The 54,618-nt window shown below is 70.9% G+C and carries 57 protein-coding genes and 5 pseudogenes (2 of these 62 only partly in view); 24 read left to right on the top strand and 38 right to left on the bottom strand.

The window, feature by feature from the left end; genetic code table 11:
• Positions 1–489: the 3' portion of an alpha/beta hydrolase gene (locus AWQ71_RS04990; protein ID WP_067127267.1), read on the top strand. The gene continues 360 nt to the left of window position 1, outside the view; the window shows 489 of its 849 coding nt (coding positions 361–849); its start codon lies beyond the left edge, outside the window; its stop codon occupies positions 487–489.
• A gap of 446 nt (positions 490–935) precedes the next feature.
• Here the strand turns inward: AWQ71_RS04990 and AWQ71_RS04985 are convergent, their stop codons facing one another.
• Positions 936–1,232 carry an AzlD domain-containing protein gene (locus tag AWQ71_RS04985; RefSeq protein ID WP_067127263.1) on the bottom strand — a complete coding sequence of 99 codons (297 nt, stop codon included), beginning with the start codon at positions 1,230–1,232 and terminating at the stop codon, positions 936–938.
• A complete protein-coding gene (locus tag AWQ71_RS04980) occupies positions 1,229–1,900 on the bottom strand; it encodes an AzlC family ABC transporter permease (RefSeq protein ID WP_067127260.1) in 672 nt (223 codons plus the stop codon). The genes AWQ71_RS04985 and AWQ71_RS04980 overlap by 4 nt, the downstream gene beginning before the upstream one ends.
• A gap of 67 nt (positions 1,901–1,967) precedes the next feature.
• Between AWQ71_RS04980 and AWQ71_RS04975 the strand changes: the two genes are divergently transcribed.
• Positions 1,968–2,846: a LysR family transcriptional regulator gene (locus tag AWQ71_RS04975; RefSeq protein WP_067127256.1), complete on the top strand. Its 879-nt coding sequence runs from the start codon at positions 1,968–1,970 to the stop codon at positions 2,844–2,846.
• A gap of 122 nt (positions 2,847–2,968) precedes the next feature.
• Here the strand turns inward: AWQ71_RS04975 and AWQ71_RS04970 are convergent, their stop codons facing one another.
• The 6 genes and pseudogenes from AWQ71_RS04970 to AWQ71_RS04945 form a co-directional block, all read right to left on the bottom strand.
• Positions 2,969–3,628 (bottom strand): class I SAM-dependent methyltransferase, encoded by a 660-nt coding sequence (locus AWQ71_RS04970; RefSeq protein ID WP_067127672.1) that lies wholly within the window; start codon positions 3,626–3,628, stop codon positions 2,969–2,971.
• Positions 3,629–3,729: 101 nt separating this feature from the next.
• Positions 3,730–4,764 carry a serine hydrolase domain-containing protein gene (locus AWQ71_RS04965; protein ID WP_067127253.1) on the bottom strand — a complete coding sequence of 345 codons (1,035 nt, stop codon included), beginning with the start codon at positions 4,762–4,764 and terminating at the stop codon, positions 3,730–3,732.
• Between the two features lie 83 nt (positions 4,765–4,847).
• Positions 4,848–6,083: an RNA polymerase sigma factor gene (locus AWQ71_RS04960; protein WP_067127250.1), complete on the bottom strand. Its 1,236-nt coding sequence runs from the start codon at positions 6,081–6,083 to the stop codon at positions 4,848–4,850.
• On the bottom strand, positions 6,080–6,403 hold the full coding sequence (locus AWQ71_RS04955; RefSeq protein WP_067127248.1) for a YciI family protein: 324 nt from the start codon (positions 6,401–6,403) through the stop codon (positions 6,080–6,082). The genes AWQ71_RS04960 and AWQ71_RS04955 overlap by 4 nt, the downstream gene beginning before the upstream one ends.
• 53 nt (positions 6,404–6,456) lie before the next feature.
• On the bottom strand, positions 6,457–7,065 hold the full coding sequence (locus AWQ71_RS04950) for a dihydrofolate reductase family protein (protein ID WP_067127245.1): 609 nt from the start codon (positions 7,063–7,065) through the stop codon (positions 6,457–6,459).
• Between the two features lie 148 nt (positions 7,066–7,213).
• Positions 7,214–7,447 (bottom strand): annotated as a pseudogene (locus tag AWQ71_RS04945) (TetR family C-terminal domain-containing protein); the annotation flags it as partial.
• On the opposite strand from AWQ71_RS04945, the pseudogene AWQ71_RS04940 reads away from it, so the two are divergent.
• Positions 7,447–7,836 (top strand): annotated as a pseudogene (locus AWQ71_RS04940) (VOC family protein); the annotation flags it as partial. The pseudogenes AWQ71_RS04945 and AWQ71_RS04940 overlap by 1 nt on opposite strands.
• A gap of 57 nt (positions 7,837–7,893) precedes the next feature.
• Here AWQ71_RS04940 and AWQ71_RS04935 read toward each other — a convergent pair.
• Positions 7,894–9,105: an RNA polymerase sigma factor gene (locus tag AWQ71_RS04935; RefSeq protein ID WP_067127242.1), complete on the bottom strand. Its 1,212-nt coding sequence runs from the start codon at positions 9,103–9,105 to the stop codon at positions 7,894–7,896.
• Positions 9,102–9,473 (bottom strand): YciI family protein, encoded by a 372-nt coding sequence (locus AWQ71_RS04930; RefSeq protein WP_067127239.1) that lies wholly within the window; start codon positions 9,471–9,473, stop codon positions 9,102–9,104. The genes AWQ71_RS04935 and AWQ71_RS04930 overlap by 4 nt, the downstream gene beginning before the upstream one ends.
• 233 nt (positions 9,474–9,706) lie before the next feature.
• Between AWQ71_RS04930 and AWQ71_RS04925 the strand changes: the two genes are divergently transcribed.
• Positions 9,707–11,200, top strand: coding sequence for an MFS transporter (locus AWQ71_RS04925; protein ID WP_067127236.1), 1,494 nt, complete (start codon positions 9,707–9,709; stop codon positions 11,198–11,200).
• Between the two features lie 66 nt (positions 11,201–11,266).
• On the opposite strand, the gene AWQ71_RS04920 is transcribed toward AWQ71_RS04925, so the two are convergent.
• Positions 11,267–12,163 (bottom strand): sigma-70 family RNA polymerase sigma factor, encoded by an 897-nt coding sequence (locus AWQ71_RS04920; RefSeq protein ID WP_067127234.1) that lies wholly within the window; start codon positions 12,161–12,163, stop codon positions 11,267–11,269.
• 75 nt (positions 12,164–12,238) lie between these two features.
• On the opposite strand from AWQ71_RS04920, the gene AWQ71_RS04915 reads away from it, so the two are divergent.
• The gene (locus AWQ71_RS04915) at positions 12,239–12,958 is read left to right on the top strand and encodes an FMN-dependent NADH-azoreductase (protein ID WP_067127232.1); all 720 of its coding nucleotides are present in this window, start codon (positions 12,239–12,241) and stop codon (positions 12,956–12,958) included.
• Positions 12,959–13,068: 110 nt separating this feature from the next.
• On the opposite strand, the gene AWQ71_RS04910 is transcribed toward AWQ71_RS04915, so the two are convergent.
• A complete protein-coding gene (locus tag AWQ71_RS04910) occupies positions 13,069–13,464 on the bottom strand; it encodes a cupin domain-containing protein (RefSeq protein ID WP_067127228.1) in 396 nt (131 codons plus the stop codon).
• A gap of 183 nt (positions 13,465–13,647) precedes the next feature.
• Between AWQ71_RS04910 and AWQ71_RS41340 the strand changes: the two are divergent.
• The 4 genes and pseudogenes from AWQ71_RS41340 to AWQ71_RS04895 form a co-directional block, all read left to right on the top strand.
• Positions 13,648–13,821, top strand: a pseudogene (locus AWQ71_RS41340) (argininosuccinate synthase); the annotation flags it as partial.
• A gap of 2 nt (positions 13,822–13,823) precedes the next feature.
• On the top strand, positions 13,824–14,141 hold the full coding sequence (locus AWQ71_RS04905; RefSeq protein ID WP_067127225.1) for a hypothetical protein: 318 nt from the start codon (positions 13,824–13,826) through the stop codon (positions 14,139–14,141).
• Between the two features lie 362 nt (positions 14,142–14,503).
• Positions 14,504–15,703 (top strand): cytochrome P450, encoded by a 1,200-nt coding sequence (locus tag AWQ71_RS04900; protein WP_157570177.1) that lies wholly within the window; start codon positions 14,504–14,506, stop codon positions 15,701–15,703.
• A gap of 80 nt (positions 15,704–15,783) precedes the next feature.
• On the top strand, positions 15,784–18,927 hold the full coding sequence (locus tag AWQ71_RS04895) for an AfsR/SARP family transcriptional regulator (protein WP_067127220.1): 3,144 nt from the start codon (positions 15,784–15,786) through the stop codon (positions 18,925–18,927).
• Here the strand turns inward: AWQ71_RS04895 and AWQ71_RS04890 are convergent.
• The 6 genes and pseudogenes from AWQ71_RS04890 to AWQ71_RS04865 all read right to left on the bottom strand — a co-directional run bounded on the left by AWQ71_RS04890 (position 18,911) and on the right by AWQ71_RS04865 (position 23,111).
• Complete coding sequence (locus AWQ71_RS04890) at positions 18,911–19,633, bottom strand: ABC transporter permease (protein WP_281195440.1); 723 nt, start codon at positions 19,631–19,633, stop codon at positions 18,911–18,913. The two genes, AWQ71_RS04895 and AWQ71_RS04890, sit on opposite strands and share 17 nt — an antisense overlap.
• 23 nt (positions 19,634–19,656) lie before the next feature.
• Entirely contained in the window at positions 19,657–20,601 is a 945-nt protein-coding gene (locus AWQ71_RS04885; protein ID WP_067127215.1) for an ATP-binding cassette domain-containing protein, read from the bottom strand.
• A gap of 107 nt (positions 20,602–20,708) precedes the next feature.
• Positions 20,709–21,461, bottom strand: a complete 753-nt coding sequence (locus AWQ71_RS04880; protein ID WP_067127211.1) for an AraC family transcriptional regulator — start codon at positions 21,459–21,461, stop codon at positions 20,709–20,711.
• A gap of 46 nt (positions 21,462–21,507) precedes the next feature.
• Entirely contained in the window at positions 21,508–21,810 is a 303-nt protein-coding gene (locus AWQ71_RS04875; RefSeq protein ID WP_067127208.1) for a putative quinol monooxygenase, read from the bottom strand.
• Between the two features lie 198 nt (positions 21,811–22,008).
• Positions 22,009–22,491 (bottom strand): annotated as a pseudogene (locus tag AWQ71_RS04870) (HAD-IC family P-type ATPase); the annotation flags it as partial.
• 248 nt (positions 22,492–22,739) lie between these two features.
• Positions 22,740–23,111, bottom strand: coding sequence for an ArsR/SmtB family transcription factor (locus AWQ71_RS04865; protein WP_067127201.1), 372 nt, complete (start codon positions 23,109–23,111; stop codon positions 22,740–22,742).
• A 67-nt stretch (positions 23,112–23,178) separates the two neighbouring features.
• On the opposite strand from AWQ71_RS04865, the gene AWQ71_RS04860 reads away from it, so the two are divergent.
• The 3 genes from AWQ71_RS04860 (at position 23,179) to AWQ71_RS04855 (ending at position 26,106) form a co-directional block, all read left to right on the top strand.
• Positions 23,179–25,227, top strand: coding sequence for a heavy metal translocating P-type ATPase (locus AWQ71_RS04860; RefSeq protein WP_369407184.1), 2,049 nt, complete (start codon positions 23,179–23,181; stop codon positions 25,225–25,227).
• Positions 25,224–25,400, top strand: coding sequence for a hypothetical protein (locus tag AWQ71_RS41335; RefSeq protein WP_157570176.1), 177 nt, complete (start codon positions 25,224–25,226; stop codon positions 25,398–25,400). Before AWQ71_RS04860 ends, AWQ71_RS41335 begins: the two co-directional genes overlap by 4 nt.
• A gap of 385 nt (positions 25,401–25,785) precedes the next feature.
• The gene (locus AWQ71_RS04855) at positions 25,786–26,106 is read left to right on the top strand and encodes a hypothetical protein (RefSeq protein ID WP_174550672.1); all 321 of its coding nucleotides are present in this window, start codon (positions 25,786–25,788) and stop codon (positions 26,104–26,106) included.
• A 65-nt stretch (positions 26,107–26,171) separates the two neighbouring features.
• Here the strand turns inward: AWQ71_RS04855 and AWQ71_RS04850 are convergent, their stop codons facing one another.
• The 4 genes from AWQ71_RS04850 to AWQ71_RS04835 all read right to left on the bottom strand — a co-directional run bounded on the left by AWQ71_RS04850 (position 26,172) and on the right by AWQ71_RS04835 (position 29,445).
• Entirely contained in the window at positions 26,172–26,840 is a 669-nt protein-coding gene (locus tag AWQ71_RS04850) for an SDR family oxidoreductase (RefSeq protein WP_067127192.1), read from the bottom strand.
• 81 nt (positions 26,841–26,921) lie between these two features.
• Complete coding sequence (locus AWQ71_RS04845; RefSeq protein ID WP_245658111.1) at positions 26,922–27,440, bottom strand: MarR family winged helix-turn-helix transcriptional regulator; 519 nt, start codon at positions 27,438–27,440, stop codon at positions 26,922–26,924.
• A gap of 155 nt (positions 27,441–27,595) precedes the next feature.
• On the bottom strand, positions 27,596–28,255 hold the full coding sequence (locus AWQ71_RS04840; RefSeq protein WP_084258514.1) for a response regulator transcription factor: 660 nt from the start codon (positions 28,253–28,255) through the stop codon (positions 27,596–27,598).
• Positions 28,252–29,445 carry a sensor histidine kinase gene (locus tag AWQ71_RS04835; RefSeq protein ID WP_067127189.1) on the bottom strand — a complete coding sequence of 398 codons (1,194 nt, stop codon included), beginning with the start codon at positions 29,443–29,445 and terminating at the stop codon, positions 28,252–28,254. The genes AWQ71_RS04840 and AWQ71_RS04835 overlap by 4 nt, the downstream gene beginning before the upstream one ends.
• A 110-nt stretch (positions 29,446–29,555) precedes the next feature.
• Here AWQ71_RS04835 and AWQ71_RS04830 point away from each other — a divergent pair, with 110 nt between their 5' ends.
• Genes AWQ71_RS04830 through AWQ71_RS04820 form a run of 3 tightly spaced genes read left to right on the top strand, consistent with a single transcriptional unit; the run spans position 29,556 to position 32,805 of the window.
• The gene (locus AWQ71_RS04830; protein WP_067127186.1) at positions 29,556–30,485 is read left to right on the top strand and encodes an ATP-binding cassette domain-containing protein; all 930 of its coding nucleotides are present in this window, start codon (positions 29,556–29,558) and stop codon (positions 30,483–30,485) included.
• Positions 30,482–32,032 carry a DUF1349 domain-containing protein gene (locus tag AWQ71_RS04825; RefSeq protein WP_067127184.1) on the top strand — a complete coding sequence of 517 codons (1,551 nt, stop codon included), beginning with the start codon at positions 30,482–30,484 and terminating at the stop codon, positions 32,030–32,032. Before AWQ71_RS04830 ends, AWQ71_RS04825 begins: the two co-directional genes overlap by 4 nt.
• On the top strand, positions 32,029–32,805 hold the full coding sequence (locus AWQ71_RS04820; protein ID WP_067127181.1) for an ABC transporter permease: 777 nt from the start codon (positions 32,029–32,031) through the stop codon (positions 32,803–32,805). The genes AWQ71_RS04825 and AWQ71_RS04820 overlap by 4 nt, the downstream gene beginning before the upstream one ends.
• Here the strand turns inward: AWQ71_RS04820 and AWQ71_RS04815 are convergent.
• The 3 genes from AWQ71_RS04815 to AWQ71_RS04805 form a co-directional block, all read right to left on the bottom strand.
• Entirely contained in the window at positions 32,785–33,063 is a 279-nt protein-coding gene (locus AWQ71_RS04815) for a hypothetical protein (protein ID WP_067127178.1), read from the bottom strand. The two genes, AWQ71_RS04820 and AWQ71_RS04815, sit on opposite strands and share 21 nt — an antisense overlap.
• A 480-nt stretch (positions 33,064–33,543) precedes the next feature.
• Entirely contained in the window at positions 33,544–34,893 is a 1,350-nt protein-coding gene (locus AWQ71_RS04810; RefSeq protein WP_067127175.1) for a serine hydrolase domain-containing protein, read from the bottom strand.
• A 73-nt stretch (positions 34,894–34,966) separates the two neighbouring features.
• Entirely contained in the window at positions 34,967–35,290 is a 324-nt protein-coding gene (locus tag AWQ71_RS04805) for an ArsR/SmtB family transcription factor (RefSeq protein WP_245658110.1), read from the bottom strand.
• Between the two features lie 120 nt (positions 35,291–35,410).
• Here AWQ71_RS04805 and AWQ71_RS04800 point away from each other — a divergent pair, with 120 nt between their 5' ends.
• Entirely contained in the window at positions 35,411–36,307 is an 897-nt protein-coding gene (locus AWQ71_RS04800; RefSeq protein ID WP_067127169.1) for an LLM class F420-dependent oxidoreductase, read from the top strand.
• A 68-nt stretch (positions 36,308–36,375) separates the two neighbouring features.
• On the opposite strand, the gene AWQ71_RS04795 is transcribed toward AWQ71_RS04800, so the two are convergent.
• Positions 36,376–37,218 (bottom strand): NAD(P)H-binding protein, encoded by an 843-nt coding sequence (locus AWQ71_RS04795; protein WP_067127166.1) that lies wholly within the window; start codon positions 37,216–37,218, stop codon positions 36,376–36,378.
• 81 nt (positions 37,219–37,299) lie between these two features.
• Between AWQ71_RS04795 and AWQ71_RS04790 the strand changes: the two genes are divergently transcribed.
• Together AWQ71_RS04790 and recD2 are read left to right on the top strand one after the other, a co-directional pair.
• Positions 37,300–37,794: a MarR family transcriptional regulator gene (locus AWQ71_RS04790; protein ID WP_067127164.1), complete on the top strand. Its 495-nt coding sequence runs from the start codon at positions 37,300–37,302 to the stop codon at positions 37,792–37,794.
• A 280-nt stretch (positions 37,795–38,074) separates the two neighbouring features.
• Positions 38,075–40,294 carry an SF1B family DNA helicase RecD2 gene (recD2, locus tag AWQ71_RS04785; RefSeq protein WP_067127161.1) on the top strand — a complete coding sequence of 740 codons (2,220 nt, stop codon included), beginning with the start codon at positions 38,075–38,077 and terminating at the stop codon, positions 40,292–40,294.
• Positions 40,295–40,303: 9 nt separating this feature from the next.
• Here recD2 and AWQ71_RS04780 read toward each other — a convergent pair whose 3' ends face one another.
• Positions 40,304–41,035 (bottom strand): ArsR/SmtB family transcription factor, encoded by a 732-nt coding sequence (locus tag AWQ71_RS04780; RefSeq protein WP_245658109.1) that lies wholly within the window; start codon positions 41,033–41,035, stop codon positions 40,304–40,306.
• Between the two features lie 241 nt (positions 41,036–41,276).
• Between AWQ71_RS04780 and AWQ71_RS04775 the strand changes: the two genes are divergently transcribed.
• Positions 41,277–42,482, top strand: coding sequence for a L,D-transpeptidase (locus AWQ71_RS04775; protein WP_067127156.1), 1,206 nt, complete (start codon positions 41,277–41,279; stop codon positions 42,480–42,482).
• A 128-nt stretch (positions 42,483–42,610) separates the two neighbouring features.
• Here the strand turns inward: AWQ71_RS04775 and AWQ71_RS04770 are convergent, their stop codons facing one another.
• The 9 genes from AWQ71_RS04770 to AWQ71_RS04730 all read right to left on the bottom strand — a co-directional run bounded on the left by AWQ71_RS04770 (position 42,611) and on the right by AWQ71_RS04730 (position 49,960).
• A complete protein-coding gene (locus AWQ71_RS04770) occupies positions 42,611–43,093 on the bottom strand; it encodes a TIGR03618 family F420-dependent PPOX class oxidoreductase (RefSeq protein ID WP_067127153.1) in 483 nt (160 codons plus the stop codon).
• Positions 43,094–43,142: 49 nt separating this feature from the next.
• Entirely contained in the window at positions 43,143–44,612 is a 1,470-nt protein-coding gene (locus tag AWQ71_RS04765) for an MFS transporter (protein WP_067127151.1), read from the bottom strand.
• 77 nt (positions 44,613–44,689) lie between these two features.
• The gene (locus AWQ71_RS04760; RefSeq protein ID WP_067127148.1) at positions 44,690–45,178 is read right to left on the bottom strand and encodes a MarR family winged helix-turn-helix transcriptional regulator; all 489 of its coding nucleotides are present in this window, start codon (positions 45,176–45,178) and stop codon (positions 44,690–44,692) included.
• Positions 45,179–45,242: 64 nt separating this feature from the next.
• Entirely contained in the window at positions 45,243–46,043 is an 801-nt protein-coding gene (locus tag AWQ71_RS04755; protein WP_218001641.1) for an ABC transporter permease, read from the bottom strand.
• On the bottom strand, positions 46,036–46,821 hold the full coding sequence (locus AWQ71_RS04750) for an ABC transporter permease (RefSeq protein ID WP_084258512.1): 786 nt from the start codon (positions 46,819–46,821) through the stop codon (positions 46,036–46,038). The genes AWQ71_RS04755 and AWQ71_RS04750 overlap by 8 nt, the downstream gene beginning before the upstream one ends.
• On the bottom strand, positions 46,818–47,744 hold the full coding sequence (locus AWQ71_RS04745) for an ABC transporter ATP-binding protein (protein WP_218001640.1): 927 nt from the start codon (positions 47,742–47,744) through the stop codon (positions 46,818–46,820). Before AWQ71_RS04745 ends, AWQ71_RS04750 begins: the two co-directional genes overlap by 4 nt.
• Before the next feature lie 90 nt (positions 47,745–47,834).
• Positions 47,835–48,347, bottom strand: a complete 513-nt coding sequence (locus AWQ71_RS04740; protein WP_067127144.1) for a GNAT family N-acetyltransferase — start codon at positions 48,345–48,347, stop codon at positions 47,835–47,837.
• Positions 48,348–48,408: 61 nt separating this feature from the next.
• Entirely contained in the window at positions 48,409–49,161 is a 753-nt protein-coding gene (locus AWQ71_RS04735) for a phytanoyl-CoA dioxygenase family protein (protein ID WP_067127141.1), read from the bottom strand.
• Positions 49,162–49,219: 58 nt separating this feature from the next.
• Positions 49,220–49,960 carry an SAM-dependent methyltransferase gene (locus tag AWQ71_RS04730; protein WP_067127137.1) on the bottom strand — a complete coding sequence of 247 codons (741 nt, stop codon included), beginning with the start codon at positions 49,958–49,960 and terminating at the stop codon, positions 49,220–49,222.
• A 144-nt stretch (positions 49,961–50,104) separates the two neighbouring features.
• Here AWQ71_RS04730 and AWQ71_RS04725 point away from each other — a divergent pair.
• Positions 50,105–50,278: pseudogene (locus tag AWQ71_RS04725) on the top strand (response regulator transcription factor); the annotation flags it as partial.
• Between the two features lie 380 nt (positions 50,279–50,658).
• Complete coding sequence (locus AWQ71_RS04720; RefSeq protein ID WP_067127130.1) at positions 50,659–51,426, top strand: GNAT family N-acetyltransferase; 768 nt, start codon at positions 50,659–50,661, stop codon at positions 51,424–51,426.
• A 140-nt stretch (positions 51,427–51,566) separates the two neighbouring features.
• Here AWQ71_RS04720 and AWQ71_RS04715 read toward each other — a convergent pair whose 3' ends face one another.
• Together AWQ71_RS04715 and AWQ71_RS04710 are read right to left on the bottom strand one after the other, a co-directional pair.
• On the bottom strand, positions 51,567–52,283 hold the full coding sequence (locus AWQ71_RS04715; protein ID WP_084258510.1) for an SDR family NAD(P)-dependent oxidoreductase: 717 nt from the start codon (positions 52,281–52,283) through the stop codon (positions 51,567–51,569).
• Positions 52,284–52,394: 111 nt separating this feature from the next.
• Positions 52,395–53,075 (bottom strand): NADPH-dependent F420 reductase, encoded by a 681-nt coding sequence (locus AWQ71_RS04710; RefSeq protein WP_067127657.1) that lies wholly within the window; start codon positions 53,073–53,075, stop codon positions 52,395–52,397.
• A 72-nt stretch (positions 53,076–53,147) separates the two neighbouring features.
• On the opposite strand from AWQ71_RS04710, the gene AWQ71_RS04705 reads away from it, so the two are divergent.
• The 3 genes from AWQ71_RS04705 to modA all read left to right on the top strand — a co-directional run.
• Positions 53,148–53,570, top strand: coding sequence for a MarR family winged helix-turn-helix transcriptional regulator (locus AWQ71_RS04705; protein ID WP_067127127.1), 423 nt, complete (start codon positions 53,148–53,150; stop codon positions 53,568–53,570).
• A 417-nt stretch (positions 53,571–53,987) separates the two neighbouring features.
• Positions 53,988–54,389: a TOBE domain-containing protein gene (locus tag AWQ71_RS04700; protein ID WP_067127654.1), complete on the top strand. Its 402-nt coding sequence runs from the start codon at positions 53,988–53,990 to the stop codon at positions 54,387–54,389.
• An 18-nt stretch (positions 54,390–54,407) separates the two neighbouring features.
• Positions 54,408–54,618: the 5' end (the start) of a molybdate ABC transporter substrate-binding protein gene (modA, locus tag AWQ71_RS04695; RefSeq protein WP_067127124.1), read on the top strand. The gene runs 584 nt beyond the window's last position; 211 of the gene's 795 nt are visible here — the first part of the coding sequence; its start codon is at positions 54,408–54,410; the stop codon falls past the right edge of the window.

The raw sequence follows: 54,618 nt of genomic DNA, 5'->3' as shown, positions 1-54,618 counted from the left end.
GTCGCGGGCGACTCGGCCGGTGCCGCTCTGGCCGTCGTCACCATGATGCGCGCCCGGGACGCGGGCCTGCCGATGCCGGCGGCGGCGGTCCTGTTCTCGCCGGCGGTCGATCTGACCCTCAGCAGCGCGAGCATGCGGTCCAAGGACGGGGTGGACCCGTTCTTCGCTCCGGCCGATCTCAAGTGGCTCTTCGATCGGTACCTTGCCGGCGGTGACGGTGCGGTGCCTGAGGCGAGCCCGGTCTTCGCCGATCTCACCGGGCTGCCGCCCCTGCTGATCCAGGTCGGCTCGAGCGAGCTCCTGCTGGACGACGCCGTACGGCTGGCCGGACGTGCCGGGGCCGACGAGGTCGCGGTGACGTTGGAGGTGGTTCCCCGTCAACCGCACGTGTTCCAGCTCGACGACGAATCGGCCGAGGCGGCAGCGGCGCTGGAGCGTGCCGGCCGGTTCCTGGCCACCCGGCTCGGCGGCGAGAAGGAGGACTCATGAACCGGCCGGCCGATCAGGTGACGGGGCGGTACCCGCGCCCCGGGACGAGGGGGACGACGAGGAACGCGCGTCGCCCAGGTCGTCGCGATCGTCGAAAACGATAACGGCGCAGCGCGGGCCACCGAGGCGTTGTTCTTGGTGGCCCGGCCTCGGGGTTCGCTAGCTCGCGTTGACGGGGCTGTTGTGGTAGGCGGCGACCAGCCACCTGCCGCCGCGCGACGCAGCCGCCTCCGTCGGCGTCGTGCTCTCCGTGGTGCACGCAGAGCACGGCGAGGTGGGCGTGCACGCGTCCCGCTCGCGGTCTTCGCGGATGCGGGCCCGAAGGAACGCCCGGTGCCCGGCCCGGCCAGGTCCTCATCCAACATGTCGGCGTCCAGCCTGTTGGCGGCGCGGCGGCGGCTGAGGATTGCCCGCTCCTGTGGCAAGGGAGGCGTGCGGCGGCGTGGTCAGATGAGGCTGACAAGTGCCCCCGCCGCACCTCCGACCAGCACCGCCGGCAGGAAACTCAGCCGTGTGCTGGCCAGGCCCGCGGCGACCGCCGCTGCCAGCAGATGGGGTTCGAGGTGCCCTTTGGGGACCACCTGCGTGGCCGCGACAGCCGCCAGCAGCGCGACCGGAAGCAACGCCACCATGCCGGTGCCGGAGTCGGCCTTTCCGCCGCCGCGCGCAGCCAGCACCACCCCGCCGAGCCGGACCAGGAAGGTCGTGGCCGCCAGACCACCGATGAACAGCCACACGGTCATCGCGCCACGCTCCTTTTCCGGATCAGCGCGGCGGGCACCACCATCAGCGCACTCAGCAGTACCGGGACGCCGGGAGGCACGTGGGCCACCGCTCCCAGGGCCACGACGAACGCCAGCAGCGCCAACGCCAGCTCGCGGCGGCCGTGGATCAGAGGGACCACCAGGGCCGCGAAGACCGCTGCCGCGGCCGAGTCGAGGATGCCGCGCACCTGGTCGGGGAGCGTCGCCCCGAAGACGGCGCCGATCAGCGTCCCGATCGTCCAGCCGGTGAACAGGATCAGGCCGACGACCACGAAGGTCCGCCGTCGTTCCGCGGGTGTGGCGCGGGTCAGTGCGGTCCCGGCGGACTCGTCGGAGACCAGGTGGGCGGCGCTGAACCGTCCTCGCCATGAGGCGAACAGGTCACCCAACGCGAATCCGAACACTCCCAGCCGCATGTTCACCAGGGTTCCGGCGGCGACCGCGGTCAGCGGTGCGGCACCCGCACCGAGCGCTGCCAGCCCGACGAGCTGGGCACCTCCGGCATGAATGACGACGCTGGCCGCCACCGCCTGCGCCACCGACCAGCCGTTCTGGACGGCGAGCGCTCCGAACACCGCCGAGTACACGGCGGCGCCGACGCCGGCCCCTGTGGCCAAGCGCAGGTCAGAACCATTGAGTTTGATCACTGCGCCAGTCTCGGCACGTCGTTGCGGACAGTCGAATAGTCCGACCACATACCTATAGCCTTAGGTTATGGCCGAGTCCTCACGTGTCACCGTCTCGGCTCTGCGCGCGTTCGCGGCGGTCGCGCGGACGGGATCGTTCACCGCCGCCGCCGAGACGCTGGGTGTCAGCCAGCCCAGCGTCAGCACCGCCGTCGCCCGCCTGGAGTCCCGCGGAGGCCAGCCCCTGCTGCGACGAGAGCAGGCGGGCATCACTTTGACCTCGCATGGCCGGCGCGTCCTGGAAAGGGCGTTGCCGGCGTTGGCCGCGCTGGATGAGGTGGAGGCCACGCTTTCCGGGGCCGACCCGTCGGATCTGACTTTGGGGTTCATGGGGGAGGCCGCCGGGACACGCACCAGCACGGTGATCAACGTGTTGCGTGAACAGCCCGAAATCCGTCTGGCACTACGCAGATTCGACTTCGACGACCCGACCTGCGGCCTGCTCACCGGGGAAAGCGACCTGGCCGTCATCTGGCCACCGGTCTCCACCGACGCACTGGAGACTCTCCCGCTGGCCACCGACCGCCGCGCCATCGCCCTGCCGGTGGCTCACCCCATGGCCGCGCGGCACGACCTGCACCCCGACGACCTGCACGGACTGGCCTGGGTCACGCCGAGATCACCCGATCCCGAGTGGGCCCACTTCCGCGCCCCGGCCGCGATCGGTGCCACCGGCGGGCACGTGGCGGCCGAGTCCAACGCCCTGGAGGAGACCCTGGAGTCGGTCGCCGCCGGGGTCGGGGTCGCGCTGGTGTCGATGAGCACCGACCAGCACTACGCACGGTCCGGCGTGGTCATCGTTCCCCTGCGCGGCGGCCACCACTGCACGACAGTCCTGGCCTGGCGCCGCCAGGACACCAGGCCCCCGATCACCGCAACGGTCAAACACCTGCGCGCCTCACTCTGACCACAACGCCATCCCCATCGGCCATGTCGACCAGCCGATGAACATCTCCTCGCCCCCCGCACCAGAAGCCGCCGCCCGCTTGTCGCTCATCGTGGCCCTGGCGGAGTGGGCCGCCCAGCGGGCTACCGGGATCCCCCGGTGGGGGCGTCGTAGACCAGGGTGTATCGCCAGAACAGGCGACGCCGGATCCGGGCGCCGGGCAACTCCCGTGCGGCCGCGGCCCGGATCTCGGCCAAGGTCTCCTGCGGATCGGCGGTGGGCGCCGTCATGTGCAGGGGCGGCGCATCGGCGCGGGCCGGGTGCTTGACCAGCCCCATGATCGGGTTGGCGGCCACGGCAAGCAGGGAGGCGAGCAGGTCGGCCGAGCCGGCTTCCCGGTAGCAGCCGACGACCACCAGGCGCCCGCCCGGGGTGAGACAGCCGCGCAGTTCCCGCAGGGTGGGCGCCAGCGGAAGGTGGTGCAGAACGGCGACGAGGGTGACGGCGTCCCAGCGCCGGTGCGGGTCGCGCCCGGCGAAGCCGGTCTGGACGATGGTGACCGAGGGATCGTCGGTGAAGCGCTCCGCCACGGTGTGGGCGGTCGCGGGGTCGGGCTCGAGCCCGGTGACGGTGGCGCCGCGGCGGCGGAGCAGAGCGACGAGGTTGCCCGTGCCGCACCCGACGTCGAGGACATGGCGCGCGCCGGATGCGACCACCTGGCCGGCGACCCAGCGGCCGTAGTGGTCGTTGTGGCTCCACGGGTGCCGCCGGTTGAACTCGTTGAGGTAGGACAGCAGCGCCATGACGATCACCTTAACGATCACCGGTCACGCTCGCGGCCCCTTTCCGGCCGCCCCAGCGGGATCACCGAGCCGCTCGTGACGGCCGGCGTCGGCGTCTCAGGTCAATCGCGAGTTGACGCCGTGAAGACTGCGTCGAGAAACGGGTTCTGCCTGGGGATGCCGCGGGTGACGCGGTCCCAGCTGTTCTGATAGATGATGACGGTTCGTCCGGCGTCTGAGCGGAACGCGTAGCAGTCGACTCCGAAGTGAGTGCCGCCATGCCCGTAGAGGGCGGTCCCGTTTCCAAGGGTGTAACTCGCCAGCCCCATCCCGTAACTGAGGTCTCCGCCGATCGCCGGCGTCGTTCGCATGAGAGCGAGCCACCGCGGCTCGAGGAGGCGGCCACCGAGCAAAGCATCGAGAAAGACGGCCAGATCTGAGGGGGTGGAGATGATGGCTCCGGCAGACCAGGACTCCGAGGGCGTGAACTCGGTGGAGTCGATGTAGCCCACGTCCCGGTCGAGCCTCACATAGCCGCGAACGTGACGACCCTCGATATGCATCTCGCTTCCCGGCATGTAGGTCAGGTCCAGATGAAGCGGTGCAAAGATCCGCTGACGAATGACCTCGGCCAGGGATTGCCGGGTCACCTCCTCAACAATCAGGCCAAGGAGGATGTAGTCGGTGTTGGAGTATCGCCGGCCTTTCCCCGGCGGCCACCGGTCGGGCTGGGCGAGCGCCGTGCGGACGAGTTCCTGCGGGGCGAAGTATCGCTGCAAGCGTGCGGGATCGGGCGGATCGCCCAGCACGGGCCACACATAATCGGGAAGACCGGAGCGCATCCGCAGTAAGTGGTTCAGGGTGATGCCGTCGCTCGCCGGCACCAGGCCGGGCAGCCAGGCGTCGAGGCTGTCTGTGAGGTGGCATCGCTGCTCGGCCGCCAGTTGGAGGATCACGGTGGCCAGATAGATCTTGGTCACGCTGGCGATGCGAAACCGGTCCGCGCTGGTGATCACCCTCGGCCGGTTCAGGTCGGCAGTGCCAACGCTGCCGGTGAACACGACATCTGCGCCGTCCGCGACGAGAGCGAAGACGCCGGGCCCGCGGCCGCATGCGAGCTCTTCCAGCGCTGCCTGCAACCGCTCACTGCTGAACATGGGGGGAACCACCTTTCTGCGGACCTTGAATGACACGTGGCCGGCTGACAGCGGCGCACCCCTGTCCATGACCGGCGCGGGCGCTACTGCAGTTGGTCGCGGCGGCGGGTGAGGTAGGCGGTCTCGCCGGTGTTGCCGGCCAGCTCGATGGCCCGGTCGTAGGCCGCGCGTGACTGCTGACTTTGGCCCAGCCGGCGCAGCAGGTCGGCGCGGGTGGCGTGGTAGGCGTGATAGCCGGCCAACGCCTCGGCGAGGCGGTCAACGATGGCCAGTGCCACCTCCGGGCCGTCGAGCTCGGCCACGGCGATGGCCCGGTTGAGGGCGATGATCGGCGAGGGGTCGAGGCGGACGAGCTGGTCGTAGAGGGCGATGACCTGCGACCAGTCGGTGTCGCGTATGTCGCGGGCGGAGGTGTGCACGGCGTTGATCGCCGCGAGGATCTGGTAGCGGCCCGGAGCCACCCCGGCGGCGGCAGCGGCGAGGCGCTCGCGCACCAGCCGGTGACCCTCGGCGATCAGCGCCGCGTCCCAGGCCCCACGGTCCTGCTCGTCGAGCGCGACCAGTTCGCCGCTCGCCGAGATCCGGGCGGTGCGGCGGGCCTCGGTGAGCAGCATCAGCGCCAGCAGCCCGGCCACTTCTCCGTCCTGCGGCAGGAGCGCGCGGATCAGGCTGGTGAGCCGGATCGCCTCGGCGGTCAGGTCGTGACGTACGGGATCGGTGTCGGGGCCGGTCGCGAGGTAGCCCTCGTTGAAGACGAGGTACAGGACGGCGAGGACGCCGGTGACGCGTGCCGGGAGATCCTCGGCGGCCGGCACGCGATAGGGGATGCGAGCCGCCTTGATCTTGGCCTTCGCGCGGGTGATCCGCTGCCCCATGGCACTCTCGGCCGCCAGGAAGGCGCGGGCGATCTCGGGCACGGTCAGACCGCCGACCATGCGCAGCGTCAGCGCCACGCGGGTCTGCATCGCCAGCGCCGGATGACAGCAGGTGAAGACCAGCCGGAGTCGGTCGTCGTCGATGGCGCCGAGAGGCTCGGGCGGGTCGTCGGCGTACACCATTTGAGCCTCCTTGTGCTTGTCGTCGCGCTTGTTCTCGCGCCGGATCCGGTCGATGGCCTTGCGGTTGGCGGTGGTGGTCAGCCAGGCGCCGGGGTTGGGCGGTACGCCGTCGGCCGGCCACCGCTGCACGGCAGTCGCGAACGCCTCGGCGGCCGCCTCCTCGGCGATGTCGAGGTCACCGAAACGCCTGGTCAGGGCGGCGATCACCCGGGCCCACTCCTCGTGATGGGCCCGGGTGATCGCCTCCTCGACGTCGCTCACTGGAACGGCCGCACCTCGATCTTCCGATCACAGACCTTCGACGCCTCGGCGGCGAGCTTGAGCGCCACATCCAGATCGGGGGCCTCCCACACCCAGACGCCGGCGAGGTACTCCTTCGACTCCACGAAAGGCCCGTCGCTGAACACCGCCTGCTCGCCCCGGTTGTCGATGACGGTGGCCGTGTCGGGCGAGGCGAGTCCGCCCGCGAATACCCAGTAGCCCTCGGCGATCAGTCGTTCGTTGAACGCGCTGATGGCAGGCTGCCTGTCCGTGCTGCCGGGATTGCTCTTGTCATCGATCACGGAAACCAGGTACCGCATCCGAAGATCATCTCCTGTGGTGTCAAGACAGCGTGGTTCGGTGGTCGGGGACTTCAGGCCGTTGCATACCGCGGGCGCCCGGCGGGCCGGTAGACCTGGATCGTCACGCCCTTCGAGTCGACCCGCGACTCGAGCAGGTCGAGCGCAAGATCCGGACCGGTCTCCGGGAACAGCCTCGCGCCCTGGCCGAGAACCACCGGAATCACGATCAGAATCATCTCGTCGACCAGATCGTTCTCCAGCAGCCACCGGGTCAGGGTGCCACTGCCGTGCACCTGCAGCTCACCCCCGGGCTTGGCCTTCAGCTCACTGATGGCCGCCGCGAGGTCACCGCGGAGAACGGTCGTGTCCTCCCAACGCGGCGCGGTGAGCGTGGTCGAGGCGACGTACTTGGGGGCCTCGTTCAAGGCCACGCCGATGGGATGTGCGCGCATCTGGTCGATTGCGCCCCAGGAGCCGGCGAACAGCTCGTAGGTGCGCCGGCCGAACAGGAACGCCTCTGCGCGCTGGTAGGTCTGCGTGATGAACGTCCTGGTCTCGTCGTCGCCCTTTCCCCGGGCCCATCCGCCGCGCTCGAATCCGTTACCGCGGTCATCCGACGCGGCGCCGTTGCCCTGCATCACTCCATCGATGGTGACCTGAGTCATGGTCGTCAGCTTCATGATCGCGGTTCCTTCACCTTGGCGCCGCCCTCTGTGGACGGTCTCACCCCTGCTACGAACACCACCACCCCGATCCGACACCCCCTCCCGGACTTCTTTGCAGAAATCTCCGGGACGCCGGTCGTCATCGATCGGCAGGCCGGCCGGCTCAGCCGATGCGCAGCGCCTCCAGCATCCGGGACAGGGCGGCCCATGTGTCGGCCAGGTCGCCGGGATTCACCTCGCCGTGGTTCGCCGACCCGGCCAGCCACAGGGCCGCCTCGTTCATCGCTCCCGACAACAGGTGAGCGAGCGGCGCGACCGGCTGCCGGGCGATCGTTCCCACCTCGATCAGGGTGGTGAGCGCTTCGCCCAGGTGGCGGGCCGAGGCGGCCTCGTCCAACGTCCCGGCTTCAGGAGTCGCGCGATTTCTACACCAGGCTCTTCGGGTTCGAGACCACGTTTGCGGCGGACTGGTACGTGAGCCTGCGGCGGGCGGGAGCGCTGCCGTACGAGCTCGCGCTGCTCGACTACCGCCACCCGACGCTGCCCGAGGCCTACCGCGTTCCGGTGCGAGGGTTGCTGCTCAACTTCGAGGTGGAAGACGTGGACGCGGAGTGGGAGCGGCTCGTCGTTCGCGAGGGCCTGCGAGCCGAACTCGAACCGCGCAGCGAGGACTTCGGGCAGCGGCACTTCATCGTGGCCGATCCGAACGGTGTCCTGATCGACGTCATCACACCCATCGCGCCCTCCACGGAGTATGCCGACCAGTACATCGGATCCGGATCCTGAGTCACCGTTCGAGATCGTGGCCAATGCGCCGGGCCACGCCGCCGCCAATCGCCAAAGTCACATTCTTACCCGGCCGGCCCGGGACTCCAGGTAGCGCTGCTCGGCAATGCTGGCGGTGGCCTTCGCGGCGCGCCGGTAGTGCTCGTACGCCCCGGCCATGTCACCGGCCTTCTCCAACAGATGCGCCCGTACGGACAGCAACCGGTGGTGCCCGGCCATCCGCTCGTCACCGTCCAACGTGGACAGCAGGGCCAGTCCGGCCGACGGCCCCTCGGTCTCGGCGAGCGCGATCGCCCGGTTGAGGGTGACCATCGGGTTGGGCGCGATCCGTTCCAGGATCAGGTAAAGGGCGTGCACCTGCGGCCAGTTGGTCTCCTCGGCCGTGGCCGCGTCGGCGTGCGTGGCGGCGATGGCGGCCTGCAACTGGTACGGCCCCAGCTCCGGGCCGGCCAGCGACCCCTTGATCAGCTGGACGCCCTCGTCGATCAGGCCGCGGTCCCACTTCGTACGGTCCTGTTCGTCCAGCGGCACCAGGTCGCCCGCCGCGGTCGTACGGGCTTCCCGGCGGGCATGGGTCAGCAGCATCAGCGCGAGCAGCCCGGTCACCTCGCCGTCCTCGGGCAGCTGCGCGTGCACCATCCGGGCCAGCCGGATCGCCTCGTGCGCAAGGTCGGGACGGTGCAGCTCGCTGCCCGAGGAGGCGATGTAGCCCTCGTTGAAGATCAGGTAGAGCACGTGCAGGACGACCCGTAGCCGCTCCTCGCGCTCCGCGCCGTCCGGCAGGGTGAACGAGCTGCCGGCGGCCTTGATCCGCTGCTTGGCCCGGCTGATCCTGACCGCCATCGTGCCCTCCGGCACCAGGAACGCGCGGGCGATCTCGGCAGTGGTCAGGCCCCCGACCGCCCGCAGCGTCAGAGCGGTCTGGGAGGCCGCGGTCAGCGTCGGATGGCAGCACAGGAACAGCAGGACGAGCGTGTCGTCGGTGTCCGGCACGTCTCCAGGCGCCGCCTCGGCGGCCGTCGCGCACTCCCGCTCGCGGCGCGCGTGGTCGCTGCGCATCTGGTCGATGAGCCGCCGGGACGCGACCGTCATCAGCCAGCCGCGCGGGTTGTCCGGCGCTCCCTCGGCCCGCCACTGCACGGTGGCGGCGAGGACGGCCTCCTGCACGGCGTCCTCGCACCCCTCGAACTGGCCGTACCGGCGTACCAACGCGCCGAGGACCTGCGGCGCGAGCTCGCGCAGCAGGTCCTCGATGGCTGATGCTGTCATGCCTCCAATTGTCCGTCAGCGAACATCACCTGCCGCACCTCGACACCCAGACCCTCGATCGCGGCGTCCGGGATCTGCGCCGCCAGCTCGATCGCCCGTTCCTTGTTCTCGCAGTCGATCAGGTAGAAGCCGCCCAGATACTCCTTGGACTCCAGGAAAGGTCCGTCGGTCACCACCGGCTGGCCGTTGCGTACGGACACCACGGCGGCCTGTGACGGGTCGATCAGCGCCTGCGTGGTGATCAGCTCGCCGGACTTCTTCAGCGCCTCGATGAACGTGCCGTGGCCGCCGCCGATCGCCGCCTTCTCCTCGTCGGTCAGCGCGTCCAGCACGGCCGGGTTGATGTGCATGCTGATCAGGAACTGCATGTGGTGCTCCTTGTGATTCACGAGCCCCGGTTGGGCCCTTCGACCAGATGGTCGGAGCCGTCGGCGTCGTCTTGACATCCCCTCCAGAATTTTTTCACGAGTCGTCGCCGCATCGCCCGGACCGCGAGCCGCGCCGTGGCGGACGCGCGAGATTTCCTTCCGTACCGATGTCAAGAAGCTCCCGGCCGCTCCGACCAACCGGCGAGACATCGAGAGAACAAGGGGTTTCGGATATGCGAGTCAACCGGGCATGGCTGGGACTGGTCGTCCTGGTTCTGCCGACATTCCTCGTCGCGCTGGACATGACGGCGCTGCTCCTCGCGCTCCCGCAGCTGAGCGCCGGCCTGGGCGCCACCAACGTCCAACAGCTGTGGATCAGCGACAGTTACGGATTCTTGGTGGCCGGCCTGGTCATCACGATGGGTACGCTCGGCGACCGGATCGGCCGCCGGCGCCTGCTGATGATCGGCGCAGCGGCGTTCGCGGTGCTGTCGGTCGTGGCCGCCTTCTCGGTCAACCCACTGATGCTGATCGTCGCGCGAGCGCTGCTGGGCGTCGCCGGCGCGACCCTGACGCCGTCCACGCTCGCCCTGATCACGAACATGTTCCACGACGAACGGCAGCGCGGGCAGGCCATCGCGATCTGGGCGACCAGCCAGTTCGCCGGCGGTGCGCTCGGGCCCGTACTCGCCGGATTCCTGCTCCAGCACTTCTGGTGGGGATCGGTGTTCCTGGTCGCCGTCCCGGCGATGACGCTGCTGCTGATCGCCGGGCCGATCCTGCTGCCCGAGTTCCGCAGCGACCGGGCCGGCCGGCTGGACCCGGCCAGCGTCGGACTGTCGCTCGTGGCGGTGCTTTCGATGGTCTACGGCGTCAAGCAGCTGACCGTCGAGAGTGCGCCAGTCGTGCCGGCGGTGGCCCTCGTCGTCGGCGCGACCATCGGCTTCCTGTTCGTACGCCGGCAACTGCGGCTGGAGACGCCGCTGCTGGACCTGCGGCTGCTCCGCAACCGCCCGTTCACGGCCGTGCTCATCGGGCTGGTCTTCGCCGGCATCGCCATGGCCGGTACGGGCCTGCTGGTGACCCAGTACCTGCAGAGCGTGTTGGGCTTCTCACCGGTCGTTTCGGCGATGCTGTTCGCCCCGATGGGCCTGGGCGTGGCGGTCGGCACCATGGCCGCGCCGGCGCTGGCCCGGCGGATGAAGCAGACGACCGCCATCGCCGGCGGGCTGGTGGGGTCGGCGCTGGGCAGCCTGCTGCTGGTCGGCGTCGACGGTGCGGGCGCCCTGCCCCTGGTGATGATCGGCATCACCGTACTGGCGCTGGGCACCGGCCCCCTGTTCGCGCTGGGCACCGGCCTGATCGTCGGGTCCGTGCCGCCGGAGCGCGCCGGCTCGGCGGCGGCGATGTCGGAGACCGGCAACTACCTCGGCGGCTCGCTCGGCTTCGCACTGCTCGGCGTGGTGGCCGGGGTGGTCTACCGCAGCCGGATGGGCGGCACGTCCGACTCGCTGGCCGACGCGGTCGCCGCCGGCCGGCGTCTTCCCGCCGCCCAGGGCGCGGAACTGCTGCACACCGCGCGGGAGGCGTTCACCGCGAGCCTGCACGTCACCGGCGTCGTCGCCACGGTCATCTTCGCCGGACTGGCCGTACTGATCCTGACCATGCGCCCGGCGACCCGGACCGCCCCGGCCGGGCTCCCGGACTACGAGGCGACGCGCTCATAGAACCGCCGTCGAGGCCGACGCCGGGGTTGTCCTGTCCGAACGCGGCACACTCCATCGGGGAGACCTTCACTCCCGGCGATCCGAACTGAGCACGGCAAGATCGAGGTTCCTCAGGCGCGCGGGATCGGCGATCACGTCGTATTCGATGATCTTGTCGTGCTCGATCGCGAAGGTGACTGCGAGGACCAGCCGGCCCTGAGGAGCCACGACGACCCCCACCGCGCCATTCACCAGCGCGAGTTCGGCGAGCCGCGACCTGTGGGCAAGCGCCACGGTCCCTTCCGCCACGGCCCGGGCACCGCGGACCTCGGTCGCCGCGCCCGGCGCCAAGGCAGCCGGATCGGCACGCCGCACCACGTCCGGAGCCAGCACGGCGAGGATCCCATCGAGGTCGCCGGCCCGCGCGGCGGACAGGAACGCGGAGACGGTTCGCCGGTGCCGGACAAGGTCGGTCGCCGAGACCAGCGGCATGCCCTGGACCTTCTGGCGCGCGCGGCTGGCGAGCTTCTTCGTGGTGACGGGCGTGCGCTCCACGATAGGGGCGATCTGGTCGAACGGCACGGCGAACATGTCATGCAGCACGAACGCGATCCGTTCGGCGGGGCTCAGCGTGTCGAGTACCACGAGCAGCGCGTTGCTGACGGCGTCGGCCAGCACCGCCTCGCTCTCCGGCTGGGTCCCCCGAGCGGGGGTCGAGACCTCGTCGAGCACCTGCTGCTCAACGAGATCTTCCCGCCGTGACCTGCGGGAGCGGAGCATGTCGAGGCAGATGCGGGTCACCACGGTACGCAGCCAGCCGGCCAGGTTGTCCACCCGCTGAACGTCGATCCGCCCCAGGCGGAGCCACGTCTCCTGCACAGCATCGTCGGCCTCGCTCGGCGAGCCGAGCATCCGGTACGCGAGCGCGCGCAACTGGCCCCGCTGCTCCTCGAACCGTTCCGCCAGCCCGTCATGCTCGTTCACCCGGTCACCTTTCCACGATTCGTTCCGTCGCCTCCTTTGACGTATCCGACGTAACTGAGGTGACAGGAGAAGACCATGACGTCCTTGCTGCACGTGGATTCCAGTGCCAATCGTTCCGACGAGTCGATCAGCAGGCGGCTGACCGCGTTGTTCGCGGACACCTGGAGGGCCCGGCACGGTTCGGCCGGATACACGTACCGGGACCTCGCCGCCGCCCCGGTGCCGCCGCTGGACAGTGCCTACTGCGCGCTGGGCAGGCGGGTGGAGCGAGACGGCCTCCTCCCGCCGGCAAGGGTGGGCGAGCTGATCGCGAGCCCGGCCGAGCGGCGTGAATGGGAGCTGACCCACCCATTGATCACCGAGTTGCTGTCAGCCGACATCGTGCTGATCGGCGCCCCGATGTACAACTTCTCGATACCCGCCTCACTGAAGGCATGGATCGACCGGGTGAGCTTCCCCGGGGCGTTCAGTGCCCCCGGCACCGGGGACAGCCTGCTGCGCGACACCAAGGTCGTGGTGATCACCACACGAGGCGGCGCCTACGGCCCCGGCACCCCCATGGAGGCCTGGGACTTCCAGACTTCTTACCTGCGGGCGTACTTCGCGAAGCACGGCGTTTCCGACGGGAATCTCTCCTTCATCACCGCCGAGATGACCCTGGCCGACCTGGTCCCGCACCTGGCCGGCTTCCGGTCCTCGGCGGCGAGTTCGCTGGCCACGGCACAAGCCGAGGTGACCGCGCTGGCCGCTGCCCTGACCGAGCCCGCTCGGGTTCGCGTGCCAGGGACGTCGTAGTTCCCGCGTCGTCATCGCGACCCCGCGCGCTTCAGAAGCAAGCAGTTCGTCGCGGCACCCCGTGCGGCGGCGACCGGTTCATCTCCGGCCGCCGCGCGCCGGGCACCCGCTCAGGCGAGCGGGTGCCCGGTTGTGGCGTCCACGTGGCCGGGGATCTCGTCGTGCCGGTCGCCGACGCTCGACGTCCCGGTCGGCTCGAACAGCAGGATCGAGGCTCCGCGCGGGGAGGAGGGCCGGTGCTCGACGCCGCGCGGCACCACGAAGACCGATCCCTGGGGGAGTTCGACGACGCGCTCCCCGGAGGCCGTGTCGCGCAGGGCGATGCTCAGCTCGCCCTCGATGACGAGGAAGAACTCGTCGGTGTCGTCGTGGGCGTGCCACACGTGCTCGCCGGCCACCTTGGCGACCCGTACGTCGTAGTCGTTCACTCGGGTGACGATCCGCGGGCTCCACAACTGGTCGAAACCGGACAGCGCGGCGCGCAGATCGATGGGCATGTTCGTCATGTACCGATCTTGGCGTGAGCCGACCCTCCTCGGGAAACGGGGTAGGCCGGGCCGGGCAGGACGTCGGTGAGCCAGTCATAGACCAGCGAGGACGTCAGGGCGATATCGCCGTTAACCTCCGATCTTCGCATGTGCCCTGGCCGACGCTGATGATGATCTATCGCGCATAGTCGAGGACCGGCGGCGGGACTCGGCATGGTCGGCACCCCGCATCCGGCCTTGATCGGTACCGCCCGGACGACTAGCCTGATCGCCGTTCTGCCGGAAGGCGGGGCCGAGGCGATCGCGTCACGCGGGAAGAGCCCCGACCACGACGAGCTGCTCGACCACACCGCCATGGAGTTTGGGACCAACTGACGATGAGCGCGGAAGAGGATTTCAAGCAGGTCGGCGCCGAGCTGGCCGATCTGGGTGTACGGATCTCCAGGATGATGGGGAGTCCCGCGCTCAAAGATCAGGCGGGGAAGGTGTTCGCGAGCCTGCAGCGCGACGGCGCGATGGTGTTCCGGCTGGTCAGAGACACCCCCGAACACACAGCCGCGCTCCAGCTGGCCGGGGCGTCCCTGTTCGACCCCATGGGGCAGGGCAGGGAGATAAAGGACTGGGTGGTCGTGCCCCACTCCTCGGCCGAGAAATGGACGGATCTGGCCGAGGCCGCCCTCAGCCGCCCACGCTGATCAGTAGGCCACGTCGACGGTGTGGCGGTGGGCGCCATCACCGGCTGTACGCGGCGCTCCTGGGGCGGCGTGGAGACCCGCCGCCAACCTGACCCTGGGCGCGATCACCTGGTGGCTGGAGCACGACCGCCCCCTGCCCCGCGCCAGATGGCCGAGGCGGTCGTCCGCTTCGCGACCCAGGAATACTTCGGTGCCTGGGCCTCGACGTGCTCCCATCCACTCCTTGATTTCCGCCGCGCGGTGTCGTGTCAGCGGCCGTGTCAGCACGGCGACAGCCCGGTATCAGGGCGGTCGGCGATGGTGGATGCCATGAACGCCTCGGGGCTGCGCAAGGCATCCCACGGCTGAGGAGAGGAATGGCCATGGAACACACCGTCACCACGCTGCCGACCGCGCGCCGGCCCGGCTGTCCCTTCGACCCGCCCAAGGAGCTGATCGACGCCCGCGAGCACAGCCCGATCAGCCGCTTCCCCTTCCCCGACGGACACCAGGGCTGGCTGATCACCGGCTATGACCTGGTCCGGTCGGTCCTGGCCGACTCGCGGTTCAGCTCACGCAGGGAGCTCATGCGCCACCACCCGCTGGTCGACTTCGGCGACATCGAGGTCCCCCCGGCGCCGCCCGGCGAGTTCATCCTCATGGACGAGCCGCAGCACAGCCGCTACCGCAAACCGCTGGTGGGCAAGTTCACCGTACGGCGGATGCGCCTGCTCACCGAGCGGGTCGAGCAGATCACCGCCGACCACCTGGACGCCATGGAGAAGGCCGGCCCGTCGGCCGACCTGGTGACCGCGTTCGCCAAGCCCATCCCCGCCGTCGTGATCTGCGAACTGCTGGGCGTGCCGTACGAGGACCGGGGCCGCTTCCAGGATCAGATCGACAAGTTCCTCGGCGGGGAGACCAGCGACGAGGAACTGATCGCGGCCTACACCGCGACCCAGCAGTACCTCGGGGAGCTGGTGGTCGCCAAGCGCGCCAACCCCACGGACGACGTGCTCAGCGACCTCACCGACAGCGACCTGACCGACGAGGAGCTGCGGGGCATGGCCCTGATCCTGCTGTCGGCCGGGTTCGACACCACCGCCAACATGCTGGCGCTGGGCACCTTCGCGCTGCTGCAGAATCCGGCGCAACTGGCCGCGCTACGCGCCGAGCCCGCACTCATCGACGGGGCCGTGGAGGAGCTGCTGCGGTATCTGACCGTCGTCAAGTCATTCATGAGGACGGCGCTGGAGGACGTCGAGCTGGGCGGCCACACCATCAAGGCCGGTACGACGGTCATCCTGTCCTACAACACCGCCAACCGCGACCCCGGGCGCTTCACCGACCCCCACGTGCTCGACCTGCGCAGGCAGGACGGCGGGCACCTGGCCTTCGGCCACGGCATCCACCAGTGCCTGGGCCAGCAACTCGCCCGCGTCGAGATGCGGGTCGCGCTCCCCGCACTGCTCAACCGCTTCCCCACGCTGCGGCTGGCCGTACCGGCCGAAGAGGTCGCCCTGCGCCCGGAGACCGCCGACGTCTACGGGGTGAAGAGCCTCCCGGTCACCTGGGAGGTGTGACCGCCGGCCGGTGACGGCTGTCCTGGGGCCGGCATGCGGGCGGTGTGCGCGCGGGGGCGGTTATCGGCACAATTGCTGGCGTGCGCGTCGGATTGCTCGGACCGTTCGAGGTCAGGAACGGCGATGGAGCCGTGGTGGAGGTTCCCGGGATTCGGCTGCGGGCGCTGCTGGCCGTCCTCGCCCTCGACCCCGGCCGGATCGTCACGCGCGCGAGGCTCGTGGACTGGATCTGGGGGCAACGGCCGCCCGCGGACGAAGTGAACGCCTTGCAGGCGTTGGTGTCCCGGCTGCGCAGGGTGTTGCCGGACGGCGTGATCGAGGCGGATTCCGGCGGGTATCGGCTGGCGGTGACCCCTGATGCCGTGGACGTGGCCCGGTTCGAGCACCTGGTCGGTCAGGGCCGCGCCGCCGAGCCTGCGGCGCGGGCGGATCTGCTCCGCTCGGCCCTGGCGTTGTGGCGCGGTACGGCCATGGCGGACATCGCGCTGCACGGCAGCGATGCGTTCGACGCCGCGGTCGCGCGGCTGGACGAGCTGTACGTTGCCGCGCTCGGGGATCGGGTGGATGCGGACATCCGCCTCGGCCGCGGCTCGGAGCTGGTCTCCGAACTGACCGAGCTGGTCGCCACGTATCCGCTGCGTGAGGGGTTCGTGGCGGCCTTGATGCGAGCGCTCGCGGAGGCGGGGCGTGGGACCGAGGCGTTGACCGTGTACCAGCGGACGCGCGAGCGGCTCGCCGAGGAGCTGGGCGCCGATCCGTCGGCCGAGCTCTCCGCGCTGCACACCGCGTTGCTCCGGGGCGAGTTGGGCGAGCGGGCGGAGAACCGCAGGACGAACCTGCGCGCCGAGCTGACGAGTTTCGTCGGCACGGCCGATGACATCGCCGCGGTCGCCGATCTGGCCAGCACGCACCGGCTGGTCACCTTGACGGGGCCGGGCGGCTCCGGCAAGACCCGGCTGGCCACCGAGACCGCGCGGACGATGCTCGCCGAACTGCCGGACGGGGCGTGGCTGGTCGAACTGGCCTCGGTCCGGGCAGGCGGTGACCTGGCGCAGGCCGCCCTCACCGCGATCGGCCTGCGTGACCAGCCGCTGCTCGGTGACGCGCGGGGTGGAGAGCCGATGGATCGGCTCATCGCCGCGGTCCGGGAGCGCGCGATCCTGCTGATCCTGGACAACTGCGAGCACGTGATCGAGGCGGCCGCGGCTTTCGCGGATCGGCTTCTGGGGGAGTGCCGGAGGCTGCGGATTCTGGCCACGAGCAGGGAACCGCTCGGCATCACCGGGGAGGTGCTGTGGCTGGTCGAGCCACTCGCGCTGCCCGCGAAGGGAGCGGACCCCTCCGAGGTCGGGTCCTCGCCCGCGGTGCGGCTGCTGCGGGACCGCGCGGATCTGGTACGCAAGGACATCGGCTCCGACGCGCCCACCTTGGCGGCCATGGCGCGGATCTGCCGGGCACTCGACGGGATCCCGCTGGCGATCGAACTGGCCGCGGCACGGCTGCGCACCATGACCGTCGATCAGCTGGCGCATCGGCTCGATGACCGATTCCGCCTGTTGACCGGCGGCAGCCGTACGGCGCTCTCCCGGCACAAGACGCTGCGCGCGGTCGTGGACTGGAGCTGGGATCTGCTCACCGAGGCCGAACGCGGCGTGCTGCGGCGGCTCTCGGTGTTCTCCGGCGGGGCGAGCCTGGAAGCGGCCGAGCGGGTGTGCGGGGACGAGGCGTTCGCCGGGGAGCAGGTGTTCGACGTGCTCACCGCGTTGATCGAGAAGTCGCTGCTGCTCGCCGACGGCGAGGGCACGCCGCGCTACCGGATGCTCGACACCATCAGGGAGTACGCGGCGCACCGGCTCACCGAAGCCGGGGAGACCGTGTCGGCCCGCCGGGCGCACCTCGCCTACTTCACCGAGCTGGCCGAGACGGCCGATCCGCACCTGCGCCGGGCCGAACAGCTGGAATGGCTGGCCACGCTCGACGCCGAGCACGACAACATCAGTACGGCCCTGCGCGGGGCGATCGCCGAGGGATGGGCCCACAAGGCGATGCGGCTGGTCGGGGCGGCGGGCTGGCACTGGTTCCTCAGCGGGCACCGGGCCGAGGGCACCGAGTTGAGCATCGCGGCGGCTTCGATGCCCGGTGAGGTGCCCGATGAGGTGCGGGCGCTGGCGTACACCATCGTGACAGTGTTCCTGACCTCCGGGGTCGGCCGCGATCAGTATCAGGCGCGGGAGTGGATCCACGAGGCGTACCGGGTCACCCGGCGCAGCGGGTCTCGCCACCCCATGCTCGGGTTCGTCGGGCTTTGGGAGCGGATGCTGCACGAGCCGACGGGGTTCCTGCCCGCGTTGGAGCCGCTCGTCGCAGATGACGATCCATGGGTGCGCGCGCAGGCCAGGCTCACGCGTGGCCGATTCCGGCTCACGCTCGGCGGTGACGAGACTGATGTGGACATCGACGCCGAAATCGCCCTGGCCGAGTTCCGCACGCTGGGTGACCGGATGGGGATCTCGTTGGCGCTGGCGTTCCTGGCCGATCGGCTCGCCATGTGCGGCGAGTTCGCCCGCGCGTGTGAGCACTACGAAGAGGCGGGCACGGCGCTGACCGAGCTGGGCGTGCGGGAGGAAGTGGTCAGCCTGCGGCTGCGGCAGGCTCAGCTGTACTGCTTGCTCGGCGATGAGCGATCCAGCACGTCCGCCATGACCGAAGCGCAGCGGTGCGCGGGCGGGATCACCTGGCCGGACGCGCTTGCCGAGCTGGCGCTCTCGAAGGCGCAGCTGGCGCGCTGGCGCGGCGAGCCGGATGAGGCACGCCGGCACCTGGACACGGTGCGGGCGACGCCGGGCAGCGAGGAAGTGAGCGGCTGGATCCGCGCCAAGGCCATGGACCTGTCCGGCTACCTCACCGCGGACCTCGAGACGGCCCGCGCGCATCGGAGCGAGGCGTTCCGCGCGGCGGCGGAGACGGCGTACCAGCCGCTGATCGCCGAGGTGTTGGTCGGGATCGCGGATCTCGCGCTGCGCCAGGGACAGGACGAGCAGGCCGCGCGGTTGCTCGCGGCGAGCGACGGCGTGCGCGGCACGCCGGATCGTTCGCTGCCGGACGTTTCCAGGATCACCGCGGAGACGCGGAATCGCCTCGGTGAAACCGTGTTCACCGAGGCGATCCGTGACGGGCAGCGGCGGGACTGGCGCGAACTGGCCGAGATCACCCTCGCTTCGTGAACGACCGGCGCGCCCACAGGTAGCCGATCAGCGCCAGCCCGACACACCAGGCGACCGCCCTGACGGCCGAGCCCGCCGACGGCGTGCCGGTCAGCAACCCGCGCAGGGCTTCGATGACCGAGGTGAACGGCTGGTACTCCGCGAATTGCCGCACACCCGGCCCCATCTTGTCGGCCGGCACGAACGCGCTGCTCAAGAAGGGAAGCAGCATCAGCGGGACAGCGGCCATGCCCGCGCTTTCCGGCGTTTTCGCCGCGAGGCCGAAGGCGACGGTCAGCCAGCCGATCGCCACCACCGTCAACACGACGATGCCGATCACGCCGAGCCACTCCGCGAAGCTCGCCGACGGCCGGAATCCCATCAGCAGCGCGACCCCGGTGACGAGCGCGATGGCCACCAGGCTCCGCAGCACGGTCTCGATCACGTGCGCGTTCAGCACCGCGGCCCGGGACACCCGCATGACGCGAAGCCGGTTGATGAATCCGTTCGTCATATCGGAATTCACCGCGATCGCGGTGGAGCCGATGCCGTAGCAGACGGTCGTCAGGATCAGCCCCGGTGTCGCGTAATCGGCGTAGTTCACGCCGACGCTGAACGCGTCGCCGAATACGTAGACCATCAGGAACATCAGAAAGATCGGCATGATGATGCCGTTGAACAGCGCCACCGGATTTCGCATCGTGTGCCGGAAGTTGCGCCGCAGCATGGTCGCGGAGTCTGAGATGACGTTCATCGTGCGTTGATCTCCTTGTTCCCGTGACCGGTGAGGGCGAGGAAGACGTCATCCAGGTCCGGTGTATGCACCGACAGTTCCTCGACGTCGATGGAATGCCGATCGAGCCGATCGAGCAGCGCGCGCAATGACCGCACCCCGCCGTCGCCGGGTACCCGCAAGGTCAGCTCTTCGTCGTCCCTTGTGGACGCGTGCAGGACCTGTGCCGCGACGTCGAGCGCGTGCCGGTCGGTGAACCGCAGCCGGACGTGGCTGCCGGGAACCCGGCGCTTGAGCTCGTCGGCGGTGCCCTCGGCGACCAGCCGGCCTTGATCGAGTACGGCGATGCGGTCGGCGAGTTCGTCGGCCTCCTCGAGGTACTGGGTGGTGAGGAAGATGGTCGTGCCGCCGGCGACCAGTTCCCGGATGATCTCCCACATGGTGCGGCGGCTGCGCGGATCGAGTCCCGTCGTGGGCTCGTCCAGGAAAATAATCTGCGGCTTGCCGACCAGCGTCATGGCGAGGTCCAGCTTGCGGCGCATGCCGCCGGAGTAGGAGGACGCCGGTTTGCCCGCCGCTTCAGCCAGATCGAACCGGTCGAGCAGCCGGCCGGCGACTCGCTTGCCCTCCGCCTTGGGCAGGTGCAGGAGATCCGCCATCAGCAGCAGGTTCTCCTCGCCGGTGAGCAGGTCGTCCACCGAGGCGAACTGCCCGGTGACCCCGATGGCCGCGCGCACCGCCTTCGTTTCCGTGGCCACGTCGTGCCCGGCGACGACCACCTTCCCGGCGTCGGGGGACAGCAGCGTGGTCAACACGTTCACCGTCGTGGTCTTCCCGGCGCCGTTGGGGCCGAGCAGAGCGAAGATCGTGCCGGTACGGACATCAAGGTCGATGCCGTCGAGCACGACCTTGTCTTTGTATGCCTTTCGCAGCCCCGAGACCGCGATCGCTGATCCGTTCATGGCATCCACGATCGCCGACCGCCCTGATACCGGGCCGTCGCGGTGCTGACGCGGCCGCTGACACGACACCGCATCGGACCTGATCGCCGCCGTGAGCCCGGACCTGGTCAGGGCCGGAAGCTGGCTCGGTACTCCGTGGGCGTGCGGGCGGTCAGCTGTCGGAACGCGGCGTTGAACGCCGACAGTGAGGTGTAGCCGACCGCGAACGCGATCTTGGTGATCGGAGTATCGCCCGCAGCCAGTTCTTCGATCGCACGCAGGATCCGCATCCGGCGCAGGACCGCCCGCCACGTCATACCGGTCTCATCCTCGAAGCGCCGGGCCAGCGACCGTGGCGCCAGGCCCACCTCCTCTGCCACGTCCTCGAAGCGGAGCTCGCCGCCGAGCCGCTCCTCGGTCAACTGCAGGGCTCGACGTAGCTCCGGTGATCGCCCCGCCGGCACGACGACTGGACTCGGCCGCTCGGCGAGCCGCCAGGACACCGCGGCGAGTGCGGTGAAAAGTGTCTCGGCGTACGCCGTAAGAGGTTCGTCGCTCTCGCCCCAGGTGCCGCACTCGTTGACCAGCGCGCGTGCCAGAGGGCTGAGGTCGAACACGGTCAACGGCGCCGGCGGGGCCGCGGTGAATCGGGGGTCAAACAGCACGGACGCGGTCGTGACCGGCTGCGGGATGCTCACCTTGATCGCCTGGCCCGCCTCGATCAGGGCGGCCCGTGCCGGCGGCAGCAGCCACGCCTGGCCCTGCGCCTCGAGCCGGAGGGCACCGGCCGAGGCGCAGAGCAGGTAATGGCCGTCCATTTCAAGCGCGCGAGCGGGCTCCTGCGGGAACGTGCGGACGAAGCTGTACGCCTTCCGGTTCATCCGCAGCCTCGCATCGACCAATCATAGGGAGCCGCCATGACACCGGTCAGGCCACGGTCTCCAGCAACTCCGCGCGAAAGCGCCGGCTCACCGGCAACCCGACCATCATCGGCCGAAGCACCTCACCAGAGCGTGCGAAGGAGTCTGACTTCAGGTAGCCGGCAAATGACTCCTCGTCGTCCCATTCGTGGATCACGGTTACCCGGGTCGCGTCCTCCCGGGAGGCGTACGCCCGGTAGGCGACGTTACCCGGCATCGCGCGCACCTCGTCGCGAACGCTGTCGACCTGGGCCAGGGCCGCCGCACGGTCGGCAGCGGCGATGTCGAAGTCGACCATGGCAATGATCACGAGAACCTCCTGGATCGGGGCGGCGACTGCCGCTCGGGGGATGTCCCGATCCTCACACCGACCCGGCCTGGCCGGCCTCCGCGAGCCGGACGCGTTCACGCTTCCAACGGACACGCCCTCGGCGGGCCGCCTACCGGGGCCGTTCGGGCTCCGCGTGGCCGGTGGCCGGGCTGCGGGGGCGTGGTCATGCGTGCGTGCTCACGCTCCCGCCGTCGCCGGTGCGAGCGCGGGGCTCACCTGCTGGGCCAGGGGCAGTGGCTTGGCACGCCCGGCGCGAACGCCGTTGCCGATGACGACGATCTCGGCGAGTTCGTGCACGGCCACGACCGCGGCCAGGCCCAGCACGCCGAAGGCGGCCAGCGGGATCAGCACACCGATCAAGGCGAGGGACAGGCCGACGTTCTGCAGCATGATCGCCCGGGAGCGGCGGGCGTGCGCGAGCGCCTGGGGCAGATGGCGCAGGTCCTCACCCATCAAGGCGACGTCGGCGGTCTCGATCGCCACGTCGGTGCCGATGGCGCCCATGGCGATCCCGGCGTCGGCGACGGCGAGAGCGGGTGCGTCGTTGACGCCGTCACCGACCATCGCGGTCGGCCGCGCCCGCCGCATGTCCGCCACGATGGCGGACTTGTCCTGCGGACGCAGGTCGGCGTGCACCTGCCCGATGCCCGCGGCGGCGGCGAACCGCAGCTCGCTGACCTGCCATAGCCGCTGCGGCTCCCGCTCTTCCTCCTCGGCCCCCTGCTCGCGAGGCTCGGTGGAGCCGCAGCCGCACGCGTCACTCATCGCCCCTCCTCCGCGGCACGCGCCGGCTCGGCGGTCGGCTCGCCGTAGCTGGGGCACAGCGCGACCGCGTTGATGCGTTGTGGCGAGCGATCGTCGGCAACAGCGCGCCGGAGCCCCTCCGAGGCGTCCGGGGGAGTCCCAGATTAGAAGGCAGTACGTGCGGGCATGGCGGAAGCCCGGCCACCGGCCTGGTCGGCGCGGTCGATGTGGTCGGCGTGGAACAGACCCTCGGCGAGAAGGCGGCGCACGTGTTCGTCGGCCGCGCTGTAGTAGACGAAGGTGCCCTCGCGGCGGCCCTTGACCAGCCCGGCCAGGCGCAGCTTGGCCAGGTGCTGGCTGACCGCGGTGGGGGCGGCGTCAGCGAGTTCGGCCAGGCAGGCCACCGAAGACTCCCCTTGCAGCAGCGCCCAAAGGATCTTGATGCGGGTGGGGTCGGACAGCAGCCGGAACGACTCGGCGGCCAAGTGCACCTGTTCCTCGTTGGGCATGTCGAAGTCAGGCAGCGAGGTGTGCATGAATCCAGCATATCCCTGAGCCTTCACTATTTGCATACCTGCGTGCATGCGCACATATGATGCCTCGGTGACTACCGATCTGAGAACGCCCGTCGCCGCACCCCCAGCGGCGGCCTCCCGGCAGGTCCGCTGGTGGCGGTCCGGGGCCTGCTCGCTGCCGGAGGTGCGTTGGGCGGCCGCGGCAGCCGCGCTGTTCGCCGTCGGTGGCATCGCCCAGCTGGCCGGAGCCCCGTCGTGGCTGTGGTGGGCCCTGTATCTGACCTGCTACGCCGCGGGTGGGTGGGAGCCGGGCCTGGCCGGGCTGCGGGCGCTGCGCGAGCGGACGCTGGACGTCGATCTGCTCATGGTGGCCGCGGCCATCGGCGCCGCCGCGATCGGGCAGGTCTTCGACGGCGCCCTGCTCATCGTCATTTTCGCCACCTCCGGCGCGCTGGAGGCGGTGGCTACCAAACGCACCGAGGACTCGGTCCGTGGTCTGCTGGACCTGGCCCCCGAGCGGGCGACCCGCCTGACCGAGGCGGAGGACGAGGAGGTCGTCCCCACCGCCGACCTCAAGGTGGGCGACGTCATCGTGGTCCGGCCCGGGGAACGCATCGGCGCCGACGGCCAGGTCGTGTCCGGCGCCGGCGACGTCAACCAGGCCACCATCACCGGCGAGAGCCTGCCGGTGGACAAGCGGCCCGGGGACGAGGTGTTCGCCGGCACCCTCAACGGCCTCGGCGTGCTGCGCGTGCGCGTGACGCGGCCCGCCGCCGACACGGTGATCGCCCGCATCGTGGCCATGGTCGAGCAGGCCGGTGCCACCAAGGCGTGCGCTCAGCTGTTCATCGAAAAGATCGAGCAGCGCTATTCCCTGGCCATGGTCGCCGCCACCCTGGCCGTCTTCGTACTCCCGCTGGCCTGGGGCGTGCCGCTGCAAGAGGCGCTGGTGCGGGCGATGACCTTCATGATCGTCGCTTCGCCGTGCGCGGTGGTGCTGGCCACCATGCCGCCGCTGCTGGCCGCCATCGCCACCGCCGGCCGCAACGGCGTGCTGGTCAAGTCCGCCGTGGTGCTGGAGCACCTGGCCACCGTCACCCAGGTCGCCTTCGACAAGACCGGCACGCTCACCGAGGGGCGCCCGCATCTGGCCGCACTGCGCCCCCTGCCCGCCGCCTCCGTCGGCGCCGATGCCGACGCCCTGCTGGCGCTGGCCGCCGCGGCCGAGGACGGCTCCGAACACCCGCTCGGCCGCGCCGTCGTCCGCGCGGCCCTCGACAAGGGGCTGATCTGGACCGGCGCCGACTCGTTCGAGGCGGTGCCCGGCTCGGGCGTGCGCGCCCGGGTGCACGGGCGGCTGGTCGAGATCGGCCGCCCCGCACCTTCCCCGCAGGACGACCCGCAGGAGCGAAAGACCACGGCCGCGACGCAGGCCGCCCCCGACGACGACGGTGGGTACGGCGCCGTGGTGACCGAACTGGAGGACGCCGGGCACAGCGCAGTGATCATGAAGCTGGACGGGATTCCTGTCGCGGTGCTGGGCCTGGCCGACCGCGTGCGGCCCGACGCTGCCGCGGCCATCGCCCACACCGGCGCCCTCACCCTGACCGCACCGATGCTGCTGACCGGCGACAACCCGCGCGCCGCCGCCCGGGTGGCCGCCGCCACCGGCATCCGCGCCACCGACGTACGGGCCGGGCTGCTGCCTGAGCACAAGGTGGCCGCGGTCCGCGAACTTCACGACAGCGGCGCGCGGGTGGCGCTGGTCGGCGACGGCGTCAACGACGCCCCCGCCCTGGCCTCGGCCCACATCGGCATCGCGATGGGCCGCGCCGGATCCGACCTCGCCCTGGACACCGCCGACGCGGTCATCACCCGCGACGAACTGGCCGCCGTGCCCGCCGTGATCGCCCTGGCCCGGCGCGCCCGCCGCCTGGTCGTCGCCAACCTCGTCATCGCCGCCACGTTCATCGCCGTGCTGGTGGCCTGGGATCTGCTCGGCGAGCTGCCCCTGCCGCTCGGCGTCGCCGGGCACGAGGGCTCCACCGTCATCGTCGGCCTCAACGGCCTGCGCCTGCTCCGCCAGGCCGCCTGGCGCCGCGCCGCCGCCACTGCCACCACCAGGAAGCCGTCATGACGCCCCCCGACAACATCACCTTCCCCGCTTGGGCCGCCCCTTCGCCGCCCGGCAACACTTTTCGTTGGATGCCGGCCAACCCCACCGCGCCTTCCTCCTCTTGGATCGAAGCGGACGGGGCGACCTTCAGCCTCTTGCGTCTGCCGGTGATCGAGGTGAAGAAGTTCCGGTAGGCGGTGTTCAGATCGGTGCGTGCCCGCTGTTGACTACAGCGGCTTGTCCGCCATTGGTATTGAGGCGGCAAGGTTCCACCGGGGTTTGAGGCTTTCCCCATGCGTCGGCGCAGCACCGTCGACGACAGGCGGCGGAAAGTCTCCGGGGATAGTTCAGCGACAGCCTTGAAGTCATGAGTGATGACGACCGCGAACAGCCCGGCGGCGCGGAGCCGGCTGTCGAGACATCCGGCCCTACGGCTGCGCCGCGGACCGGCGATGCGCAGAACCGCTCCATGGCCATGGCCGGTGAGCCTGAACCTGGAGGTGCAAGGCGGCCTTCAACCAATGGCGGAGGTGAGGGCGTGGCCCTCATCCCGCCCTCCGCCCCACCCGCTTGGCGCCGGTGCTGTTCGTCGCCGGTGCGGGCATCGGCCTCACCTACCCGCACCTGTCGGTGGCCGCGATGTCCAGCACCCGGGATCCACAGGAAGGAGGACGGGCGGCGGCGGCGATCGCCACGATGACGAGCCTGTCAATCGCGTTCGGTACGGCGGTCGCCGGGATTCTGGTCAACCTGGGTGGCGGGTCGATGCTCGACTCGGCGCGGTATGTCCTGTTCGGGCTTGCGATCATCTGCGCGATCGGCGCCCTCACCGCACACGCCGCAAATCGCGGAATGCGGACGGATCCGGTCGATCGGGTCCCGCTCCGCCAAGGCTCGTGACTGCCTGAGCTGACATGTCCGGCTCAGCGGATCGCCCCAGGGCGGTCGCCCGGTCCCCGCGGCTCTCAGCCGATCAAGTGCTCGGCCGCCTCGCGGCGGGTGTACAGCTCCCAGTAGTCCTGCGCGATGTCGTCCGGGGCGCGGTGCGGAACGCCATCGAGGGCCTGGCCGGCGTCGGCGATCATGAGGTTGATCGCGACGTTGGCGGCGTAGATGCCCTGGTCGGCGAGGGTCTTGTGGAGGTTGAGGGCCCAGTTGCGCTGGCCGGCCTGCGCGATGTTGGCGGTGGCGAGCATGGGGTAGGGGGCGATGGCGCCGCCGCCGGTGGTGAACAGCAGGGTGCCGGAGCCGGCCTCGCGCATGGCGGGCAGCACGGCCTGCACTGCGGCTACCGCCCCGAACAGCAGGGCGTCGACCTGTGGGCGCAGCGCGTCCAGGGTGACGTCTTGGGGTTGGACCATGGTGAGACCGGCGTGCGGGGAGAACTCCAGGACGTCGATGCGCCCGAAGCGGGCGGCCGCCTCGGTGAGGGCGGCGGTGAGCTGGCCGGGGTCGGCGACGTCCGCGGGGAACGCGGCGGCGGTGACACCGGCCCCGCCCAGCTCGGCCACCAGGGCATCGAGCCGGTCCTTGCTGCGGGAGATCAGAGCGACGTTGAAGCCGTGGCCGCCGAAGACCTTGGCGATCGACAGGCCGAGACCCGGACCTGCTCCGACGATGGCGAGAGTGGGCATGACGGAACCTTCTCCTTGCTCTGCCGGGCCCGAACGAGCACCCGGGGACGGGATGCGGGATGTGCGGTGGGTGATCCAGGATCAGCGGGGATCAGCGGGTGACCAGTCGGTGGGGCAGGGCGCGTCCATCGAGCGCAGGATGCGCTGTGCGATGGCGCCCAGCTGGCGCTGCTGCGCCTTGGTAAGCGGGTCGAACACCAGGCGGCGCACTTCCTCGGTGTGGGCCGGTGCGGCGCCGGCGACCGTGTCCTGGCCCTGGTCGGTGAGGGTGGCCAAGGTGTAGCGGCCGTCGGTGGGGTCCGGTCGGCGCCGGATCCAGCCGCGCTTTTCCAGCCGGGCGACCACGTTGGACAGCCGCGAGAGCGTGCTGCCGGCGTAATGCGCCAGATCGCTCATGCGCAGGGTGCGCTCGGGCGCCCCGGACAGCGCCGACAGCGTCATGTATTCGAAGTGCCCGATGCCCGCGTCCCGCTGCATCTGCGCTTCCAGGGCAGCCGGCAGCTGGGTGAGGACATAGGCGAACGCGTACCACTGCTGCTGCTCGTCGGCGTCCAGCTGGTGCCTGACGGGCGCCTCCTCGCGCTTCTGGTGCTCTTCCACGCCCTCACCGTAACTTCAAGCATGAAGCGATGCAAACGGTTGATCACTATGAGCTTGAAGTGATCGAGTGCTATTTTCGCTCTAAGCTTGAAGTCATAGTGAAGTGGTGGGGACGCTTGGACGTCTTCTTGTGGATCGTCTCGGGCCTGCCGGCACTACGGACGAATCCGGTAGCCCACGCCGGGCGTGGTGGAGATGACCGGGGGATCGCCGAGCTTGCGGCGCAGCCGGCCGACGGTGACGGTGACCGTGTTTGTGAGCGGGTTGGCGTGTTCGTCCCAGACCTGTTCGAGCAGGTCTTCGCTGCTGAGGAACGCGGGACTGGCGCGCAGGAGGGCTTCGAGGAGGGCGAACTCCTTGACCGACAGGTCCAGCGGCCGGCCGTCCCGGGTGGCGGTGCGGCGCAAGGGGTCGAGTTCGATGCCCGCCGCGCGCAGGGTTCGAGGGCGGGCGGAGGGCTGGCGGCGGGCCAGGGAGCGGATGCGCAGGACCAGCTCCGGGAAGTGGAAGGGCTTGGCGAGGTAGTCGTCGGCGCCCAGAGTCAGGCCGGCGACCCGATCGCCCGGCGAGCCGGCCGCGGTCAGCATCAGGACCATGACGCGGTCGTCGCGCTCACTGATCATCTGGCAGAGGGTGTCACCGTGGACGCCCGGCAGGTCGCGGTCGAGGACGACCACGTCGTAGGCGTTGAGGTCGAGCTTGGCCGCGGCTTCCAGGCCGTCGTACGCCACGTCCACGGCCATGCCCTGGTCGGACAGCCCTTCGATCAGGACGGCGGCGAGGGCGCGCGCGTCCTCCACTACCAGGACTCTCACGCCGGGACACCCGCCCGCGCGCTCGTCAGGGGGAGCGAGACGGCGACCCGGAGGCCGCCTTCGGGCCGGGCACGCAGCTCCAGGCCGCCGCCGTACGCCTCGGCGACGGCGGCGACGATCGACAGGCCGAGCCCCGAGCCGTTGTCGGAGCCGGTCCGGTCCGCGCTGAGCCGTTGGAACGGCCGCGCCAGCAGCGCGACCTGGCCCTGATCGAGAACGGGCCCGCCGGTCTCCACGACGAGGAGCGCGCTCTCGCCCTCGGCCCCGGTCGCGCACCGGATCCAGCCGCCGTCGTGGTTGTGCCTGACGGCGTTGTCGATCACGTTGTCGATCATCCGGGCCAGCAGTGTCGGGTCCCCCCGCGTCCACGCGCGGTCGTCGACCGTACCGTCGTGAACGGTCAGTCCCTTGGCCGCGATGCCGGCGGCGTGGGCGTCCAGGGCCGCGGACACCGCGCGGCCGAGGGAGAACGCCGTGCCGTCGGATGACGCGCCGTGCTGGCCGCGGGCGAGGATGAGGAAGCCCTCCAGAAGCCGGTCGACCTGGTCGAGTTCGGCGCGGAGCCGGTCGGCCAGCGCGGCCGTCTGGGCCGGCACCGGATCCGGCTTGGCCATGGCCACGTCCAGCGAGGCCCGCATGGTCGTCAGCGGGGTGCGCAGCTCGTGGGAGGCGTTGGCGACGAACCGGCGTTGGGCGGCGAAGGACGCCTCCAGGCGTTCCAGCAGTCCGTCGATGGTGTCGGCGAGGTCCTTCACCTCGTCGGCCGGGCCCGCCACGGCCAGGCGTTTGTGCAGGTCGTCGGCGGAGATCCGGCGGGTGGCCGCGGTGATCGTGCGCAGCGGGCGCAGCACCCGGGCAGCGACGATCCGGCCCAGCGCGACCGAGACCACGGCCATGACGGCCAGCGCGACGATCGAGCCGACCAGGAGCTGACGAGATTGGGCCGCCTTCACCTGTGACAACTCGGCCTGGAGGAGCTGGTTGAGCTCCATGGCGGCCGCGAGCGTGTCCGGCCGGTCCGGCGCGGCGCCGGGAGGCGCGGCGTGGCTGGACTGCGTCCCCCACAGTCCCACCAGGTTGTTGATCACCAGCAGTCCGGCACCGGACATGAGGAACATGACGCCGTACAGGGCGGTGAACCGCCACCGCACGGTGCGGGCCCCAAGGGCCATACGACGCAGCGTCCTCATCGGTCATCTCCTTGCTCGGTGCCGACCTTCAGGATGCCGCGCCCGACCTAACAACGATGTGACAGGGCTCGTTCGGGCCGTGTTAGGTCCGGGTCCGTACAACCGGAGCCATGCACGCAACCATCGAAGTCCACGGCCTGCGCAAGCGGTTCGGCCAGACTGTGGCGCTGGACGGGATGTCCTTCACCGTGTCCCCGGGACACGTCACCGGCTTCGTCGGCCCCAACGGCGCGGGCAAGTCCACCACGATGCGGGTGATCCTCGGCCTGGACGCGGCCGACGAGGGCACCGCGTTGGTGGGTGGGCGGCCGTACCGGAGCCTGCGCACACCCCTGACCCACGTCGGCGCCCTGCTCGACGCCGCGGCGCTGCAGCCCAGCCGTACCGCGCGCAACCATCTGCTGTGGCTGGCGCACTCCCAGGGGCTGCCCGCCAAGCGGGTCGACGAGGTGCTCGAACAGGTCGGCCTGCGATCGGCGGCCCGCCGCCGGGCCGGCGGCTTCTCCCTCGGCATGCGGCAGCGGCTCGGCATCGCCGCCGCGCTGCTCGGCGACCCGCCGATGCTCATGCTGGACGAGCCGGTGAACGGCCTCGATCCCGAGGGCATCGTGTGGATCCGCGGCCTGCTGCGTTCGCTGGCCGCGCAGGGCCGCGCCGTCCTGGTCTCCAGCCACCTGATGAGCGAGGTGGAGGACACCGCGGACCGTCTCGTGGTGGTGGGCCGGGGCCGGGTCGTGGCCGACACCACCGTGGCCGAGCTGATCGCCGCCGTGTCCCGTGACCGGGTCCGGCTCCGTACGACGGCCCGGGAGCATGCGACGACGGTGTTGTCGCGGGCCGGGGCCACCGTGGCCGGCGCCGACCGCGACGTGATCACCGTCTCGGGGCTGGCGGCCGAACGCGTCGTGGCGGCACTCACCGCCGGCGCCGTGCCGTTCTCGGAGGTGGCCGCCGACCGGGCCACGCTGGAGGAGGCCTACATGGAGCTCACCCGGAACGCGGTCGAGTTCCGCGCGGCGGACGCCGAGGCGGGCCGATGAGCGCCGGAACGGCCCCGTCACGCGGTGGCTTCCGGCGCCTGCTCCGCGCCGAGTGGACCAAGTTCAGGACGGTACGCGGCTGGGTGCTCGGCCTGGCGATCGCGCCGCTCGTCATCGTGACGCTCGGGCTGGTCGCCGCGTCGGGCAGCCACACCTCGTGCGGCGGTCCGACCGATGTCTGCCCCGCCACTCCGGTCGGGCCGGGCGGGGAAGCGGTGGACGACCGCTTCTACTTCGTGCACAGGTCGCTGACCGGCGACGGCGGCATCACGGCTCGCGTGAGCTCCATGACCGGCCACATCCGCAAACCTGACGTCACCCAGGGGGCGCGCAACGTCGTCGACGGCGTCGTGCCGTGGGCGAAGGCCGGGGTCATGGTCAAGGACGGAACCCGGCAAGGATCCGCGTACGCGGCGACGATGGTCACCGGCGGCCACGGGGTGCGGATGCAGTACGACTTCACCCAGGACATCGCCGGCCGCCCGGGCGGCGTGTCGAACGGCTCCCCGCGCTGGCTGCGGCTGACCCGCGCCGGGGACGAGCTCACCGGCTATGAGTCGGCGGACGGCCGGCACTGGACCGTGGTCGGCACCGCCCGGCCGGCCGGTCTGCCCGACACGGTGCAGGTCGGGTTCTTCGTCGCCTCTCCGGGCGATCTGACGGTCCAGCAGGCCGACTTCGGCGGGAGCATCCAGCAGAGCCGGTTCACCGAGGCCATCGCCGACTTCGACCAGGTCGCCGTGGAGGGCGAAACGTCCGGCGGCGCATGGGAGCGCGACGACATCGGCGTGACCATGGAGCCCGACGGGTCGACGCCCCACCATCCCGGCGGGTTCGCGCAGTCCGGCGACACCTACACCGTGACCGGGGTCGGCGACATCGCGCCGCTCGGGGACGGCCAGCGGATCGAAAGCACCCTCTCCGGCCTGCCGGCCGGCCTCGTCGGGGTGATCGTGGTCGCGGTCATGTTCGTCACCGCCGAATACCGGCGGGGCCTGATTCGCACCAGCCTCCTCGCCGGCCCGCGGCGCGGCCGGGTGCTGGCGGCCAAGGCCACGGTGATCGGCACGGTGACGTTCGTCGCCGGGTCGGCCGCGGCGGGCATCACGGTCGTCGTCGGCACACGGATCCTGCGCTCCAACGGCAACCCCGTCCTCCCGGTGAACACCTTCACCGAGCTGCGAGTCATCGCCGGGGTCGCGGCGCTGGCGGCCGTCTCCGCCGTCCTCGCGTTCGCTCTCGGCGCCCTGTTCCGGAACAGCGCCGCGGCGGTCACCGCGGCCGTCGCCGTCATCATCGTGCCGCACGTCCTCGCGACCACGTCCGTCCTGCCGGTCGGCGCGGCCCAGTGGCTGCTCCGGCTCACCCCGGCCGCCGGATTCGCCGTCCAGCAGAGCATCCCCGAGTATCCGCACGTCATCTCGTACTACGCGCCGTCGGCCGGTTACTACCCGCTGGCCCCCTGGGCCGGCCTTTCCGTGCTCTGCGCCTACGCGGCGCTGGCCCTCGGGCTGGCGGTCGTCCGGATTCGCCGGAGGGACGCATGAAGCGGCATCTGTCGGCCGAGTGGACCAAACTACGCACCTTGCCTGGAATCGGCTGGCTGCTGCTGGCCGTCGTCACCCTGACCCCCGCCGCGAGCGCCGCCGCGGCCGCGGTGGTCTCCTGCCCGCCCGCGGGATGCGCCTACGACGTTCCCAAGCTCGCCCTCATGGGGGTCCAGGTGGGCCAGGCGATCGTCGCCGTCCTGGCCGTGCTGGTGATCACCGGTGAGTACGGCACCGGCCTGGTCCGGACCACCTTCACCGCCATGCCGCGCCGGGTCGCCGTCCTGACCGCCAAGGCGGCCGTCCTCACCGGGGTGACGCTGTTCGCGGCGACCGGCGCCGTGCTCGCGTCCGTACTGGCCGGGCGGCTCATCCTGCCCGGCAACGGGTTCGTCCCCGAACACGGCCAGCCGCTGCTGTCCCTGGCGGACGGCCCGACGTTCCGGGCGGCCGCGGGCTCGGTCCTCTATCTGGCGCTCATCGCCCTGCTCAGTCTCGGCGTCGCGGTCGCCGTACGGGACGCGGCGATCGCCATGGGGATCGTGTTCGGCCTGCTCTACGTCCTCTCGGCCGTTCCCCTCATGGTCTCCGATCCGGGCTGGCAGAAGCTCCTGTGGCAGATCTCTCCGATGAACGCGGGGCTCGCCGTCCAGGCCACCACGCGTCTCTCGGACCTGCCGCTCAGCCCGTGGGCCGGACTGGCCGTGCTCGCGGCGTGGGCCGCCGCCGCGCTCCTGTGCGGTGGGCTGCTGCTACGGGCGCGCGACGCGTGAGCCCGCCCCCGCGTCGCCGGTGAGCCGGTCCCGCTGGAGAACGAGTTTCGTGGCTTTCGCGGCGTACGCGGCCGGGGCGTCGTCCCAGTCCGCGAGCAGGGTGGTGACGCGTTCGGCGGGAAAGTCGGTGCGGTGGACGAAGTCCAGCAGGTCGGTGAGGGCGGCGCGGGCGTGCGAGACGCCCACTCGGAGGGTGATGTCGGTGGCGTACATGCGCATGACGGGGACGCGGGTGCCGGGCGCGAGGTAGTAGCCCACGGCTGTGCATACGCCGCCGGGAGCTGGCGGCTAAGCGGATGTGCCGATGTCGGCGGCGTCCGCGACGCTGGGCTGGCGGTCTGGAACCTGAACCGGATAGAGGCGCCCCGGGCGAGCGTCGGGCGAGGGCGGGGTTCGGCGAACGCCATGGTGGATTCGTTGCCGAGGGCGGAGACGACGGAGCGCCGTACGGGGTGGCGTGCGCTGACGACGCGGAGATTTCCGCGCGGGAGCCCTGGGGTACGAGGCCGATCTGCTCAAGGCCGGGACCAAGTTGAGCCGGACCCTGGCGATGATCAGGTGCTGCGGGTGCGGAACCGCGTGGCGAACACGATCGAGACCCGGCCGCGGCATCCGCTGCACGCCTCCCGCGCCGCGGAGGTCACCTCGCTCTGGCGCCTGGGTCGCGTCTGACTTGGCCGGGTCGATGATCGGCGCTTCGGCCCCGCCGCCACGCGGTCGGCGGCGGGACCGGGCGTGTCAGCGCCAGCCGCCCTCGTCCACGCCGCCGGGGACCGGCGCCGAGGCGTCGTACGGCTCACGCGTGAAGACGAACGTGTTGAGGTCGATGTGGACGCCGCCCTCGGGGGAGTGGACCACGCGCAGCGTCTCGCCCGCGTAGTACCCGTCGAGGCCGAGCCAGGTGCCGTCCGGCTGGGCGACGAACCGGGAGGCGCGCCCCTGGCCGCCGACCGGGGTGAGCGAGACGCCCCGGTCCGGCAGCAACCGCAGCAGGTAGGCGCTCGGCCCCCAGTACCACGGGCCGGTGAGCGCGAGCAGGTCGGCGTCGGCCGTGCCGGGCACCCACTCGGCCGGCAGCGCCGGCTCGTGCGCGGCGAGAATGTCGAGCAGGTCCTTCGTGAGCGAGGCCCGCACGCCCGAGGTGGTGTTGGCCAGGAACAGGACGCCCAGGTCGGCGGCCGGGTCGGCCCACACGGTGGCCAGGAACCCCGGCATCGATCCGGTGTGCCCGGCCAGGCGACGGCCACTGTGCCGGACGAGCTGCAGGCCGAGACCGTACCCCGAGACCCAGCTCTCGCCGTCGTCGACCGCGGCGGGCTCACGCATCTCGACGAGGGTGTCGGGGCTCAGAACGCCCCCCGTGTGGCCGGCGACGAAGGCCGTCCAGCGGGCGAGATCCACCGGAGTGGACCAGAACTGCCCGGCCGGGGCCATGGCGCCGTGGTCGTTCTCGGGCTCCGGAAGCAGCACGTCGGCCCAGGGATGCACCGCGTAGCCCTGGGCGTGCGGGGCGCGCGGCCGCGTCGTCGTGCCGGTCATGCCGAGCGGTTCGAGGACCTCCTCACGCACCGCCTGCTCCCACGGCATCGAACGCTTGCGGGTGACCAACTCGCCGAGCAGCGCGAAGCCCAGGTTGGAGTAGTGGTAGCGACGGCCGGGGCGGTGCCGGGAGAGGCCGGAGCCGAGACCCGCGAGCAGCTCGTCGGCCGGCGCACCGGGCGTGCGCTCCCACCACACCCCCGGCGGCTCGGCGGTGAGCCCGCTGGTGTGGGAGAGCAGGTGGGCGACGGTCACCTCGTCGGCGGGCGTGCCGGGCATGTGCTTGCCGAGCGGGTCGAGCAGGTCGAGCGCACCCTCGTCGCGCAGCCGCATCACCATGACCGCCACCATGCTCTTGGTGATCGACCCGATGCGGTACTGCGTGTCCGCCGTCGGCGACGCGCCGTCAACCCTGCCCCGGAAACCGAGCCAGGCGACCTGACCCCCTCGGACCAGACCTGCGGCCAGTGACGGCACCCGTGACTCCGCCTGCTCGGCCGCCAGTCTGTGCAGCAGGGCGCGAGCCGTACGTTCTTCGACCTTCGACATGGGTCCAAGGCTAGCGGCGTGCTCCGACAGACCCGGACGGCATCGGCGGACCTCACGCCCGGTCAGGGGCGGCTCAGCCGGCCCCGTCCACGCCGTCCGCGCCGGCCGCTTTCTCCCCGCTCCCGGGCTCGGCGCCCTCGGCCAGGACGAGGTCGAGCAGGCCGGGGAAGCGGGCGCCGAACTCGGCCGCGCGCAGCCGGTTGACGCGGCGGGTGCCCTCGTCGCGCTGCTCCAGCAGCCCCGCCTCCCTGAGGACCGCGAAGTGGTGGCTGAGCGTCGACTTGCGCACCGGGATGTCGAAGGTGCCGCACGCCTTGGTCCACTCGGGCGAGGCGGCGACCTGCCGGATGATCAGCCGCCGCACCGGATCAGCGAGGGCGTGCAGGGCGGACTGCAAAGTCGCCTCCTGGGGATGCACGTGGGTGAGGGATCGGCCTCGGCCGGTACCCCCACTGTTCGATGTGCGTCGAACATCTGAGTAATGTTCCATCTCGATCGAACATCTTAGGAGGAGCTCATGGACGACCAGCGGACCAGGATCGGCCGGGTGGGGGTATGGCACGCCGCGATCGGCCGCCTGTCGGGGGAGGCGACCAGGAAGGCGGTCGCCGAGATCGAGGAGTTCGGCTACGGCACCCTGTGGTTCGGCGAGGGATCGACGACCAAGGAGGCGCTCAGCAACGCGGCGATCCTGCTCTGCTCCAGCAGGCGGATCACCGTCGCCACCGGGATCGCGAACATCTGGGCCCGCGACGCCACGGCGATGGCCTCCGGCGCGGCCACGCTGGCCGAGGCGTTCCCCGGCCGATTCGTGCTCGGCATCGGCGTCAGCCACGCCCCGCTCGTCCAGTCGCGCGGCCACGACTACCGGCGGCCGGTGGCCGCGATGGCCGGCTACCTCGACGCCATGGATCAGGCGAGGTACGACGCGAAGGCCCCCACCCATCCGGCGCCCCTCCTGCTGGCCGCGCTCCGGCCCAAGATGCTGGGACTGGCCCGTGACCGCGCCGACGGCGCGCATCCGTACTTCGTGCCGGTCGAGCACACGGCGCGGGCGCGCGAGGTGCTCGGGGACGAACCGGTCCTCGCGCCCGAGCAGGCCGTCGTGCTCGAACGCGACCCCGGCACCGCGCGGGCGTACGCGCGCGAGCACATGGCGCCCTACCTGGCTCTGCCGAACTACGCCAACAACCTCCGCACGTTCGGATTCGACGACGACGACCTCGCCGACGGCGGAAGCGACCGGCTGGTGGACGCGATCGTCGCCTGGGGCGACGAGGACGCGATCCGCGACCGGGTGCAGGCGCATCTGGACGCGGGTGCCGACCACGTCGCGATCCAGCCCCTCGCGCCCGGCGGCCGGCTACCGCTGGAGCACCTGAGGGAGCTCGCGCCCGCCCTGCTTTCTCTCTGACAAGCCCTCGGACGGGCCTTCAGACGGGCGCCGTGCCGTGCCGCCCATAACGGCCGGGCGACGGCGAGTCAGCCACGGAATACTTCGGCATGATCGGCGGCCCAGGTGGCGAAGGTCCGCGCGGGCCGGCCGAGGACGGTTGCCACGGTGTCCGACGAGGGGCCGGGCGTCTCCGTGCGGTCGGCCAGGTAACCGAGCAGCCGGTCCGGGACATCCTCCGGATGACCCTGGGCGATCATGGCCTCGCGGACCCGCTGGGGCGGGAGCTCCTCCCAGGCCAGCTCTTTGCCGAGCGCCTCCCCGAGGAGGCGGACCTTGTCGCGCTGGGTGAGCGACTCGGGGCCGGTGAGCACGTAGCGGTGCCCGGCATGATCGGGGTCGACGAGCGCCCGGGCGGCGACGGCGGCGACGTCCCGCTCGTCGACGGGCGAGGTCGCGGCGTCGCCGTAGGCCCCTCGGACGACACCGGCCGCGCGGATCTGCGGCGCCCAGGCGAGGCTGTTGGCGGCGAAGTCCGAGCACCGCAGACAGGTCCACGGCAGGCCCGATGCGATGACGGCGTCCTCGGCCGCCGCGAATCCGTCGGCGAAGCGGCGCTCACCGCCACCGAACTCGACGGTTGCCGCGGACAGCAGCACCACCCGCTCCGCCCCTCGCTCGGCCGCCAGTGCGACCAGCTCCGCGGCGGCGTCCCCGACCGCCCGCGGGCTGATCAGGACGGCACCGACGGCGTCCAGCGCGGGCGCCAGCGATGCGGGCCGCGAGGAATCACCACTCACCACATGGACGCCTTCCGGCAGCGCGGCGGTGGCCGGGGAGCGGGTGACGGCCGCCACCTTCTCCCCGCCCTCCAGCAGCAGCTTTATGACTTCCCGCCCCACGTTGCCCGTCGCCCCGGTCACCAGGATCATGGCCAGTCCTCCTCGTTCGCGGACTCGTGTGCCCAGTACGCTGAGTCACCCGAAAACCATACGATATGAGAACGATATTATATGAGTTCCATAGAATCTCCCGAAAGTGGAGAGGCCGCGCGCAGCAAGAGGCGGCTGGCAAGCACGATCAAGGACTCACTGCGTGAGCTGAGCGTCGAGTTGTCCATGCTCAACCACCAGGTCAGCGCCCGCCTGTCCCTCAAGGACGTCGACCTCGGGTGCCTGGACCTCCTCGTGCGTCAGGGCCCGATGAGCCCGAGTGCTCTCGCCCGCCGTGCCGGCCTCCATCCCGCCACCCTGACCGGCATCCTCGACCGGCTGGAGCGCGGCGGCTGGGTCGTACGTGAACGCGACCAGAACGACCGCCGCTCGGTCGTCGTCCGCGCCCTGCGTGACCGCAACGCCGAGGTCTTCCACCTGTTTTCAGGGATGAACGCAGCGATGGACGAGATCTGCGACCGCTACGACGAGAAGGAACTCGCGCTCCTCGCTGATTTCCTCCGGCGGGCCACGAGCGCCGGCCAGGTCGCCGCCGATGACTTGGCCGGCGGTTGAGCGGTCGGTCCGCCCCTCACCGGATCCGGCGGATTCGACACCGCGGACGTACGTGCTGCCGCGCCGGCCGCGCGGTGGGAGCGTCTGGGGCACTGTCCCGCACCCGCCCGCCGATGGCGTGCCGCCCGGCATGGATGAGAAGGCCGGCGGTCAGGCCAAGCCCCACAAATACCCCGAACGGGCGGCCGGCCCGGCCGGGCTCGCAAAGGTGATCACTGGTGTTTCATTGTCGGACTCCTGGCCTAGGCTTGCCCCGGGTGTTCGGTATGGAGGTGACGGCGTGAACCCCGAGGCATCTGGTGGCTCCGGTACCTGTCTTTCGGCGGTTCTGGAACGGATCACCTACGCCAACGAGGAGACCGGCTACACCATCGCCCGGGTGGCGACCGAGCGCTCAGGAAACGAGCTGCTCACCGTGGTGGGGCCGTTGCTGGGCGCCCAGGTGGGCGAGTCCCTGAGCCTCACCGGCCGGTGGACCTCCCACCCCCGGTACGGCAAGCAGTTCGAGGTGTGGTCGTACACCACCGTGCTGCCCGCGACCGTCCAGGGCATCCAGCGCTACCTCGGCTCGGGGCTGATCAAGGGGATCGGCCCCAAGATGGCCGAGCGGATCGTGGACCACTTCGGCACCGACACCCTGCGGGTGATCGAGGAGGAGCCCGGCCGGCTGGTGGAGGTGCCGGGGCTCGGCCCCAAGCGCACCAAGATGATCGCCGCCGCCTGGGAGGAACAAAAGATCATCAAAGAGGTGATGATCTTCCTGCAGGGGGTCGGCGTCTCGACCTCGATCGCGGTCCGCATCTTCAAGCAGTACGGCGACAGCTCGATCGAGGTGGTACGCAAGGAGCCCTATCGGCTCGCCGACGACGTGTGGGGCATCGGGTTCAAGACCGCCGACACGATCGCGCAGGCGGTCGGCATCCCGCACGACAGCCCGGAGCGGGTCAAGGCGGGCCTGCGCTACACGCTGTCCCAGGCCGCCGACGACGGCCACTGCTACCTGCCCGCGCCCAACCTGGTCACCGACGCCGTGAAGATCCTCGACGTCTCGGCCGAGCTGGTCACCACCTGCCTGGACGAGCTGACCGCGGACGACTCCCGCGAGGCGAGCGTCGTCCGGGAGGAGATCCCGGCGGCCGAGGGCACCGTGCCCGCGATCTACCTGGTGCCGTTCCAGCGGGCCGAGGCGTCTCTCGCCGCGACGCTGCGCGGCCTGCTCACCACCTCCGGAAACCGGCTGCGCGCGTTCGAGGACGTGGACTGGCCGGTCGCGCTGGACTGGCTGCACGGCAAGACCGGCGCCGAGCTCGCCCCCGAGCAGGCCCAGGCCGTACGGCTGGCGCTGACCGAACGGGTCGCCGTGCTGACCGGGGGACCGGGCTGCGGCAAGAGCTTCACCGTGCGCTCGATCGTCACGCTCGCCAGGGCCAAGCGCGCCAAGGTCATCCTTGCCGCGCCGACCGGCCGGGCGGCCAAGCGGCTGGCGGAGCTGACCGGCCACGAGGCGACCACCGTGCACCGCCTGCTGCAGCTCCGGCCGGGCGGCGACGCCACCTTCGACCGGGACAACCCGCTGGACGCCGACCTGGTCGTGGTGGACGAGGCGTCCATGCTCGACCTGCTGCTGGCCAACAAGCTCGTCAAGGCCGTCGCGCCCGGCGCGCACCTGCTCTTCGTCGGCGACGTCGACCAGTTGCCCTCGGTCGGCGCGGGCGAGGTGCTGCGCGACCTGCTGGCCGCGCCCGACATCCCGAGGGTGCGGCTCACCCAGATCTTCCGGCAGGCGCAGCAGTCCGGCGTTGTCGTCAATGCGCACCGGGTGAATACCGGCCAATCGCCTCTGGTGCGCGAATTCCCTGACTTCTTTCTTTTCCCATGCGAAGAGCCGGAAGAAATCGCCGCGCTCACCGTGGACGTCGTCGCCCGCCGCATTCCGGCGAAGTTCGGGCTCAATCCGCGCCGCGACGTGCAGGTGCTCGCGCCGATGCACCGGGGCGCGGCCGGGGCGGGCGCGCTGAACATCGCGCTGCAGGAGGCGCTCACCCCCGCGCGCGAGGGCATGCCCGAACGCCGGTACGGCGGGCGGGTGTTCCGCGTGGGCGACAAGGTCACGCAGCTCCGCAACAACTACGACAAGGGTGCCGCGGGCGTGTTCAACGGCACCGTCGGCGTCGTCACCGGCATCACGCCGGAGGAGAGCAAGCTCACCGTCCTGACCGACGAGGACGAGAACGTCGACTACTCCTTCGACGAGCTGGACGAGCTGGCCCACGCGTACGCGGTGAGCATCCATCGCTCGCAGGGCAGCGAGTATCCGGCCGTGGTCATCCCTCTCGCGACCAGCGCGTGGATGATGCTGCAGCGCAACCTGCTCTACACCGCGATCACCAGGGCCAAGAAGCTCGTGGTCATCGTCGGCTCCCGGCGCGCCCTCGGCCAAGCCGTACGCACCAAGGGGGCGGGCAGGCGGCACACCGGGCTGACCCACCGCCTGCTGTGAGCCCGGCGGCTACGTGCCGCCGCCGTCGTCGAGGGAGAGCCGCAGCGCCGCGACGTCGATGTTCAGCAGGCGGGAGAACGCCTCGGCTCCGGCCGGGCCGACGACCAGGGCGCGCCCCGAGCCGATGCGGGCGACCCATCCCTGGTCGAGCGCGTGGCGGCAGAGGGCGGCCCCGGCCGTCCCGGCCAGGTGCGGGCGGCGCTCGGTCCAGTCCAGGCACTGCCGGGCGAGCGGTCGCCGGCCGGTGGTGCCGGGCAGGCTGCCGAGCACGTCCTCCAGCCAGGACGTCCCGGCCTCGGTGAAGGCGAAGCCCGTCCGCCGTTCGAGCAGGCCGTGGCCGGACAGACCGTCGGCGACCGCGACTCCGAGCCGCCCGGCCAGGTGGTCGTAGCAGGTGCGGGCGAAGGCCAGCGCGCGGCGCGCACCGGCGACGCGCAGGGTCCCGGGCGGCGAGTTCGCGGGCGGGCCGTGCGCCGCCATGTCCTCGATCAGCTGCGCCACGGCCGGGTCGGCGAGCCGTACGTAGCGGTGGCGCCCCTGGTGCTCCTCGGCCAGCACGCCTCCGGCGACCAGGCGCGAGAGGTGCTCGCTGGCGGTGGATGGGGCGACGCCCGCGTGCCGGGCCAGCTCGCCGGCCGTCCAGGCCCGCCCGTCGAGGAGCGCGAGGCAGAACGCTGCGCGGGTGCCGTCGGCGAGCAGCCCGGCCAGCCGGGTCAGCGCGATCTGGGAATCGGAGGCCACCCGTCCATCATGGGCGCCGCACATTGCGGCCGGCGCCGAAGCGTCGCGCCATATTGACGATGATCATGCTTTTGGTTTGACGCGCACTTTACTCGGATAGAACTAAGTTCAGGGTATTACGTAACGAAAGTGTGACCTAACTCTCCAAAAGAACGACTACGGGCGGAGTTGGTCCTAATAGAGTCTTGTATTGCACTTTGCCATCATGGGGGAGACGTTTGCGTTGACCACTAACACGCGCATGAGATTGCCACTCGTCGGCCTCGCCGCCGCCACGGCCGTCGTGTTGTCCGCTTGTTCCGGGGGCTCGGGCGCAGGGGGCGCTTCGGGAACCGACGGCTCCGGCGACACCGGAGCGACCGCGGCCGCCGCGCCCGCGATCAAGATAAGTCCGGCCGAGGGCACCGCGAAGGTGCGCCCGGACAAGACCGTCGTCGTCACCGCGGCGAACGGCTCGCTTGAAGAGGTCACCCTGGAGACCGACGGGGAGCAGGTCGAGGGGGCGTTCAACAAGACCCGCACCAAGTGGATCTCCAAGAAGCCGTTGAAGCCGTCCACCAACTACACGGTGTCGGCCAAGGCGAACGGCGACGGGGGGCCGGCGACCGCCACGAGCGATTTCACCACCGACAAACCCAAGATCGAGCTCGCGGTCGCCGACGTGACCCCGGGACTCAAGGGCGAGACGGTCGGCGTCGGCATGCCCATCATGGTGACGTTCAACCAGGCCGTGCAGGACAAGGCGGCGGTCGAGGCCGCTCTTGAAGTGAAGGCGCAGAAGCCGGTCCCCGGTGCCTGGCGGTGGATCAACGACAGGCTGGCCATCTACCGGACCGCCAAGTTCTGGCCCGCGCACCAGACCGTCACGTTCACCGCCCACCTCGCCGGCGTCAAGGGCGGCCCGGAGATGTACGGCGTCGAGGACCACACCGCCAAGATCAAGATCGGCGCGGAGTGGGTCAGCTACGTCAACATCAAAACGCACATGATGGTGGTCAAGCGCGACGGCAAGACCGTGCAGACCATGAAGATCAGCGCGGGCAACGGCACCACCCGCGAATACACGACCACCAGCGGCGTCCATCTGACCATGGAACGCGCTAATCCGGTCACCATGATCTCCCCGGGGAAGAAGGAGGGCGACCCCGGCTACTACAAGGAGATCGTCGACCACGCGGTCCGCATCTCCAGCAGCGGCGAGTACGTGCACAGCGCGCCGTGGTCGGTCGGCTCCCAGGGCCGGGCCAACGTCAGCCACGGCTGCATCAACGCCCACCCGACGCAGGCCAAGTGGTACTACCAGAACTTCCACCGGGGCGACGTCGTCAAGATCGTCGGGACCACCCGCGCGCTCGAGTGGAACAACGGCTGGGGGTTCTGGCAGATGCCGTACAGCCAGTGGAAGCAGGGCAGCGCCCTGAAGTCCACGTCCAAGTCCCAGGGATAGTCCGACCTTCACCGGCCCTGGCCGTCCCCGCAGCGGGGACGGCCAGGGCCGTTCTGTGCCCGGCCACGGCGCCCGCCCCCGCCGTCGTACGCGGACGGGTGAAATCTCCGCCCTGATCGTGGCCATGGTCAGCCTTCGGCGGCGACGTCCAGCGCCGTTCCGTACAGGCGGGACACCCGGATCCTGATCACCACGCGCCGGTCCGCCACCATCTGCTCAAGGAAGGCCGCCTCGTCCGCGGGATCCGCGAAGCCGGGTGTCAGGGCCAGCAGCTCCCGTCCGACCGCGTCGCCGGGAACGGCCGACGCCTCGGACACCTCCGCCTCGCCCTCGGCGACGACGAACGACCAGGCATCCGGGCTCACATGCAGGGCGGCATGCGGATCGCGCCGCAACTGGCGCACCTTGAGACGGCCGGCCGTGGAGGAGATCCGCACCACCCGCTCCTCGGGGCTCCAGCGGTGGACGACGGTGGACAGATGCGGGTGGCCGCTGCTCCTGACGGTCGCCAGCACTCCGAACCGCTGATCGCCCAACGCCTGTGACAGTTCCTCCTGGGTGAGAACCCGGGGCTCGGGTCCGCTGCCCGGCTTGTGCTCGGTCGCGCTCATGGGACATGCCTTTCGTGTGGTCGTGGAGTTCGGGTGGTCGTGGAGGAGGTCAGGCGGCCGTGGTCCGGGTGGCGGCGGGGACGGGCTCTCCGGGCCGCTCACTCGGCCGCCGCAGTACGGCGAGGGCGACGGCGAAGGCCACGGCGAGTAGTCCGGCGCCGACGGCGAAGGCCAGGCGGTAGCCGCCGGTCAGCGCGACGGCCTGGCTCATCCCCTCCGCGAGCAGCCCCTCGGTACGGGAGGCCGCCAGCGTGGACAGCACCGCGACCCCCATGGCCATGCCGACCTGTTGCGTGGTGTTGAACAGCCCGGAGGCCAGGCCCGCGTCGCCGTCGGCCGCGCCGGACATGGCGAGCGCGGTCAGCGCCGGAAGGGCGAGGCCGAAGCCGGCGGCGAGCAGCATCACCGGCAGCAGGTCGGTCACGTAGTCCGCGTGCACGGGGACGCGGGCGAGCAGTCCGAGGACACCGACCAGCAGGGCCAGTCCCGCGAGCAGGACGTTGCGCTCGCCGAAGCGGGCGTTGAGCCGAGTCGAGACGCCGAGCGAGACGGCGCCGATGAGCACCGCGGCCGGGAGCATCGCCAGCCCGGTCGCGGCCGCGCCGTACCCGAGGACGTTCTGCAGGTACAGGGCGAGGAGGATCTGGAAGGCGAACAGCGCGGCGACCATCAGGACCTGCACCAGATTGGCCCCCGAGACGGCGCGGGAGCGGAAGATCCGCAGCGGCATGAGCGGGGAGCGCGCGGTGGCCTGGCGGGCGACGAACGCGACGAGCAGCGCGACAGCGAGAGCGCCGGAGCCGAGCGTGACACCCGAGGTCCAGCCGCGCTCCCCGCCGGTGACGACGGTGGAGATGCCGAGCATCAGCCCGGCGGTGATCAGGACGGCGCCGAGGACGTCGGCCCCGGCCGCGAGTCCGATCCCGCGCACCGCCGGCAGCGCGTACGCCCCGGCCGCGAGCGTCGCGAGCCCGATCGGCAGGTTGATGAAGAAGATCCAGTGCCAGTCGAGGGCGTCGGTGAGGACGCCGCCGAGTACCTGGCCGATCGAGGCGCCGGCCGCGCCCGTGAAGCTGAAGACGGCGATCGCCCGAGCCCGCTCCCGCGGCTCGGTGAAGAGCGTCACCAGGATGCCGAGGCCGACCGCGGAGGCCATCGCGCTGCCGACGCCCTGCAGGAATCGGGCGGCCACCAGCACGGCGGGCGTGGTGGCGGCCCCGGCGAGCACGGAGGCGGCGGTGAAGAGCGCGGTGCCGGCCAGGAACATCTGTTTGCGGCCGACCAGGTCGCCGAGCCGCCCGGCGAGCAGCAGCAGGCTGCCGAAGGCGATCAGGTACGCGTTGACGACCCAGCTCAGGCCGGCGGGGGAGAAGCCGAGATCGCTCTGGATGGCGGGCATCGCCACGGTCACGATGCTGCCGTCGAGGACGACCATCAGCGTCCCGGTGGCGATCACGCCGAGGGCGATCCGCCGCGATCGGGCCGGTGCCGATGAGGGGGCCGATGAGGGGGTGGACATGGGAGGTCCCTCCTGTCAGACGAGACGACAAGAGAGACCGTAGCAGATAGTTCCGTTGCAGACTATCTTTCTCGGTTCTACTTTCCGCGCTGGCGGGCCCGCCGTACCGGCTGGGGGCTCTCCACGGGCGCGGCCAGGTGACCGTCCGCGAGCCGGTTCAGCGCGCGGACCAGGACCTCGCGCTCGTCTTCCGGCAGTGCGGCCAGCGCCTCCGCGTGGACCCGGTCCACGATCTCCTGGCTGTGCCGGGCGACCCGTGCGCCCTCCTCGGTGACCGCGATGATGCGGGCGCGCCGATCGGTGCTGGAGGGGCGGCGCTCGGCGAGGCCCGCCTCCTCCAGGGCGTCCACCGTGACGACCATCGTGGTCTTGTCCATGTCGCCGATCTCGGCGAGCTGGATCTGGGTGCGCTCCTCTTCCAGCGCGTGGACCAGCACGCAGTGCATCCGCGCGGTCAGCCCGATCTCGGCGAGCGCGGCGGCCATCCGGGTCCGCAGGACGTGGCCGGTGTGGTCGAGGAGGTACGACAGGTCCGGTTCGGTACGGGTCGGCGCCATGGCGGTCATAGCCGCAGCATAACAATCCGATCCGTCGTGGATTATCCGCTGGCAGACGTCCTCGGGGATCCGATCATGTTCCCGTGCTCTGGTAGTGCCGGAGCTGGCGGGACCAGATCCGGTAGGCGAGGGCGAACAGCGCCACCCCCAGCAGGGGACTCCCGTACGCCACCGGCGCGGGCACGTTCAGCTCGCCGGTCCGGTCCAGCAGCACGCTCGCCGGCACGTACGCCACGAACGCCACGGGCAGCACGAACGTCAGCGCCCACTGGGCGGCGCCGCCGAAGACGCTCATGGGATACGACCCGAACTTGCTGAACAGGTCGTCGGCGAACGCCCGCACCCCCAGCGTGTTCCACGTGCGCAGCGCCAGTGACGCCAACGCCAGCGACACGGCCGCCTCCACCAGCGCCCCGCCCACGACGGCCGCCAGGCAGAACAGGATCGAGGCCGGCCCCAGCGGCGGCAGCGCCACCACCAGGAGGACCAGCCCCGCCAGCAGGTCGCCGAGCTGTCCCACGCCCAGGCGCTTGGCCATGATCTGGACGAGCGGGTTGAGCGGACGCAGCAGCACCCGGTCCAGCTCTCCCTCACGAACCAGCCAGTCCAGGCCGATGAGACTGCTGAACGGCAGGACGTAGAGCGCGTGCGCGGTCAGGCGCATGCCGTACAGGAACGCGATCTCCCGCAGGCTCCAGCCGCCGACCGCCGGGAACGTGTGCATGACGACCCACACGAAGGCGAAGCCGCTGCCCTGGTAGGCCACCCCGGCGGCGATGCCGATCACCAGATTCAGCCGGTACTGCAGTGCGCCGCGCATGGCGGCACGCTGTAACCGCCAGTACAGGCGCAGCGCGCGCACGACCTCAGCCACCCTGGATCACCACCTTGTGGTGGGCCCGTCGCCATATCGCCCACAGCACCCCTGCCAGCGCCGCGATCCACCCGATCTCGACGGCCACCGCCCGGCCGATCTGCCCGCCCGAGAGCTGCCCCACGTAGACGGCCGCCGGGACGTAGCCCATGTACTTGAACGGCAGGGCGTCGGCCAGGACGCCGAGCGCCCCGGGGAAGAACGACAGCGGCACCATCGTCCCGGCGAAGAAGTGGCTGACCAGCCGGTACAGCAGCGAGATCGCCCCCGTCTCCAGCGTCCAGAAGCCGATCACACAGATGAGCAGCGACATCATCACCGAGATGACGTAGCCGAGCGCCAGCGTCGCCGCGTAGCCGATCGGGTGCTCGGTGGGGGTGATCGTGCCGACCAGCAGCACCACCGGGATCGCCGGGGCGAGCATCAGCAGCCCTCCAGCGGTGTGCCCGGCCTGGAACGCGGCCATCTGGGGCAGATAACCGGTCGGCCGGGACAGGTCGAAGAACACCGTGCCGGTGCGGATCCGGAAATGCGCGATCATCGGGATGATCGGGGTGGTGACGAACGCCTGGAGGTTGGCCAGGCTCAGGTAGGCCAGCAGCGCCTCCAGGGTGAGCCCCCGGGGGTCGGACTCCCGGCCGCTGTAGAGGGACGTCCAGACCATGCGCAGCAGGAACACCTGCGCGACCAGCGCCACCACACTCATGATCACGTCGCTGCGGTAGGCGAACTGAAAGCGCATCCCGACGCGGGCCATCCCGGCCAGCGGGCGGATCACCGCTCGCTCTCGGCGTAGATGCGGGTGATCACGCCCTCCAGGTCGGGCTCCCGGATCGACAGGTCGCGGATGGGGTGCTCGGCGGCGACCTGGGCGATCAGTTCGGGTATCGGCCGTCCGGCCGCGATCTCGAATGTGCGGGTCTCATCGTCGGCCAGCTCGACCACCAGCCGCCGCGGCGGCGCGTAGGCCGTGACGAGATCGTCGATGCCACCGTCGTACAGCACCCGGCCCTTGTCGATGAGGATGATCCGCTCGCACAGCGCCTCGACGTCGGCCAGGTCGTGCGTGGTCAGCACGACGGTGGTGCGGCCGAGCCGGTTGGTCTCGGCGATGAACTCCCGCACCGCCTGCTTGGCCATGACGTCGAGGCCGACGGTCGGCTCATCCAGGTAGAGGATGGGCGGGTCGTACAGCATCGCCGCCGCCAGGTCGCCGCGCATCCGCTGGCCGAGGCTGAGCTGGCGGACCGGTGTCTGCAGGAAGTCGTCGAGCCCGAGCAGGTCGCACATGCGGCGCAGCGATCCGGCGAAGCGGGCGGCGGGCACGTCGTACAGGTCGCCGACCAGGCGCAGGGAGTCGATCAGCGGCAGGTCCCACCAGAGTTGGCTGCGCTGGCCGAAGACCACGCCGACTGCTCTGGCGTTGGCCTCGCGGTCCCGCCACGGCACCCGGCCGTCCACCTCGATCAGGCCGCTGGTGGGGGTGAGGATGCCGGTCAGCATCTTCACCGTGGTGGATTTGCCCGCGCCGTTCGGGCCGAGATAGCCGACGATCTCGCCCGCGGAGATCTCGAAGCTGACGCCGTCCACGGCGGTCCGCTCGTCGTATCGGCGGGTCAGGAGGGTGCGCAGGGGGCCGAGGGGGCCGGAAAAGGTGTGCGGGCGGCGGAAGACCTTCGTCAGCGACTCGACCCTGATCATGGCGACATCCTTCATGCGGAGGATGTCGCCTGGCAACTGTTTTCTTCCGGCCCCGGCCGGCCCGCGAACGGTCGGCGGGGCCGGACGTCGTCAGGAGTCCGCGGGGGAGATCCGCATCTCCAGGACCTGGCCTGGCCACTCGCCGACGACGAACTCGACGGTCCGGGAGAACCCGACGCTCTCGTAGTACCTGACGAGCCTGCCGTCGTCGCCGGCGTAGCAGTCGACCCGCAGCAGGCCCACGCCGCGCCGGGCCGCCTCCTCGCGGGCCCAGCCGAGCAGTGCGGCGCCCACACCCCGGCCGGAGAACCGGCGGTCGATCACGAGCATCTGCACGTACAACTCCGGCTCCGGCGCGGGGGTCACGTACGGCATGGCGGCGCCCACCACGATGCTGCCGGCCGGCTCACCGTCGATCTCGGCGATGCGCACGTCGCCCTCCGACGCCCGGCGGGTGACGCTCTCGATCCTGGCCGCGTCGGTGGAGAACGGCGTACTGCCCCACTGGCCGGTGCGCCCCTGCTCGGTCAGCCAGGCCACCGCGCTGTCGAACATGCCGAGCATGGCCGGAACGTCGGCCGGACCGCCCTTTCTGATCTTCATCGGGCGATCCTAACAGCGGTCCGACGAACCGCCACGATGTCCCCGAAGCCGGATGAAACGGTCACGATCGACCGCCCCGCGTCACCTGGTCGAGCGGCGTGGAGCCGCCCGGGCTGAGCGGCGTCCGCAGGAACATCGGGACCTGCGACATGAACCGGGGCCGGCTCCCGCGATGCCGCTGGGCCGCGTGGACCAGGAACGGGTGGCAGATGTAGGCGTCGCCCGGCAACCCCGTGGCGAGCGCCTCCGGCCGGTGCGCGGTCGCCTCGTCCAGGATCGGCCCCGACTCGAAGAACGGCAGGCCGCCCTCGCCGTACGGCTCCAGCACCCGCGCCGCGTCCCGGTGGGAGCCCACGCGCAGGCGGGTGGGCGCGTCGTCCGGGCCCACCTCGGAGAACAGGAGCAGGAGAAGGAAGGTGTGCGACCGGTCGGTCACCACGCCCCAGGCGTTGTCCGGACCCGGGACGTTCTGGTCGATGTGCCACCCGGCGTCGCCGGAGTCCTCCGGATGGGGGAAGCGCACCGGGGTCATCCCGATCACCGGGCGCGGCGCCCAACCGCCCACGCCCGCGACCAGATCGAGCGCGTCGGTGAGGCGGGCGGCGTGCATCACCTCGCCCAGCGCCCCCTCCCCGGTCGGCTCCACCCACACCACCGGGCGGGTCCACTCCTGCGGGCGTTCCGGCGACAGGCCGAGGCGCTCCCACAGCAGGGCCAGGGCGCGCTCGCCCGTCTCGCGCGGGAACGCCTCCTCGACCTTGAGGAACCCGTCGGCCGCGAACCGCTCGATGGCGGAGTCGTCGAAAGGAGTCACGGCCGGACCCTAGAGCCCGCCGCGCGCCGGAGGCGACCGGTTTTTCCTCCGCAGGCGCTCAGCACGGGCGGACGACGAACACGCCCCAACCCAGGTGCCGCCGGCCGTACGCGAGATGGGAACGGCGGGAGCGCTCCAGGAAGGCGCGCACCTCCGCCGCCTCCGGGTCGCCGGGATTGGCACGCAGCCAGTCGCTGAGCGCCCACCACTGCGGAGCCATGTAGCGATCCCAGCTGTCCTGGTCGGCCAGCACCATCTCGATCAGCTCGACCCCGGCGGCCTCGAACCGGTCCAGCGTCTCAGGCAGCGTCCCGAACGACGCGGCCTCCACCTGGAGCGCCGCACACGCCTCCGCCGGAGGCGGCGAGATCCAGTACGGCTCGCCGACCAGCAGCAGCCCACCGTCGCGCAGCCCGGGACGCATCAGGTCGAGCGTGCCCGCGAGGCCGCCGCCGATCCAGGTGGCGCCGATGCAGGAGACGATGTCGTACGCCCCGGGCTCGACGGCGTAGGCCCCGGCGTCGCCCCGCTCGAACCGGACCCGGTCGGCCACGCCCAGCTCCTCGGCGCGTTCGTGGGCGGCGGAGAGGAAGACGTCGCTGATGTCGACGCCGACGCCCTCCGCTCCGTGGTCGGCGGCCCACCGGCACAGCATCTCGCCCTTTCCGCAGGCAAGGTCGAGCTGCCGCACGCCCGGCGAGACACCGCAGATCTCGGCGAGCAGGGCCATCTTGTCGTGGGTGAGCGGGTTGAGGATCCGGTTCCGGGCCTCGGAGATCTCGTGGAAGCGCAACGACATGGGGGCCATCCTGTGCCCCCACGCCCCCTCCCGGCGACGGGTTTTCACCCCACCGCGAGCCCGCGCGGCCGGGGGAGCGGCGACCCCTCATGACGCCCGGCGCGGAACAGACCAGTCATCGTGACGGATTCGGCGGGCGAGCCGACCCCTCAGGAGCTCCAGGTGGTACGGCTGGCTGTCACAGGAGCCTCCAACCGCGAGATCGGCGCGCAGCTGTTCCTGAGCCCGCGCACGGTCGCCTACCACCTGTACAAGGCCTTCCCCAAGCTGGGCGTCTCGTCCCGTGGGGAACTGGCCAGGCTGGTTCCGTTGACCTAAACACGGGCGGGTCCAGCGCAATGACGGAGCGGAGACCAGCCGCAGGAGCCGTGGATCCCACCCGAGCGCATCCGCGTGGCGCGTGACAGCGGGCCGGGACAGCCGAGACGCAGAGAAAAGCACTTGCTCGCCCCCGCCGGCCGTGGAAGAGTGGCGCGCGCTCTGCGATCTCGCAGACGGACTCACGGTGAGGAACGACAGCCAATGATCTCGGCGTCCCCCAGCGGCCGCCACCGGCACTGAGCGCCCGCTCCCCAGCGGCCAGCGGCCTCAGCCTGTCGCGCATGGCGGCCCCATGATTCGGTGCCGAACGCACCGCCGGTTCGCCCTGCCCGAGTTCGCCTCGGGCTCATCCTGAGACTTCGTGAGGTCAACCCACCATGGACATCCAGGTCCAGAGCTTCGCCGTCGCCAACCTCCGCCGCCGCCCCGTGGTCGTTGAGATCGGCGGCTTCGTCGCGGGCTTCAACCCCGACACCGACAGCCCCTACCTCAACTACGCGACCCCGCTGCCCGGCACAGAGCCGACCGAGCGGGACGTCGCGGCCCTGATCACGTCCTTCCGGGAGCGTGGCCTGCTGCCGCGGCTGGAGTTCGCACCGCAGGCCGCCCCTGCCGTGGCGCCGGCGCTGCGGGCGGCGGGCTTCGGCACCGAGGCCGTGCACGAGTACCTCGTCTGCACCCCGAGCACGCTGACGGCCCCTCACCTCACCGACGCACCGCGTGTGGAGACCCCGGCCACCGACGAGGAGTACGCCGCGCTCGACGCCGCCCTCGGGGAGGCATTCGGCGGACCCTTCGCCTCCTCCCCGCAGGGTGTCGCCCTGCTGCGGCGCACCCAGCAGAACGGTGGTGCCGTGCGCTTCGTCCGCGCCCCGGACAGCGGCTGTGCCGGCGGGGCGTCCTGCTCTCCGCCGGCCGAGGACACCGCCGAGCTGTCCGGCGTCGGAACCCGTCCGGCCTACCGCGGCCGCGGCATCGCCGGCGCGGTGACCGCCGCGCTGACCGGAGCGATGTTCGCCCAGGGGGCCGCCTCGGTGTGGTTGGAGTACTCCGGCGACGGCTCCCGCCGCGTCTATGAGCGTGTCGGCTACCGGCCGCGGGGCACCCGCCTCTACCTCTCACTGCCCACGGAGCAGCGGCACTGATCGCACTGACCCGCTCGGGGGGCGGCGACCTGTCGCCGCCCCCCGAATGGCGCGCCGCCGGCGGTCCAGTAGCTCGGCGATGACGCCGTACGCGGTGCGTTCCGGGTCTGCGTCCGGGCGCCCGCTTCCTGTGACACCGGTCAACGCTGGTCGCCGCCGGCGTCCGAGGTGGCGCCGACCGTGACGCCTTCCCCAGCGGGGACGCTGCGGCCGCTGTGGAGGACTTCCCGTTGCCATTGCTGTCGCGGCTGGGTGTGCAGCCGCCAGTAGTGTTCGGCGATGTCATCGGGGTCGAAGGCCGTACCCGGAGCGACGGGGCCGTCGACGGTGACGCTGGCCACGTGGACTCCGGAGGGCCCGTATTCCTGGTCGAGCAGGTCCACCAGCGTTCGCACTCCGGCCTTGCCGAGCGAGAGGCTGACATATTGCGATTTCGGCTCGGGCATTCCGCCGGTGATGATGAACGAACCGCTCCCGCGCCGCGCCATCGCGGGTGCGATGTGGGCGGCGGCGGTGAGCGCGCCGACCACGTTGACCGCCCAGGCGTCCAGCTGGGCGCGCGCCGGCAGCTGTCCGGGCGTGTCCGCCTGGATGATCGCCGCGTTGTAGACCACGACGTCGGGGAGGCCGAGCTCATCGGACGCCGCGTCGAGGGCAGCGCGCAGCGCCGTCTCATCGGCGCTGTCGGCGGTCAGCGCGACGACGGGCACGCCGAAGGCGGAAACCGCCTCGGCCGCGTCGGCGAGTGTTCCGGCGCTCCGTGCGATGAGGGCGATCGGCAGGCCCTGGCGTGCGAATCGGCGGGCGACCGACCGGCCGATCCCTGGACCGGCTCCGATGACCACTGCTCCTGGCATAACTGACTCCTTAGCTGGATGACTGCTGATAATCGGGACCGCAGTCGGCCGATGCCTGGCCGGCTTCTCCCTCGGACGCTGAGGCGGGTCGGCCAGGCGTCGTGCCCGACATCAGCTGGGGATGGCGACGGGGGCAGGCGCCAGGCTCGCCGAGATCTGAGCGGTCAGGTCGGCGGGGGTGAACATGTGGGGGAACAGAACACCGCCGGGGTCCAAGGGCGCCGACTCGGCGAGGGTGCCGATGTGAACAGGGACGAAGCCGGTGGCTCGTACCAGAGCATGAACGATTCCGCTGGCCTCAGGATCGTCGCCGACGACCGCCATGGCCCAGAAGCCCGGCTGGGCGGAGCCCCGGTAGGCGAGGGACTCGTCCATCACGTGGGAGAAGGCCCGGACGATCGTCGACTGCGGCAGGCGCTGGGCGGTGCGGGTTCCCGCGGTCAGGCCCGAGGCGAGTGTCGAGATGATCCGTCCGTCCGCGGAGACTCCCATGGGATTGCTCGCGTCGATGAGGATCTTCCCGGCCAGGTGTGCGGCCGTGGCCGCCAGGACCTCGTCGACGGCCTGGTAGTTGAGCGCGTTCAGGACGATGTCGGCGGTGGCCGCGGCCTGCTCCAGCGACGCGGCCTCGGCCCGGGGCCCCAGCTCGCCGGTGAAGGCGAGGAGCTTTTCCGGCGTTCGGACGCCGAAGGTCACGTGGTGGCCGGCGTCGATCCAGAAGCGGCCGATCGCCCGGCCGATCGGACCGGCTCCGAGAATCCCCAGCCGCAGTGGAGTGGTTGAGTTCTGCACGAGCAAGACCTTAAAGCTTGAATTATTCAAACTGCAAATGTCCTAGCTTGAGGTAGTTGCTAGGATGGAGGCATGGACAGTGGCGAGGAGCGCGACTTGGCCGCCGAGCGGGAGATCTGCGGACTGGTGGCAGAGCTGGCGCGACGCATCGACGACCACGTCCGCCGGCGCGTGGTCGAGCTTGAGCTGACCGGGCCACAAGCGGTCGCGCTACGTGAGCTGACCGGTCCGATGACGATGCGGGAACTCGCGCTGCGGATGGGGTGCGAGCCGTCCAACGTGACCTACATCGCCGACCGTCTGGAGAAGCAGGGCATCATCGAGCGGCAGGCCCATCCCCACGACCGCAGAGCCAAGCGACTCGCCCTGACCGCGCAGGGCGGCGCCCTGCGCGAGCAACTGATCAAAATTCTGTCCCAGGGCTCGCCGCTGGCCGGTTTGTCCTACGAGGAGCAGAAATCCCTTCAGGACCTGCTGCTCAAAGCCGTGCGCTGACCAGTGAGCCGATATCCATACGTGCCTCCACGTGCTCGCGGTCGTCTCCGGCCAGGTCGCCGGCCTTGCCGCAGAAGATGTCCTTGCTCGCGCTGTTCCAATTTCTCCGTGGCTGTCAGGCCTTCGTTGATCTCGCGGCAGCTCGTCAGCGAGGCAGCCGCAGATGATGGTGCGCATCACTCGGCCGAGTTCTTCGATGACCTGGTAGGTGGGGTGCTCGGGGCCGCCGCGGGCGAACCGGTGCAGCATCTGGTGAGACTCGGCGGTGCGCGGTCGCAGCGCGGTGGTGGGTGATCAGGTCCCGGTCGATGGTCGTGAGGGGCCGCGCGGGTGCGATGGGGGCGCCAGTCTCGGTGTCGCTATTGCAAGGGCAATATGGTGTTCATGCTGGAATGTGCGAAGGTATGGTGATTGTTCGTGACGACGTTCCGGATCAGTGAGGCCGCCGTTCTGCTCGGTGTCAGCGCCGACACCGTGCGCCGCTGGGTGGACTCCGGCCGGCTCGCCGCCCAGCGGGACGAGTACGGCCACCGCCGGGTGGACGGCCGGGATCTGGCCGCCTTCGCGCGCGGCCAGATCGAGGACGAGAACGGCTCGGGTCACTCCTCGGCCCGCAACCGCTTCCGCGGGATCGTGACCGAGGTGATCAAGGACGCGGTGATGGCCCAGGTGGAGATCGCGGCTGGGCCGTACCGGGTGGTGTCGCTGATGAGCCGCCAGGCCGCCGACGAGCTCGGCCTCGAACCGGGCGTGGTCGCGGTCGCCGTGATCAAGTCCACCAACGTCGTCGTGGAGATCCCGGACAGCACACGCGTGTGAGCCAGTAAGGAGCCCCCCTTGTCAAGGCGTCTCTTCCGATGGGCCGTCGCGGCCCCCCTCGCCCTCGTCCTCGCCGCCGGCCTGACCGGCTGCGGCTCCGGCACCGCGGACACATCCGCGCCCGCCTCCTCCGGAGGCGCGGCCAAGACGCTGACCGTGTTCGCCGCCGCCTCGCTCACCGGCACGTTCACCGAGCTGGGCACGACCTTCGAGGCGGCCCACCCCGGCA

It is taken from the genome of Microtetraspora malaysiensis (assembly GCF_001528665.1).
In the GTDB taxonomy this organism is placed as follows: Bacteria; Actinomycetota; Actinomycetes; order Streptosporangiales; family Streptosporangiaceae; genus Microtetraspora_A; species Microtetraspora_A malaysiensis.
This window is presented reverse-complemented; position numbering and strand designations above follow the sequence as displayed.

Bases quoted from the DNA above. Each gene is read 5' to 3' on its own strand.
- AWQ71_RS04985 (WP_067127263.1), bottom strand. From the start codon at position 1,232: ATGACCGTGTGGCTGTTCATCGGTGGTCTGGCGGCCACGACCTTCCTG.
- AWQ71_RS04975 (WP_067127256.1), top strand. From the start codon at position 1,968: ATGGCCGAGTCCTCACGTGTCACCGTCTCGGCTCTGCGCGCGTTCGCG.
- AWQ71_RS04970 (WP_067127672.1), bottom strand. From the start codon at position 3,628: ATGGCGCTGCTGTCCTACCTCAACGAGTTCAACCGGCGGCACCCGTGG.
- AWQ71_RS04965 (WP_067127253.1), bottom strand. From the start codon at position 4,764: ATGTTCAGCAGTGAGCGGTTGCAGGCAGCGCTGGAAGAGCTCGCATGC.
- AWQ71_RS04955 (WP_067127248.1), bottom strand. From the start codon at position 6,403: ATGCGGTACCTGGTTTCCGTGATCGATGACAAGAGCAATCCCGGCAGC.
- AWQ71_RS04950 (WP_067127245.1), bottom strand. From the start codon at position 7,065: ATGAAGCTGACGACCATGACTCAGGTCACCATCGATGGAGTGATGCAG.
- AWQ71_RS04935 (WP_067127242.1), bottom strand. From the start codon at position 9,105: ATGACAGCATCAGCCATCGAGGACCTGCTGCGCGAGCTCGCGCCGCAG.
- AWQ71_RS04930 (WP_067127239.1), bottom strand. From the start codon at position 9,473: ATGCAGTTCCTGATCAGCATGCACATCAACCCGGCCGTGCTGGACGCG.
- AWQ71_RS04925 (WP_067127236.1), top strand. From the start codon at position 9,707: ATGCGAGTCAACCGGGCATGGCTGGGACTGGTCGTCCTGGTTCTGCCG.
- AWQ71_RS04915 (WP_067127232.1), top strand. From the start codon at position 12,239: ATGACGTCCTTGCTGCACGTGGATTCCAGTGCCAATCGTTCCGACGAG.
- AWQ71_RS04910 (WP_067127228.1), bottom strand. From the start codon at position 13,464: ATGACGAACATGCCCATCGATCTGCGCGCCGCGCTGTCCGGTTTCGAC.
- AWQ71_RS04905 (WP_067127225.1), top strand. From the start codon at position 13,824: ATGAGCGCGGAAGAGGATTTCAAGCAGGTCGGCGCCGAGCTGGCCGAT.
- AWQ71_RS04900 (WP_157570177.1), top strand. From the start codon at position 14,504: ATGGAACACACCGTCACCACGCTGCCGACCGCGCGCCGGCCCGGCTGT.
- AWQ71_RS04890 (WP_281195440.1), bottom strand. From the start codon at position 19,633: ATGCTGCGGCGCAACTTCCGGCACACGATGCGAAATCCGGTGGCGCTG.
- AWQ71_RS04885 (WP_067127215.1), bottom strand. From the start codon at position 20,601: ATGAACGGATCAGCGATCGCGGTCTCGGGGCTGCGAAAGGCATACAAA.
- AWQ71_RS04880 (WP_067127211.1), bottom strand. From the start codon at position 21,461: ATGAACCGGAAGGCGTACAGCTTCGTCCGCACGTTCCCGCAGGAGCCC.
- AWQ71_RS04865 (WP_067127201.1), bottom strand. From the start codon at position 23,111: ATGCACACCTCGCTGCCTGACTTCGACATGCCCAACGAGGAACAGGTG.
- AWQ71_RS41335 (WP_157570176.1), top strand. From the start codon at position 25,224: ATGACGCCCCCCGACAACATCACCTTCCCCGCTTGGGCCGCCCCTTCG.
- AWQ71_RS04850 (WP_067127192.1), bottom strand. From the start codon at position 26,840: ATGCCCACTCTCGCCATCGTCGGAGCAGGTCCGGGTCTCGGCCTGTCG.
- AWQ71_RS04835 (WP_067127189.1), bottom strand. From the start codon at position 29,445: ATGAGGACGCTGCGTCGTATGGCCCTTGGGGCCCGCACCGTGCGGTGG.
- AWQ71_RS04830 (WP_067127186.1), top strand. From the start codon at position 29,556: ATGCACGCAACCATCGAAGTCCACGGCCTGCGCAAGCGGTTCGGCCAG.
- AWQ71_RS04825 (WP_067127184.1), top strand. From the start codon at position 30,482: ATGAGCGCCGGAACGGCCCCGTCACGCGGTGGCTTCCGGCGCCTGCTC.
- AWQ71_RS04820 (WP_067127181.1), top strand. From the start codon at position 32,029: ATGAAGCGGCATCTGTCGGCCGAGTGGACCAAACTACGCACCTTGCCT.
- AWQ71_RS04810 (WP_067127175.1), bottom strand. From the start codon at position 34,893: ATGTCGAAGGTCGAAGAACGTACGGCTCGCGCCCTGCTGCACAGACTG.
- AWQ71_RS04800 (WP_067127169.1), top strand. From the start codon at position 35,411: ATGGACGACCAGCGGACCAGGATCGGCCGGGTGGGGGTATGGCACGCC.
- AWQ71_RS04795 (WP_067127166.1), bottom strand. From the start codon at position 37,218: ATGATCCTGGTGACCGGGGCGACGGGCAACGTGGGGCGGGAAGTCATA.
- AWQ71_RS04790 (WP_067127164.1), top strand. From the start codon at position 37,300: ATGAGTTCCATAGAATCTCCCGAAAGTGGAGAGGCCGCGCGCAGCAAG.
- AWQ71_RS04775 (WP_067127156.1), top strand. From the start codon at position 41,277: ATGAGATTGCCACTCGTCGGCCTCGCCGCCGCCACGGCCGTCGTGTTG.
- AWQ71_RS04770 (WP_067127153.1), bottom strand. From the start codon at position 43,093: ATGAGCGCGACCGAGCACAAGCCGGGCAGCGGACCCGAGCCCCGGGTT.
- AWQ71_RS04765 (WP_067127151.1), bottom strand. From the start codon at position 44,612: ATGTCCACCCCCTCATCGGCCCCCTCATCGGCACCGGCCCGATCGCGG.
- AWQ71_RS04760 (WP_067127148.1), bottom strand. From the start codon at position 45,178: ATGACCGCCATGGCGCCGACCCGTACCGAACCGGACCTGTCGTACCTC.
- AWQ71_RS04745 (WP_218001640.1), bottom strand. From the start codon at position 47,744: ATGATCAGGGTCGAGTCGCTGACGAAGGTCTTCCGCCGCCCGCACACC.
- AWQ71_RS04740 (WP_067127144.1), bottom strand. From the start codon at position 48,347: ATGAAGATCAGAAAGGGCGGTCCGGCCGACGTTCCGGCCATGCTCGGC.
- AWQ71_RS04730 (WP_067127137.1), bottom strand. From the start codon at position 49,960: ATGTCGTTGCGCTTCCACGAGATCTCCGAGGCCCGGAACCGGATCCTC.
- AWQ71_RS04720 (WP_067127130.1), top strand. From the start codon at position 50,659: ATGGACATCCAGGTCCAGAGCTTCGCCGTCGCCAACCTCCGCCGCCGC.
- AWQ71_RS04715 (WP_084258510.1), bottom strand. From the start codon at position 52,283: ATGCCAGGAGCAGTGGTCATCGGAGCCGGTCCAGGGATCGGCCGGTCG.
- AWQ71_RS04705 (WP_067127127.1), top strand. From the start codon at position 53,148: ATGGACAGTGGCGAGGAGCGCGACTTGGCCGCCGAGCGGGAGATCTGC.